This is a genomic window from Gemmatimonadota bacterium (assembly GCA_016712265.1).
Classification (GTDB): Bacteria; Gemmatimonadota; Gemmatimonadetes; order Gemmatimonadales; family Gemmatimonadaceae; genus RBC101.
In genome coordinates, this window is record JADJRJ010000028.1 from 1266438 (window position 1) to 1323352 (window position 56915).

Annotated in this window: 55 protein-coding genes (2 of these 55 cut by a window edge); 31 read left to right on the forward strand and 24 right to left on the reverse strand. The window is 67.8% G+C overall.

All coding sequences use genetic code 11. The annotated features are described in order from the left end of the window. Positions 1 to 429: the 5' portion of a 3-dehydroquinate synthase gene (gene aroB / locus IPK85_12195; protein ID MBK8248148.1), read on the reverse strand. The gene continues 702 nt to the left of window position 1, outside the view; 429 of the gene's 1131 nt are visible here — the first part of the coding sequence; its start codon is at positions 427 to 429; its stop codon lies off the left edge, out of view. Continuing rightward, positions 426 to 971 (reverse strand): cob(I)yrinic acid a,c-diamide adenosyltransferase, encoded by a 546-nt coding sequence (locus IPK85_12200; GenBank protein MBK8248149.1) that lies wholly within the window; start codon positions 969 to 971, stop codon positions 426 to 428. The genes aroB and IPK85_12200 overlap by 4 nt, the downstream gene beginning before the upstream one ends. Positions 972 to 1013: 42 nt before the next feature. Here IPK85_12200 and IPK85_12205 point away from each other — a divergent pair, with 42 nt between their 5' ends. The 9 genes from IPK85_12205 to IPK85_12245 all read left to right on the forward strand — a co-directional run bounded on the left by IPK85_12205 (position 1014) and on the right by IPK85_12245 (position 13960). Further along, positions 1014 to 2033, forward strand: a complete 1020-nt coding sequence (locus IPK85_12205; GenBank protein MBK8248150.1) for an NAD(P)/FAD-dependent oxidoreductase — start codon at positions 1014 to 1016, stop codon at positions 2031 to 2033. A gap of 183 nt (positions 2034 to 2216) precedes the next feature. Continuing rightward, entirely contained in the window at positions 2217 to 3143 is a 927-nt protein-coding gene (locus tag IPK85_12210; protein MBK8248151.1) for a response regulator, read from the forward strand. Between the two features lie 3 nt (positions 3144 to 3146). Next, entirely contained in the window at positions 3147 to 4457 is a 1311-nt protein-coding gene (locus tag IPK85_12215; GenBank protein ID MBK8248152.1) for a hypothetical protein, read from the forward strand. Then, positions 4360 to 5391 (forward strand): BamA/TamA family outer membrane protein, encoded by a 1032-nt coding sequence (locus IPK85_12220; GenBank protein ID MBK8248153.1) that lies wholly within the window; start codon positions 4360 to 4362, stop codon positions 5389 to 5391. The genes IPK85_12215 and IPK85_12220 overlap by 98 nt, the downstream gene beginning before the upstream one ends. 1 nt (position 5392) lies before the next feature. Next, positions 5393 to 9943, forward strand: coding sequence for a translocation/assembly module TamB domain-containing protein (locus IPK85_12225; protein ID MBK8248154.1), 4551 nt, complete (start codon positions 5393 to 5395; stop codon positions 9941 to 9943). Positions 9944 to 9980: 37 nt separating this feature from the next. After that, positions 9981 to 11441: a GAF domain-containing protein gene (locus IPK85_12230; GenBank protein MBK8248155.1), complete on the forward strand. Its 1461-nt coding sequence runs from the start codon at positions 9981 to 9983 to the stop codon at positions 11439 to 11441. After that, on the forward strand, positions 11434 to 12786 hold the full coding sequence (locus IPK85_12235) for a sigma-54-dependent Fis family transcriptional regulator (GenBank protein MBK8248156.1): 1353 nt from the start codon (positions 11434 to 11436) through the stop codon (positions 12784 to 12786). Before IPK85_12230 ends, IPK85_12235 begins: the two co-directional genes overlap by 8 nt. Then, complete coding sequence (locus tag IPK85_12240; protein MBK8248157.1) at positions 12783 to 12965, forward strand: hypothetical protein; 183 nt, start codon at positions 12783 to 12785, stop codon at positions 12963 to 12965. Before IPK85_12235 ends, IPK85_12240 begins: the two co-directional genes overlap by 4 nt. After that, entirely contained in the window at positions 12962 to 13960 is a 999-nt protein-coding gene (locus IPK85_12245; protein MBK8248158.1) for a P1 family peptidase, read from the forward strand. Before IPK85_12240 ends, IPK85_12245 begins: the two co-directional genes overlap by 4 nt. 2 nt (positions 13961 to 13962) lie before the next feature. Here IPK85_12245 and IPK85_12250 read toward each other — a convergent pair whose 3' ends face one another. Continuing rightward, positions 13963 to 14397 (reverse strand): hypothetical protein, encoded by a 435-nt coding sequence (locus IPK85_12250; GenBank protein MBK8248159.1) that lies wholly within the window; start codon positions 14395 to 14397, stop codon positions 13963 to 13965. Between the two features lie 57 nt (positions 14398 to 14454). On the opposite strand from IPK85_12250, the gene IPK85_12255 reads away from it, so the two are divergent. The 6 genes from IPK85_12255 to IPK85_12280 all read left to right on the forward strand — a co-directional run bounded on the left by IPK85_12255 (position 14455) and on the right by IPK85_12280 (position 20013). Continuing rightward, positions 14455 to 15402: an EamA family transporter gene (locus tag IPK85_12255; GenBank protein ID MBK8248160.1), complete on the forward strand. Its 948-nt coding sequence runs from the start codon at positions 14455 to 14457 to the stop codon at positions 15400 to 15402. Beyond that, positions 15402 to 16094: a haloacid dehalogenase-like hydrolase gene (locus tag IPK85_12260; protein ID MBK8248161.1), complete on the forward strand. Its 693-nt coding sequence runs from the start codon at positions 15402 to 15404 to the stop codon at positions 16092 to 16094. The genes IPK85_12255 and IPK85_12260 overlap by 1 nt, the downstream gene beginning before the upstream one ends. Beyond that, positions 16087 to 16683: a class IV adenylate cyclase gene (locus IPK85_12265; protein ID MBK8248162.1), complete on the forward strand. Its 597-nt coding sequence runs from the start codon at positions 16087 to 16089 to the stop codon at positions 16681 to 16683. The genes IPK85_12260 and IPK85_12265 overlap by 8 nt, the downstream gene beginning before the upstream one ends. Next, a complete protein-coding gene (locus tag IPK85_12270) occupies positions 16673 to 17383 on the forward strand; it encodes a hypothetical protein (protein ID MBK8248163.1) in 711 nt (236 codons plus the stop codon). The genes IPK85_12265 and IPK85_12270 overlap by 11 nt, the downstream gene beginning before the upstream one ends. Beyond that, positions 17380 to 17766, forward strand: coding sequence for a holo-ACP synthase (gene acpS / locus IPK85_12275; protein MBK8248164.1), 387 nt, complete (start codon positions 17380 to 17382; stop codon positions 17764 to 17766). The genes IPK85_12270 and acpS overlap by 4 nt, the downstream gene beginning before the upstream one ends. A 66-nt stretch (positions 17767 to 17832) precedes the next feature. After that, positions 17833 to 20013: a cytochrome c/FTR1 family iron permease gene (locus tag IPK85_12280; protein ID MBK8248165.1), complete on the forward strand. Its 2181-nt coding sequence runs from the start codon at positions 17833 to 17835 to the stop codon at positions 20011 to 20013. On the opposite strand, the gene IPK85_12285 is transcribed toward IPK85_12280, so the two are convergent. The 14 genes from IPK85_12285 to ruvB all read right to left on the reverse strand — a co-directional run bounded on the left by IPK85_12285 (position 20003) and on the right by ruvB (position 31491). Next, positions 20003 to 20857: a prolipoprotein diacylglyceryl transferase gene (locus IPK85_12285; protein MBK8248166.1), complete on the reverse strand. Its 855-nt coding sequence runs from the start codon at positions 20855 to 20857 to the stop codon at positions 20003 to 20005. The two genes, IPK85_12280 and IPK85_12285, sit on opposite strands and share 11 nt — an antisense overlap. Positions 20858 to 20973: 116 nt before the next feature. Next, positions 20974 to 22023 (reverse strand): tRNA (adenosine(37)-N6)-threonylcarbamoyltransferase complex transferase subunit TsaD, encoded by a 1050-nt coding sequence (gene tsaD, locus IPK85_12290; GenBank protein ID MBK8248167.1) that lies wholly within the window; start codon positions 22021 to 22023, stop codon positions 20974 to 20976. Further along, a complete protein-coding gene (locus IPK85_12295) occupies positions 22020 to 22559 on the reverse strand; it encodes a TlpA family protein disulfide reductase (GenBank protein MBK8248168.1) in 540 nt (179 codons plus the stop codon). Before IPK85_12295 ends, tsaD begins: the two co-directional genes overlap by 4 nt. Then, positions 22556 to 23221: a ribulose-phosphate 3-epimerase gene (locus IPK85_12300; protein MBK8248169.1), complete on the reverse strand. Its 666-nt coding sequence runs from the start codon at positions 23219 to 23221 to the stop codon at positions 22556 to 22558. The genes IPK85_12295 and IPK85_12300 overlap by 4 nt, the downstream gene beginning before the upstream one ends. Further along, on the reverse strand, positions 23218 to 23952 hold the full coding sequence (locus IPK85_12305; protein MBK8248170.1) for a PASTA domain-containing protein: 735 nt from the start codon (positions 23950 to 23952) through the stop codon (positions 23218 to 23220). The genes IPK85_12300 and IPK85_12305 overlap by 4 nt, the downstream gene beginning before the upstream one ends. After that, positions 23949 to 25304, reverse strand: a complete 1356-nt coding sequence (gene rsmB, locus IPK85_12310; protein ID MBK8248171.1) for a 16S rRNA (cytosine(967)-C(5))-methyltransferase RsmB — start codon at positions 25302 to 25304, stop codon at positions 23949 to 23951. The genes IPK85_12305 and rsmB overlap by 4 nt, the downstream gene beginning before the upstream one ends. 111 nt (positions 25305 to 25415) lie before the next feature. Then, positions 25416 to 26390: an SRPBCC domain-containing protein gene (locus IPK85_12315; GenBank protein ID MBK8248172.1), complete on the reverse strand. Its 975-nt coding sequence runs from the start codon at positions 26388 to 26390 to the stop codon at positions 25416 to 25418. A gap of 2 nt (positions 26391 to 26392) precedes the next feature. Further along, positions 26393 to 26746, reverse strand: coding sequence for a helix-turn-helix transcriptional regulator (locus tag IPK85_12320; protein MBK8248173.1), 354 nt, complete (start codon positions 26744 to 26746; stop codon positions 26393 to 26395). 125 nt (positions 26747 to 26871) lie between these two features. Further along, positions 26872 to 27804, reverse strand: a complete 933-nt coding sequence (locus IPK85_12325; GenBank protein ID MBK8248174.1) for a methionyl-tRNA formyltransferase — start codon at positions 27802 to 27804, stop codon at positions 26872 to 26874. A gap of 12 nt (positions 27805 to 27816) precedes the next feature. Continuing rightward, positions 27817 to 28380, reverse strand: a complete 564-nt coding sequence (gene def, locus IPK85_12330) for a peptide deformylase (protein ID MBK8248175.1) — start codon at positions 28378 to 28380, stop codon at positions 27817 to 27819. Beyond that, positions 28377 to 28745 (reverse strand): preprotein translocase subunit YajC, encoded by a 369-nt coding sequence (gene yajC / locus IPK85_12335; GenBank protein MBK8248176.1) that lies wholly within the window; start codon positions 28743 to 28745, stop codon positions 28377 to 28379. The genes def and yajC overlap by 4 nt, the downstream gene beginning before the upstream one ends. Positions 28746 to 29028: 283 nt before the next feature. Then, positions 29029 to 29400, reverse strand: coding sequence for a hypothetical protein (locus tag IPK85_12340; GenBank protein ID MBK8248177.1), 372 nt, complete (start codon positions 29398 to 29400; stop codon positions 29029 to 29031). Positions 29401 to 29413: 13 nt separating this feature from the next. Continuing rightward, positions 29414 to 30466: a tRNA preQ1(34) S-adenosylmethionine ribosyltransferase-isomerase QueA gene (gene queA, locus IPK85_12345; GenBank protein ID MBK8248178.1), complete on the reverse strand. Its 1053-nt coding sequence runs from the start codon at positions 30464 to 30466 to the stop codon at positions 29414 to 29416. Then, positions 30466 to 31491, reverse strand: a complete 1026-nt coding sequence (ruvB, locus tag IPK85_12350) for a Holliday junction branch migration DNA helicase RuvB (GenBank protein MBK8248179.1) — start codon at positions 31489 to 31491, stop codon at positions 30466 to 30468. Before ruvB ends, queA begins: the two co-directional genes overlap by 1 nt. Before the next feature lie 293 nt (positions 31492 to 31784). Here ruvB and IPK85_12355 point away from each other — a divergent pair, with 293 nt between their 5' ends. Continuing rightward, positions 31785 to 33509, forward strand: a complete 1725-nt coding sequence (locus tag IPK85_12355; protein ID MBK8248180.1) for an EAL domain-containing protein — start codon at positions 31785 to 31787, stop codon at positions 33507 to 33509. Here IPK85_12355 and IPK85_12360 read toward each other — a convergent pair. From IPK85_12360 to IPK85_12385, 6 genes are all read right to left on the reverse strand, one after another. Further along, entirely contained in the window at positions 33487 to 34641 is a 1155-nt protein-coding gene (locus IPK85_12360; protein ID MBK8248181.1) for an aminotransferase class I/II-fold pyridoxal phosphate-dependent enzyme, read from the reverse strand. The genes IPK85_12355 and IPK85_12360 overlap by 23 nt on opposite strands. A gap of 92 nt (positions 34642 to 34733) precedes the next feature. Further along, complete coding sequence (gene ruvA / locus IPK85_12365) at positions 34734 to 35333, reverse strand: Holliday junction branch migration protein RuvA (GenBank protein ID MBK8248182.1); 600 nt, start codon at positions 35331 to 35333, stop codon at positions 34734 to 34736. Then, a complete protein-coding gene (gene ruvC / locus IPK85_12370; GenBank protein MBK8248183.1) occupies positions 35327 to 35848 on the reverse strand; it encodes a crossover junction endodeoxyribonuclease RuvC in 522 nt (173 codons plus the stop codon). The genes ruvA and ruvC overlap by 7 nt, the downstream gene beginning before the upstream one ends. Positions 35849 to 35855: 7 nt before the next feature. Continuing rightward, positions 35856 to 36602: a YebC/PmpR family DNA-binding transcriptional regulator gene (locus IPK85_12375; protein ID MBK8248184.1), complete on the reverse strand. Its 747-nt coding sequence runs from the start codon at positions 36600 to 36602 to the stop codon at positions 35856 to 35858. A gap of 100 nt (positions 36603 to 36702) precedes the next feature. Continuing rightward, positions 36703 to 37551: a DnaB-like helicase C-terminal domain-containing protein gene (locus IPK85_12380; GenBank protein ID MBK8248185.1), complete on the reverse strand. Its 849-nt coding sequence runs from the start codon at positions 37549 to 37551 to the stop codon at positions 36703 to 36705. After that, positions 37544 to 38008 (reverse strand): hypothetical protein, encoded by a 465-nt coding sequence (locus IPK85_12385; protein ID MBK8248186.1) that lies wholly within the window; start codon positions 38006 to 38008, stop codon positions 37544 to 37546. The genes IPK85_12380 and IPK85_12385 overlap by 8 nt, the downstream gene beginning before the upstream one ends. Between IPK85_12385 and IPK85_12390 the strand changes: the two genes are divergently transcribed. The 7 genes from IPK85_12390 to IPK85_12420 all read left to right on the forward strand — a co-directional run bounded on the left by IPK85_12390 (position 38007) and on the right by IPK85_12420 (position 46518). Further along, positions 38007 to 39584, forward strand: coding sequence for a response regulator (locus IPK85_12390; protein ID MBK8248187.1), 1578 nt, complete (start codon positions 38007 to 38009; stop codon positions 39582 to 39584). The genes IPK85_12385 and IPK85_12390 overlap by 2 nt on opposite strands. A gap of 17 nt (positions 39585 to 39601) precedes the next feature. Then, positions 39602 to 41395, forward strand: a complete 1794-nt coding sequence (locus IPK85_12395; GenBank protein MBK8248188.1) for an ATP-binding cassette domain-containing protein — start codon at positions 39602 to 39604, stop codon at positions 41393 to 41395. A gap of 2 nt (positions 41396 to 41397) precedes the next feature. Beyond that, on the forward strand, positions 41398 to 42465 hold the full coding sequence (locus IPK85_12400; GenBank protein ID MBK8248189.1) for a glycosyltransferase family 4 protein: 1068 nt from the start codon (positions 41398 to 41400) through the stop codon (positions 42463 to 42465). Continuing rightward, positions 42462 to 43220, forward strand: coding sequence for a glycosyltransferase family 2 protein (locus tag IPK85_12405; protein ID MBK8248190.1), 759 nt, complete (start codon positions 42462 to 42464; stop codon positions 43218 to 43220). The genes IPK85_12400 and IPK85_12405 overlap by 4 nt, the downstream gene beginning before the upstream one ends. Further along, positions 43217 to 44386 (forward strand): glycosyltransferase family 4 protein, encoded by a 1170-nt coding sequence (locus IPK85_12410; GenBank protein ID MBK8248191.1) that lies wholly within the window; start codon positions 43217 to 43219, stop codon positions 44384 to 44386. The genes IPK85_12405 and IPK85_12410 overlap by 4 nt, the downstream gene beginning before the upstream one ends. Further along, a complete protein-coding gene (locus IPK85_12415) occupies positions 44383 to 45309 on the forward strand; it encodes a lysophospholipid acyltransferase family protein (protein MBK8248192.1) in 927 nt (308 codons plus the stop codon). Before IPK85_12410 ends, IPK85_12415 begins: the two co-directional genes overlap by 4 nt. Positions 45310 to 45372: 63 nt before the next feature. Beyond that, the gene (locus IPK85_12420) at positions 45373 to 46518 is read left to right on the forward strand and encodes an aminotransferase class V-fold PLP-dependent enzyme (protein MBK8248193.1); all 1146 of its coding nucleotides are present in this window, start codon (positions 45373 to 45375) and stop codon (positions 46516 to 46518) included. 19 nt (positions 46519 to 46537) lie between these two features. Here the strand turns inward: IPK85_12420 and IPK85_12425 are convergent, their stop codons facing one another. Then, positions 46538 to 47806 carry a tyrosine--tRNA ligase gene (locus IPK85_12425; protein ID MBK8248194.1) on the reverse strand — a complete coding sequence of 423 codons (1269 nt, stop codon included), beginning with the start codon at positions 47804 to 47806 and terminating at the stop codon, positions 46538 to 46540. A 91-nt stretch (positions 47807 to 47897) separates the two neighbouring features. On the opposite strand from IPK85_12425, the gene IPK85_12430 reads away from it, so the two are divergent. The 8 genes from IPK85_12430 to IPK85_12465 form a co-directional block, all read left to right on the forward strand. After that, positions 47898 to 50147: a PBP1A family penicillin-binding protein gene (locus tag IPK85_12430; GenBank protein MBK8248195.1), complete on the forward strand. Its 2250-nt coding sequence runs from the start codon at positions 47898 to 47900 to the stop codon at positions 50145 to 50147. Then, positions 50144 to 51478: an amidohydrolase family protein gene (locus IPK85_12435; GenBank protein MBK8248196.1), complete on the forward strand. Its 1335-nt coding sequence runs from the start codon at positions 50144 to 50146 to the stop codon at positions 51476 to 51478. The genes IPK85_12430 and IPK85_12435 overlap by 4 nt, the downstream gene beginning before the upstream one ends. 77 nt (positions 51479 to 51555) lie before the next feature. After that, complete coding sequence (locus IPK85_12440) at positions 51556 to 52500, forward strand: branched-chain amino acid transaminase (GenBank protein MBK8248197.1); 945 nt, start codon at positions 51556 to 51558, stop codon at positions 52498 to 52500. Positions 52501 to 52681: 181 nt separating this feature from the next. After that, on the forward strand, positions 52682 to 53263 hold the full coding sequence (locus IPK85_12445; GenBank protein ID MBK8248198.1) for an HNH endonuclease: 582 nt from the start codon (positions 52682 to 52684) through the stop codon (positions 53261 to 53263). Positions 53264 to 53346: 83 nt separating this feature from the next. Continuing rightward, positions 53347 to 54123, forward strand: a complete 777-nt coding sequence (locus tag IPK85_12450) for a VWA domain-containing protein (GenBank protein MBK8248199.1) — start codon at positions 53347 to 53349, stop codon at positions 54121 to 54123. A gap of 43 nt (positions 54124 to 54166) precedes the next feature. Next, entirely contained in the window at positions 54167 to 54916 is a 750-nt protein-coding gene (locus IPK85_12455) for a PspA/IM30 family protein (protein ID MBK8248200.1), read from the forward strand. A 112-nt stretch (positions 54917 to 55028) separates the two neighbouring features. Further along, positions 55029 to 56723 (forward strand): OmpA family protein, encoded by a 1695-nt coding sequence (locus IPK85_12460; protein ID MBK8248201.1) that lies wholly within the window; start codon positions 55029 to 55031, stop codon positions 56721 to 56723. Positions 56724 to 56770: 47 nt separating this feature from the next. Further along, on the forward strand, positions 56771 to 56915 hold the 5' portion of the coding sequence (locus IPK85_12465; GenBank protein ID MBK8248202.1) for an ABC transporter permease. 623 nt of this gene lie beyond the right edge of the window; 145 of the gene's 768 nt are visible here — the first part of the coding sequence; the start codon lies at positions 56771 to 56773; its stop codon lies off the right edge, out of view.

Below are 56915 nucleotides of genomic sequence, written 5' to 3' on the forward strand. Positions count from 1 at the left end.
CACCGAGGCGTCGACCATGGCCAGGAGGGAGGTGGGCACCTGGATCACGGGGATCCCGCGCATGAAGGTGGCGGCAACAAACCCTGCGAGGTCACCGACGACTCCGCCGCCTAACGCGATGATGGTGGTGTCGCGGCCGCAGCGTTCGCCCAGGAGCCAATCGGTGAGCCCCTGCCAGGTGGTGCGGGTCTTTGTTGCCTCACCCGGGGTCACCCCCTGGAGGATGACGCGCGCGTGCGGGGCGTAGTGCCGGAGCGAGCCGACAACCTGTGGTGCGGCGACGGGCCCGACGTTGTCATCGGTGATCACCGCATACACGTGCGCCGGCGCGGACACGGCCGCGATGCGTCCCACGTGCTCCAGGAGCCAAGGCCCGACGTGGATCCGGTAGCCGAGCAGCTCGATGACGTCCGGCGCCGACTGGCTCACCAGGTGACTTCGCCCGCCCCGGCGCGCTTGTTGGCCACCCTCGCCAGCACGAAGAGCAGGTCCGAGAGCCGGTTGAGGTACACGATCACCTGCTCGGGAATCGTGACGGTGCGTCGGAGGGTCACGATGCGGCGTTCCGCGCGTCGGCACACGGTCCTGGCGACGTGAAGCGCGGCGGCCTTGGGCGTCCCACCGGGGAGGATGAAGGCGCGTAGTTCCTCGAGTTCCCGATCGCAGGCGTCGATGGCGCGTTCCAGTTCCGCGATCCGGTCTTCGTCGATCCTCGCCTTGGCCAGCTGCTCACGCATCCGGGCATGGTCGGGGGTGGCGAGCAGGGCGCCGATGGCGAAGAGGTCGCGCTGGATCGGGGCGATGACCTCGTCCACGCGGGGCATCAGCTCGACGGCGCGTGCCATCCCCAACACGGCGTTGAGTTCGTCGACCTCGCCGTAGGCGTCGACCCGGGCATCGTCCTTCTCCACGCGGCCCCCGCCGAACAGGCCCGTTTGTCCATCGTCGCCGGTGCGCGTGTAGATCTTGATCGTCATGTGGGGCAAGATAACTCGCCTCGTTAGCTTTGACCGATGCAGACTCACGACCTCGTCGACATCACCATCATTGGCGGGGGCCCCACGGGCCTCTTCGCGCGATTCTACGCAGGGATGCGCGGCGTGACCGCCCAGATTGTCGATGCCTTGCCGCAGCTGGGTGGCCAGCTGACGGCCCTGTACCCCGAGAAGTACATCTTTGATGTGGCCGGCTTCTCCAAGGTCCTTGCCAAGGACCTCGTCCGAGGGCTGGTGGAGCAGTCGAGCCAGTTCGGCGGCCGGGAGCATCTGGGCCATCGTCTGGTAGGGCTCGAGGAACGCGATGGACACTTCGTGCTGCGCAGCGAGACGGCGGAATTCCCGACGCGAGCCATAGTGATCGCGGCCGGGATCGGGGCTTTTGCCCCCCGCCGGCTGCCCCAAGCCTGCGCGGAGCCCTGGTACGGCCGGGGGATTCACGATGCCGTCACGTCGCCGGAAGACTATCGTGGCAAGCGCGTGATGATCATTGGCGGCGGTGATTCGGCCTTCGATTGGGCCCACCAGCTAAATGGCATCGCCGCCCGGGTCTCCCTGATGCATCGCAGCGATCGGTTCCGGGCCCACGGCGCGACGGTGGCTGAGGTCCAGGCGGCGGTGGCCCGCGGGGAGACCGACGTGTTCACCTTCCACGAACTCCACGACGTGATCGCCGACGGCGATCGCCTGGGCGGACTGGTCATCCGGGACACGAAGGCGAAGACGACGCGGGAGCTTGGCTGCGATGTGGTGCTCCCGATGCTCGGCTACGTGAGCGACCTCGGGGAGTTGGTGCAGTGGGGGCTCCGCATCGAGAAGGACGAGATCATCGTGAACTCCCAGATGGAGGCGGGTCGGGCGGGCGTGTATGCCGCCGGCGACGTGACGACCTATCCCGGGAAGCTGAAGCTCATCGCCGCCGGCTTTGGGGAAGCCGCCACCGCGGTGAACCAGGCCGTGCACTGGATCTATCCCGAAAAGAAGGTGGCGCCGGGCCACAGCTCGAACATGCAGATTTTCGGGCAAAACGCTGACTAACGGGTCTTCGGGGGACCAGAAGGAGTCCCCCGGGGCGGCGCTTCGGGTCCCCGCTTGGGCTCGGCGAGCCCTGGGTGAATGTGATTCCCGTCACCCTGCAACCTGTTGCCGTTGACAGGGTATTCGGCAAGCGGCGAAATTCTTGTGGCGCTTCACTTTACACGCCGCCATGTGCCCTGACTCGTGAGCTATCTGCTCGTCGCGGACGACAATGAAGACATGCGGCTGATGCTCCGCGACCTGTTCCGGGCGTCGGGGCATGAGGTCGCGGTCGCTTGCGACGGGCTGGAAGTCCTCGCGGCGCTGAAAGAGCGGGAGCCGGACCTGGTGGTGCTCGACAACTCGATGCCCAACATGACCGGTCTCGAGGTGTGTCGGCGCATCAAGGAAAACCCGTTCACGGCGCGCATCCCGGTGCTGATGCTCACGGCCCAGAGCGGCGTGGAGAACAAGGTCGAGGGGTTCACCGCGGGTGCCGACGAGTATCTGGCGAAGCCGTTCGATCCGCGGGAGTTGCGGGCGCGGGTGCAGGCGCTGCTGCGCCTGGTGCAGCGCGAGGGGGACCGGAACCCTACAAGTCAACTGCCGGGCGGGCGCGCCATCGATGCCGAGATCATGCGTCGGGTCGATCGCGGGGAGTCGTTCGCGGTGTGTTACCTCGACCTGGACAACTTCAAGCCGTTTGCCGACACCTTTGGTTTCGCCATCGCCGACGAGGTGATTCGCGGGCTGGGCGCGGCGATCCGCCAGGTGTCGACCGAGGTCAACGGGCCGGCCAACCGCGACTTCGTGGGGCATATCGGGGGTGACGACTTCATCATTGTCACGCAGCGCGAACGCGCGCGGCAGTTCACGGAGATGTGCGCGGTGCGCTGCCGGGATGTTGTCGCGCGTGCGGTGGGTGGGGACGCGGCCGAACGCGGGACCTACCTGGGGCCAGATCGTGACGGGCACCAGCGGGAGTTTCCACTGGCCAGTGTGTCGGCCGCCGTCATGAGCGTGACGCCGGAGAACTGGGTCAGTCTGGGGAACCTCGGGCAACGGGCGGCGGAGGCCAAGCGCGGCGCGAAGCAGCAAGGGCCGGGCGGGTTACTCTTCGAAGAGGGCTAGGCGATGCGGCGCTGCCTCCGGCCGGTTCTCTGGGTGGCCGGGATCTTCCTGGCCGCCCCGCTGGCCGCGCAGCAGGTGGAATGCGATGGCCGTCTGCCCGAGGTGCGTCGCCTGGCGTTCGACGGCAACACCGCCTATCGCGACGACCAGCTGGCCCTGCGGATCGTGACGTCGCCGTCTGGCGTCGTGCGACGCCTGCTGCGCGTGGTTGGTCAGCGCTGGTGCTACGATTCCACGGTGACCAAGGTCGTCGACGTGGTGCGCCTGCTCTACTTCTACGACCAGCGGGGCTTTCGTGGGACGAAGGTGGAGGCCGAGGTGACCGAACTGGGCGGCAACGCAGTGGCCGTGCGGTACCGCATTGCGGAAGGACGGCCCGTCGTGGTGGAGTCACTCACGGTCAACGGGCTCGACGCCGTGGCGGATGGCGGGCGCCTGGGGCGCGCCCTGCCGTTGCAGACCGGGGACCGGATGGATCGCGAGCGCCTGGGGGCGATGCGGGACACGTTGACCCGACGGCTGCGGAACACCGGGTATCCGGTGGCGGAGGTCTTCCAGAACATCGATACGGACACGGCGAACCTGCGGGCGCGCGTCTGGTACGATGTCGTGCCCGGGCCGCGGATGCGGCTGGATCATATCCCGGTGAGCGTGGAGAAGGCGCGTGGGGTCCGTGGGGGCATCGGGGTGCACCCCGGGCGGGTGCGTGCGACGTTGGGGATCGACTCCGGGGACGTGTTCAGTGAGCGCAACCTCGAGGGGGTCAAGCGCGGGTTGCAGCTCACGGAGGCCTACCAGCACGTGGACGTGTCCGTGGACACCGCCAGCCTGAGCGATGAGGTCGACTCGCTCGTCACCGTGCGCGTGAACCTGGTGGAGGGCGAGCTGCATGGTGCGCGAGGTTCGGTGGGATGGGGGAACTACGATTGCATGCGTGCACAGGGCAACCTGAGCACGGTGAACTTTCTCGGTGGCTTGCGCCGCGTGGACGTGACCACGCGGGTGTCGCGGATCAAGCCGTGTGCGCCAGATGTCGCGAGGGACTTCATCTCGGGGGGCGACACGACGCTCAACTACTACGTGGGGGCGACGTACACCCAGCCTCCCTCTGTTCGGGCGCCGGGTCTTCCCGGCGTTCACGCTGTACAGCGAGCGACGCTCGGAATACACGGCCTTCCTCAAGGACACGCCAATCGGAGCGAACGCGTCGGTGCAGGTGGGTGGTCGCGTTCCCGTTGCCCTGAGTTACCAGCTCGAGCGTGGTGCCACGCGCGCATCGTCCGCCTATTTCTGCAGCCTGTTCAGCGTCTGTGACCCGGAGACGATCAACTTCCTGCAACGCGATCGCCGGGCGGCGACCGTAGGTTTCAGCGCGGCCAAGTCGACAGCGAATGACGCGGCGGATCCCACGCGCGGCTCATTGCTGCGTGTGGAACTACGCCACGCATCTCCCGGCGTCGGCTCGGATCGCTTTGTCGAGTTCACACGCGGCACCGTCGAGGCGGTGCGATACCTCACCTTCCCGGGCGATGGTCGCCTGGTCCTGCGCGCGCGCGCTGGCCGCGTGTTTTCGGAGCAGCGGATCGGCGACACACAGCGCTTCATCCCGCCGCAGGAACGACTGTATGCCGGCGGGCCGACCTCGGTGCGGGGATTTCTCCCGAACCAGCTCGGTTCCCTGGTGTACCGCGTGGATGCAAGTGCGATCACCGAGGTCCACGAGAACGGCAACCTGTATTACCGGTACAACCCCGCAGTGAAGCGGCTGGTACCGGACCAGCCGACCGGAGGTGACAACGTCATCGTGCTTAATGCGGAGGCACGTTTGCGGAGTCCCGTGTACCCCGAACTGCTGCAGTGGGCCGTCTTCGTGGACGCCGGGCAGGTGTGGAACACGCGCAGCGCGGACCTGAAGACTGCACTACGTGGACTGAAGACGACCCCTGGTATCGGCCTGCGCGCTTTCACACCGATCGGCCCCGTCCGCATCGACATTGGCCTCGCGCCCCGCAAGCTCCCGGCCGGCCCGATGTACTTCAGCGACGCACGAGCCCAGCGTGACGGTGTCCCCAACCCGGACATCGGTCAGGTGTACTGCGTCAGTCCGGGCAACCAACTGCCGATTACGCGCGGGGAGGGCGGAGAATTGGGCCAGAGCGCGGGGGTGTGTCCGTCGTCCTTCCGGCCGGATGCCCTGTCCGGCCGGGGGCGGATCCGCATCAACTTCGCGATCGGGCAGGCGTTTTAGCATGTCCCTGCGCCGCAACGTCGTCTGGTTGAGCGCCGGGTTGCTTTTCCTGCTTGGGGGCGGGGCGCTGGGGAGTGTCGTGATGGCGACACGCACCGCGTGGGGACGGGAAAAAGTGCGTGGGTACGTCGAGTCGTTCCTCAATACGAAGGTGAAGGGTGGGAAGTGGCATCTCGGTCGCATCAGTGGATCGCTCTTCACCGACATCACGATCGACACCTTTGACCTGCGCGAGCCGAACGATTCGCTGTTCATCGCGACGGGGCCGCTCACGGTCCGGTTCTCCCCTCGTGACTTGTGGGATCGCCGGATCCTGATCCAGTCGGTGACGATCCAACGACCGGTCGTCCACATCCGGCAGGATTCCCTCAAGATCTGGAACTACCGCAAGGTGTTCCCGTCCGGGCCCCCAGGCCCGCCGCGCACGACCCGAACGCTCGGCGACTTCATCGCGGTGTACAACGCGGAAGTGCAGGGCGGGGAGTTCCACCTCACGCAGCCGTGGCGTGCGGCCGATTCGTTGCGCGGGGCGCGCCTTGATAGCGCGGTGGCCTATGCGCTGGGCCGACCGGACAAGATGATTCGTCGCGTCGGGTCACACTTCGTGCAGACGCGCAGCTGGCGCGAGGGGCGCGCCGTGATTCCCTGGGCGCGGATCGCCGACCCGGACACCGCCGGACGGTTCTTTGATGTCGCGCGGCTCGATGCGGCCGGCTTCGATCCGCCTATCGACGTGCGGAACGCGGCGGGCACGGTGCGCATCGTGAAGGACTCGCTGTGGGCCGACTTTTCGCGCTTTGAGTTGCCGCGGTCGCGCGGGGCCGCGGAAGGGAAGGTGGTGTGGGGCAGTGATCTCCCGACGCGGTATGACCTCCGCATCCGCGGGGATTCGGTGTCGATGTCGGATGTCGCGTGGATCTATCCCACGCTGCCGACGACCGGCGGAGGCAAGATGAACCTGCAGATCCGCAACGAGCGCGACCTGCGGGTGATCGACTATGCCCTCTCCGACATGGATGTGCGCACCGTGGGGTCGCGCCTCCGGGGCAACATGACGTTCGGCGTCGGCGGCGAGGTGCTCATCGTGAAGGACGTCGCGATGCGCGCCGAGCCGATCGACTGGGAACTCATCGAGGACCTGACGGGTGAGCCGTTGCCCTACCCGTGGAAGGGACAGATCACGGCGACGCTGCAGGCGAGCGGCGGGCCCGTGAACGCCTGGCGGCTGGAGCAGGGCGAGTTTTCCATGGTGGACGCGAATGTCCCGGGCGCGACGGCGCGCGGCCGGGCCCGGGGGGAGATCGACATGCTCTTCCCGGCCTTCACCAGGTTCCATGGCCTCCAGGTGGAGCTGGATCATTTCGACCTGGCGACCATCCAGTTCCTCAACCCACTCTTCCCGCGCCTCGACGGGACCATCCACGGCACGGCTTCGCTGGACTCGGTGTGGACGGACGTGCGGTTCCGCAACGCGGACATTACCCACCGATTCCTCGACGAACCGGCCAGCCGGTTCACGGGCTCCGGGCGCGTCACCCTGGGCGAGACGTTCCTGACGTACGACCTCGCGATGGCGGCCGAGCCGCTGGAGTTGAACACCATCGCCAAGGCGTGGCCGGAACTGTTGCTCGAGTATCGGGGCACGTTGCGTGGACCGGTGCGGCTCCAGGGAACGGCCGAGGACCTCGCGGTGGCGACGTCGATGACCGGTGGCCCCGGCGCCTTCACCTGGGATGGTCGCGTCGACATCGATTCCGTCGGCGGCTACGGGTACCACGGGACGCTGCAATTCGCCAATGGGAACCTGCGGGCGCTGTACGACACGGCGGCCTATCCGGTGACGGCGCTCAACGGGACGGCCGTGGTCGACATCGTCGGCGACTCGTTGCTGAACTTCCGCGGGCCGGTCGCTGTGGACCTCGAGCGATCGTGGATCGACAGCACCCGTGTGTACGACGGGGCGCGGATGCGGCTCCGGTTCCTCGACGGCCTGGTCAAGGTGGACTCGCTCTGGGCCGAGACGGCGGCCGGGACGATGGTCGGCCGTGGCGGGATCGGCCTGCGCCCGGAGCACACGGATTCCCTGGTCCTGGATGTGCGGGGAGATTCGTTAGGCGCCCTGCGGCCCTACCTCCTGCGGGTTGCCCCGGACAGTGCGGCCCGGGCCGCGATCGAGGCGGACTCGCTCCTCGGGGTGATCGACGGTCGGCTGACGCTCTCCGGGTCGATCGACACGCTGGCCGTGCGTGGAACCCTTGATGCTCGCGACCTGCAAGCCTACGCCAGTGCCGCTGGCAGGGCCCGTGTGCAATTTGACCTCGCGGAGGTGACGTCCGACCGGATGCGCGGACGTGCATCGATCACCGGGGATTCGCTCAGCGCCGGCACCGTGCGGTTTGCCAACGCGTCCCTCGACCTGGATGTCCAGCGCGCCGACAGTGCCGGCGTGCACGTGATGGCGGCGTCAACGACGGGACAGACGGTGGATGCCCGTGGCACGTGGCGCGCCATGGGCGACACCACGTCGCTGGCGCTGAACGACGCCCGGTTGGGCTTTGAGGATCATGACTGGCGACTGGCGCGCGCGGGCGCCATCCGGGTGTGGCCGGACGCCTTTGCGGTCGACTCGATCATCATGCGCGGCAGTCGCGGGGGGCGCGTGCTCGTACACGGGGTCGCCAGCGGCACGCAGGCAGTGGAGATGCTGGCGCAGGGTGACTCTCTCGCCTTGGAGGACCTGGCGGCGCTCGCCCAGGCGAAAGTCCCCATCGCGGGTGCCTTGTCCTTCGAGGCGCGCTTCACCGGGGCGCGGGACAATCCCGACTTGGCCCTGACCGGCCGCCTGACGAGCACGAAGGTTGGACAGGTGACGTTGTCGGAAACGGCGATCAGCGGCCGCGGCAGCAACCGGCGCTTTGTCGGCGGGTTGACCATCCTCAAGGGCGACACCGCGGTCCTGAACATTGCGGCCAACCTGCCCGTGGACCTCGCGCTGGCGTCGCGCTCCACGCGCGTACTCGACGACACCCTGCGGGTCTCGGCCATCTCGAACGACCTCGACCTCAAGCTGGTGGAATCGTTCACTCCGGCGCTTTCGGACGCCCGGGGCCGACTCCAGGCCAACATGTCAGTGGCCGGACGGCGCGGTCGCGAGACCCTCGAAGGGTTCCTTCGGGTGGACAGCGGCGCCACGGTGGTCAACGACCTGGGCTTGTCCCTGAAGGACATCGCCGTCGACCTACGGGCGGTGCGCGACACGCTACGGTTCGAGCGCTTTCGCGTGGTGAGTGGCGAGGGGGCGCGCAATGCCCTCACCCTGGGCGGGTTCATCGCGATCAATCGGTGGGATGATCCCTCGTTCGATCTCTCGCTCAACGCAACGGAATTTCACGCGATCAACCGACGCCGGACCGGTGACCTCACGGTCAGCGCCGGGCTCCGGTTCTCGGGGCGCGAAAGCGCCTCGCAGCTCACCGGATCGATCACCGTGAATCGCGGGTATGTGGCGATCCCGGTGTTGTCGACCAAGGAAGTTGTCTCCCTCAATGATGCGTCCTTTGCGTCGATCATCGACACGACGCTGGAGGCGAATCGTCGCATCCTGCCACGATTGCCCCGCCTCCTGCAGGGGATCGAAGCGCGCCAGGTGAGTGTCGCGATGGGGCCGGACGTCTGGCTGCGCAGCGCGGAAGCGAATATCAAGCTGGGCGGATCGGTGAACGTGATCCGCGCGGCGGGGCTGGCGACCAGCGGGACGCCGCAACTCGCCGTGGACGGCGCCCTGCGCACGGAGCGCGGGACCTTCAACGTGCGATTTGGCGACCTGCTGCAGCGCAACTTCATCGTCGAGGGCGGGGAGATCCGCTTCTTTGGGGATCCCGACTTCAACCCCACCCTGAACATCAACACGCTCTACACGGTGCGGCAGCGCAGCACCTTGTACAGCGATCGCAGCATCCGCATTCGCGCGAAGCTCGCGGGCACGCTCATCCAGCCACGCCTGGACTTCGAGAGCGCGGACTCGCTACAGGTCTCGCCGTCTGACCTGATCTCATACCTCATCAGCGGACGCCCAACGTCGGAGATCGGCGGCCTGGACGCGTACTACGTGCGCGATTTGCTGTTCACGAATCTGGGAGCGGCGCTGTCGGCGCGTTTCTCAGGCCAGTACTTCGACTACGTACAGCTCCAGTCGCTGGCGGGCCGCGACGCGACAGCGACGAGCAACAACAACCTCATCGCCGACCTCGGCATCGCCGGGCTCGCGGGCACCACCGTGGGCGCCGGCAAACAGCTGACAGACCGCATCTTTGTCAGTCTCACCACCGGGCTCTGTCCGCTGCAGACTTTCGTGAGCCAGGCCTCGAACAACACGAACCTCGCGGACCTCGTCGGCGGCTCCCTCGAGATCGCCATTCGCAGCGGGCTCGGCATTTCCGTGAGCCGGGAACCGCCGCTGGCGGCCGTCCTGTGCACCCAGCAAACCAACGGTTTTGCGGCGAATCGCGGCTCCCAGCTCTCCATTGACCTCTTCCGGTCGTGGCGATGGTAGGCGAGCGTCAGGACATGCCGGCGATGCGCAGGGATCCATGACGACCCCTACCCGATCGATTACCCCAGCCCGCGGGCTGGACGAGGCGACACTTGCCGCGCTGGCGGGTCTCGAACCGGCGCATGCGGACCGGCTCCGGGCCCTCGTGCGCACCGGTGATCGCAGGGGGGCGGCGCTCGCCGGAGTGCAACAGCTGGTAATGGCCCTCGCCCGCGCGACCGATGAAGAGGTGATCCTCGACGAGGTCGCTCGCGGGGCGCAGCGGATCCTCGGCGTGCGCGGCGTCCTCGTCCTGGACTTCGACGAACCTGATCGGCGCGTAACGGTGCGGCGACGCCTCGGCGACGACGCGATCGGCTTCGAGCTGCCGGCTGGCGACGGTGGGGACGCCCTCACGGAAACCTGGCGCACCGGGACGCCGCTCCTGCTGCGTCGCGAAAGCCCGCCCGAGGCGGTGCTGCTCGACGCGACCTGGCAACGGGATCCTCCTCTCGAGGGGATGCTCCTGTTGCCCATGGTGCACGGGCGAAAGCTCTTCGGCGCCCTCGTCGGGTGGAGTGATGAGGCGGGGATCCTCGACGAGGAAGCGCGCGAGATCGGGACGACCCTCGCTGTGGTGGCGGGCACCGCGATCAACAACGCGCGCCTGCACATGGAGAGTGAACGCGAGCGCCGGCAGAGTGATGCCATGGCCGAGGTTGCGCGCGCGGTGGGTGAGTCCCTTAAGGTGACCGAGGTGCAACGACTGATCCTGCGGCACGCGATGGCGTTGCTGCGGGCGGCGGGGGCGTGTACCGCGCTTCGGGATGGCGATTACCTCTACGTGCAGAGTGCAGCCGGCATCGCGGATGTCTTTACCGGGGTGGTGGTGCCCGTGCAGGGGAGCCTCATGGGGCAGGTGGTCCTGTCGGGTGCGACGGCGATCAGCAACGACGTGACCGCGGATCCGGGGGCGTATCACCGCAATCTGCAGCTCGTCGATGTCCGCCGGGCCGTGATCGCGCCACTTCGGACGGCCCGAGGCATCATCGGGGTGCTGGCCCTGTTCAATCGCGACGAGGCCTTCCACGAGGGGGATGCGCGCATCCTGCAGCGACTCGCGGACCAGGTGGCGGTGGCGATCGTCAACGCGCGGCTGTTCGCCGAGATCCAGGAGGCGACGCGCGAGTGGTCGTCGATCTTCGATGCCATCGGGGTGGGGATGGTGGTGGTCAACGAGGAGGGACGCGTGCTGCGCTGCAACGTGCGCGCGCGACAACTGACGGGTGACGAGACCACGTTCGGGTTGATCGGGCGGTCCTTCTACGCTGCGGTCCTGGGGCTCCCGCATGCACCGGCCAACGATCCGTTGCGTGCGGCCATCGAGGAAGGTGCGCGCGGGCGCGCCCGCTGCCGCCACGCCAGCGGCGAACTCGAGGTCGACATCATCGCGATGCCCCACCCGGACGGTGGGGCGGTCGTCACGTTCGATCCGGTGGAGTCGCCGACCCATGGGTGACCTGCTGATCGTTGACGACGAGGAAATCCTCGCGCAGTCGTACGCGCGATGGTTCACGCGTGGGGGGCACGCGGTCCGGGTTGCCCACACCGGTGGCGAGGCGTTGCGGGCGTTCAGGGAACGGCGACCGGACGCCATCCTCCTCGACGTGAACCTGCCGGACATGTCCGGATTCGACGTGTTCGACGCGATACGCCCGGAGGACCCGGTCGTGGTCATGATCTCGGGGCATGCCGAGGTGCCCATGGCCGTGCAGGCCGTGCAGGGCGGGGCGGAGACCTTCCTGACCAAGCCAGTGGACCTCGCGCAATTGGGCGTGGTCGTGGACCGGGCCCTCGAGCGCGGACGGTCGCGTGAGCTGGCGCGCCGGGCCAACGCCCGCCGGGCGGCGTCGGGGCGCGTCGCGTTAGGTACCTCCCCGGCCATGGTCGACCTGGCGACCCAGGTGGAGCTGCTGGCCGCGGTGGAACGCACGCCGGTCCTCCTGGTCGGCGAGCCGGGCACAGGCAAGGGGCGTTTAGCAGGATGGATTCACGCGACCAGCACGCGCCGCGACGGCCCGTGGGTGGAGGCGTCGTGTACGCGGGCCCAGGCCGGGCCGCTGGAGGCGGAGTTGTTCGGTCGCGAGGGCGATGCCGGGCGGGCCGGTGTGGTGGAGGTGGCGAGCGGCGGGTCGCTCTTCCTTGACGAAGTCGGGGACCTGCCGTTGGCCCTCCAGCCACGCCTGCTATCCCTCCTCGAGGGCAACGCCATTCGACGGGTGGGGGGAACACGTGAGATCCCGGTGGATGTGCGCCTTATTGCCACGACGACCCATGACCTCGTGACGGAGGTGAACACCGGCCGCTTCCGGGAGGACCTCTACTACCGCGTAGCCGTCATGCCGTTGCGGCTGCCTCCGCTGCGCGATCGGTCGCGTGACGATCTGGTGGTGCTGGTGGACGGGGTCATTGCCGAGCTGACGCCGGCCCTTCCGCACGCGCCGCGCGACGTGGACCCAGCTGCCATGGACCGGTTGGTCTCGCACACCTGGCCAGGTAACCTCCGCGAACTCCGCAACGTCCTCGAACGCGCCATGCTGGTGAGCCGCGGGGCCGATGCCATCGCCGCGGACGCACTCCCTGCGGACCTCGCGCGCGGCGATGGAGCTGCGGACCCCGCTGCGCCGCGTCCGCTCGAGGAGATCGAACGCGAGCATATTGCCCGGGCCCTGCGTTACCACGCAGACAACCGCTCGCATACCGCCCTGGCGTTGGGGATCTCTCGCGCCACGCTCATCAAGAAGATCCGGCACTACGGGCTTGGTGCGCGGAACGCACCGCCGTCACGAGGGAGGAACACATGACCGAACTCAAGGAACACGATGCGATGGTGTGCCGCGCGTGCGGCAACGAGGAGCGCGCGTCGGAGGGATATCCCTGCACCGGGTGCGGCACCTTCATCTGCGTGATCTGCAACATGAAGGGAATCACCATGTGCAAGACCTGCAGCGCGGCTTCCCCAATTGCCGGGCAGCCCTCGTGAAGAGCCTGTTCCAACCTGCGGGCGTCGACTTTGCTCCTTTAGGCATCGTCATCGGCCACGCGACCGACCCCTCGGGGGTGACGGGGGCCACGGTGATTCGGCGCGCGGCCGGGGCGATGCGCTGCGGCGGGGTGCAGCTCGGCCGCGCCACCGCGTCGCGGGAGTTCGCCATCGCCGATCCGCAGCACTCCACGGATCGGGTGGATGCGATCCTCCTCACCGGGGGATCGGCCTATGGCCTCGATGCGGCGGCCGGCGTGATGCGCTGGATGGAGGAACACCAGCGCGGGTTCCCGATCGCCGGTGGCGTGGTCCCCATCGTGCCTGCCGCCGCCATCTTCGACCTTGGCATGATGGGTCCGTTCAGCACGCGACCGACGCCCGACGTAGCCTACGCGGCGTGTGCAGCTGGTGTCACGACGCCGGCCGAGGGGAGCGTGGGCGCCGGGACGCGGGCGAGCGTTGGCAAGGTCGCTGGCGCGGCACGCGCCATGAAGGGCGGCTTTGGTGCCTGGGTGGTGCGCAGCGGGGACATCGTCGTGGGGGCTGCGGTCGTCACCAACGCGGTGGGCGACGTTCGCGACGCGAGTGGCCGCATCATCGCCGGGGCACGAGGCGATGGTGGCCGCTTCCTGGACGCTACCACCGTCCTGACGTCAGGTGGGCCGCGTCGTGGCGACGATGCGCCAGCGGGAATGAACACGACGATCGGTGCCGTCATGACCAATGTCCTCCTGTCCCGCGCCGACCTGCAGCAATTGGCCCGCGCCGCGACCGCCGCCTGGTTCAAGCGCATCACACCGTGTGCCACGCAATTCGACGGGGATACGCTCTTCGCGCTCGGCCCCATGGAGGGAATCACGGCGTCACTCGTGGCCGTCGAGGTGCTCGCCGTCCAGGCCATGGAGATGGCCGTCGAGCGCAGCGTGCGGTTTGCCCGCGGGCGTGACGGCGTTCCCGGTCTGGCTGATCCCGCCGTGTCGCGCGAGAAGTAGCGCTAGGAGACCATCCCCCCTGCGGTCGGGGGGGCCACAAAGGCCGGTGGGGTGGTGCGAACGTGGAGCGGGATCTCGCCGCGCTGCTGCCCGTTCACGAACACCCGCATCGCGTAGGCACCGGCCAGGTCGAGTGGAAGGTCGATGGACGCCAGGAGGGGGATGTCGATCTCACTGACTCCCGGTGGGGCCGGCGTCAACTCCACCTGCCCATCCGAGGCCCACAGCTCGACCCCGCCCGGGTTGATCCAGCGTAGCGAGACCTGGTGCGTACCTGCGTCCTGGGGGGTCCCCTTGAAGCGGACGATCAGGTGCGCGCGAGGATGGACAGCCGGTAACCCACCGACCTGCACCGCGTCAAAGACGCCGAGGATGTTCAGCTTCCCTTCCTGGGAGATGTTCGCGCCGTCGGCGAACATGGCAAATGAGACGACCATGGGCGCAAGATAGTCGTGTGGGTGCAGTCCGGCGCGGGCGCCGTCTACCTTTCGCCCATGTCAGTCCGGACGGAAACGGCAGGTCAGGTGCTGGTGGCACCGGGGCGGGGAGACGAGGTGCGTTGGCACACGGACGTCCTTCTCCTCCTCATGGCCCTCATGTGGGGCCTGAATTTCAGCGTCCTCAAGTTCACCTCGGCGTTCATGGGCGGGCTCGCCATCAACGCCATCCGCATTCCCCTGGCGGCCTTCGCGCAGCTCGGGATCGCGGCGGGCCGCGACATGACCCGCCCGGACCCGCGAGAGGCCAGGGCGCTGGTGCTGCTGGGCATGCTCGGCAACGGCGTCTACCAGGTCTTTTTCATCCTGGGGCTCATGCGATCCAGCGTGGCGACGGCGGCCCTCCTGATCGCCGCGAGCCCGGCATTCGTCGCCATCGTCGGACGCCTCGAGAAGTCGGAGTTCCTCAACGGCCGTCAATGGCTCGGCGTGGCGCTGCAGATTGTTGGGTGTGGCACCGTCGCGTTAGGCGCCGTGCGCAACCGGGCGGTGGGAAGTGACAGCATCCTCGGCGTCGTCTTCCTCTGGTCGGCGGCGTTGTCCTGGGCGTTGTATGCCACGCGGGTCAAGCAGTACTCGCACCACGTGGAGCCGTGGTATCTCGGCGGGTACACGATGTTGGGCGGGGCGATCGTCGCCGTGGCGGTGGGGATTCCCGCGTTGATGCTCGTCGACTGGGGGGCGTTGCCGGTGATCGCCTGGGGGGCGCTGGGTTACTCCTCGTTGATCGCGATGGTGGTCGCCTACCTCTTTTACTATCGGGGCCTGCGCGTCCTCGGCCCGACCCGCACGTCGATGTACTCGAACCTGCAGCCTATCGTGGCCATTGCCGTCGCCTGGGCGTTCCTGCGGGAGCGGCCGACGGCAGCCCAGTTGATGGGCGCCACGCTGATCGTCGGCGGACTCCTGCTCGCCCGATCCGACGCCGAACCTGCCGAAGCCTGATGAAACTCATCCTGTTTGATATCGACGGCACCTTGCTGTGGACCTCCGGCGCTGGGCGCCGCGCGATGGAGGCCGCGCTGGTCACGCATTTTGGCCACGCAGGGGCCCCGGGGTACCGATACGATGGCAAGACCGACATCCAGATTGTGCGCGAGTCGATGCGGGAGGCCGGGGTCGAGGATGCCACCATTAGTGCGCGAATGAACGATGTACTCGCGATGTACCTCGAGCGACTGGGCGTGGAGATCGAGGCTCCGCATACCACCATGCACCGATATGATGGGGTGATGGAGTTGCTCGACGCCCTCGAGGCGCGCGCGGATCGCGTCACGGGGCTCCTCACCGGCAACATTGTGGAAGGGGCCAACCGGAAGTTGCGGGCGGTCGGGGTTGCGCCTGAACGCTTCCGCCTCGGCGCGTTTGGCTCCGACCACGAGCACCGTCACGAACTGCCCGCGATTGCCGTGCGCCGCGCACACGAGACACTGGGACTCGCCTTTGAGGGATCCCGCGTCGTCATTATCGGCGACACGCCCGCGGACATTCACTGTGGACGCGGCATCGGGGCTCGGGCGATTGGCGTCGCCACCGGACACTACACCGTGGAAGATCTGGCGGCGCACGACCCGGCGGCCGTCTTGCCCTCGCTTGGAGATACGGCCGCGGTCCTGCGCGCCATCGACAATGCGTGAGATTGAGCTGAAGGGAGTCGTGCCAGACGCCGACGCGGTGCAACGCGCGCTGGTGGCCGCCGGGGCCAGGTGCACCTTCACGGGGGGCCTCGTCGACTGGCGATACGATCTTCCGGATCGCCGTCTTCGCACGCGCGATGAGGTCCTGCGCCTCCGCGTGACTCGTCCCACCAATGGGGCCGAATGCGCTCGACTCGACTTCAAGGGGCCGACCTCATATCCGGGTGGTTTCAAGGTGCGGGAGGAGATCGGCACGGACGTGCAGGACGCGAAGACGTTGCATGCGATCCTGGTCGGGCTGGGGTACGTGGTCTCGCGGGAGATCGAGCGGGAGGTGGAGGTCTATGAATGGGACGGCGTGGTCGTGCGCCTCGAGCGGTATCCGCGCATGGACCTGCTCGCCGAGGTTGAGGGCGATCCCGATGGCATCGAACGGGCGATCCTGTGCATGGGGCTCGACCGCGCGTCGTTCACCGTGGAGCGGCTCTCGGACTTCGCGCGACGCTTTGAGGTCCGAACCGGACAGCGCGCCGCACTTTCCGCTCGCGAGTTGGCGGGCGACTACCGGTTCCGGTTGGATGACGCCTGAGCCGGCCCCCCTGCTGGTCGTGCACGGCCTGACGATCGGCGGACGTTGGGCAGGCCGCGCGCTGGACGGTATCGGCGGACTGGTGATCGAGCGTGTTGACGGAAAGGTGGCGACCGAGCACGCGCGGGTCAGCGTCAGCTGGCGTTCGCTCGCCGACGCAACCCTGGAGCGAGGGACGCTGACCCTGTACCAGGGGGGGGACGTCGTGGTCTTCACCGGGTCGCCCGAGTTGCCCCGGGCGTGGGGAATGATTGTTGAGCGAGCATGCCCCATGCCGGAATTCGCCCGCGGGCTGCGCACGTTAGGCAGGCGCGGCTCCGACGAGGCGTTGGAAAGCCGATTCTTCGGGCCGTTGCTCGCGGCGCGCCGCCGCGTGGCGAATCCCGATGCCGTCGAGCGCCGCGTCGCCCAATTCGACACCAACGCCCTCGCCGATCGCTGGCGGGCCGAGATGGAACAGCTGGCCGCCGGGCGGTTTGCCGCGGACGCTCCGCGGCGGCGCGCGCTTGCCGCCCACCTCGAGGAGGCGATCGAGCCGTGCCTCGCGGCGCTCGAGCATCTTGCCAGCGCCGGGGACGCGGTGTTCGCCGCTCCCGCGGGGACGCGCTTCGATGCGTGGCGCCGGTGGACTGGCCAGCTCCGCCGTGTGTTCATTGAAGCCGACCGCGCGTGGCATCACGTCTCACTGCACCTCTCATGATCCTGGGAATCGGCGTGGATATCGTGGACCACCAGCGGGTGCGCGACATGCTCGCCCGGCGCGGGACCGAGGCGCTGATGGCGAGGCTCCTGACGCCATCGGAAGCGGCATACTGCCAGCGTATGTTCGATCCGGCTCCGCACATCGCCGTCCGGCTCGCGGCCAAGGAAGCCACGTTCAAGGCACTGGCGGGCTCCTTTGAGGCCCGGGCGATAGGATGGCAGGAGATGGAGGTCGTACACGACGAGCATCGTCGGCCATTGCTTCGGCTTTCAGGCCGTGCGGCGGTCAGGGCGGCCGAATTGGGGGTCGTGAGCACGCATCTCTCGATGACGCATGGAGATACGTCTGCCGTGGCCACGGTGGTTGTGGAGGGTGGCTAGCCCTTTTCCGGAGACCCGATAAATTCTGTCGGGTTAATTTCTTCGCCCCCGAAACGCCGCTTCCTGATGGGTCGGAATCTCTCCATACGCGCCGCCGTTGCCTGGATTCTGCTGGGGGCGGTCGTGCCACCGCAGGCCGCCGCGCAGGAACGCCCAGCGAAGCGCCTGGCGATGATCGTGAGCGTGGCGATGACCGAGTATGGGCTGGCGGTGGATGACCAGCGCCGCGTGGTCAACGACATCGAGTACGAGGAGGCGGTGACCTTCCTTGCGGATGCCCGCGACGTGGCGGCTCGGCTCAGTGGCGATCGCGCGCCGCAGATCCGTTCCCTGCTGGACTCGATGGCGGCGGGAGTCGGGCGAAAGGAGCCACCAGCCGTCGTGCTCGCGCTCCATGCGCAGGTGATCCAGGCGATGGGAGCAGATGCGGCGCTCGACATGCCCACGCGCCGCCTCGACCCCCTTGAGGGACAGCGGATCTACGAGACCAGTTGCGCGAGCTGCCACGGATCGCGGGGGATGGGCGATGGGCCGCAGGCGCGGGCGCTGACCCCCCCGCCGCCAGCGCTGGCGGACGCGGACCAGATGGCCACCGTGACCCCGGCGATGATGTACAACATCATCTCGGTAGGTGTCGTCGGCACCAGCATGGCCGGCTGGGCGGGCACACTCACGCCGGACCAGCGGTGGAATGTCATCGCCTATCTCAACAGCTTGCGGGCGCCGCAGCCCACGGCACCGGGCGAAGGACTGTACTTGCAGCGGTGCGCGGGGTGTCACGGCGTGACCGGGATGTCCGATGGTGACCTGACGCGCGCCTTGTCCCGACTGCCTGCGGAGCTGTCGAGTTTTGCCTGGCATGTCGACCGGAGTGATGCGCAGATTGGCGCCGTCATTCGGGAGGGGGTAAACGGGACGGCGATGCCGCCCGCCCGGGAGCTCTCGGCAACCGATGTCGCGCAGCTCGTGGCGCATGTGCGGCGGCTGGCGCTCGAGGATGTCCCGTCCCCGGTGGCCACGACGGACAGCACCGGAGGCGCGGCTGCAGCGCAGCGTGTGCTGGGCCTGCTTAACGATGCCCTGGGCGCCTTGCGCGCCGGCCGTCGCGCCGACGCCAACGATCGCGCTTTTGACAGCTATATCGCCTTCGAACCGCTCGAGACCGTGGCGCGCGCCCGCAATCCGGGGTTGGTCGCGTCGATGGAGCGCCAGTTTGCCGACTTCAAGGGTGCGGTGAAGGCGGGGGACACCCGCGGAGCAGAGCGGGCGCGGGACGCCGTGGAGGCCGGGATGCCCGGCATCCTTGAGTTGGTTCAACCCACCACGGGATTCTGGGGCAATTTCCTCCAGTCGTTCCTGATCATCCTGCGCGAGGGCTTCGAGGCGATCCTCGTGGTCGGGGCGGTGGTGACCTTTCTCGTGAAGACCGGCAACCGTCGGCGACTGCGCGCCGTCTGGTTGGGCGTCGGGGCCGCCCTCGTTGCCAGTGGGGTGACGGCGGTGATCCTCGCGACCGTGCTGCGCGCGTTGCCAGCGACGCGCGAGATTATCGAGGGGATCACGATGCTCGTGGCGGTCGCGGTCTTGTTCTCCGTCAGTTACTGGCTGATCTCCAAGGTAGAGGCCGCGAAGTGGCAGCAGTTCATCCGGGACAAGGTCAACGACGCGCTGCAGCATGGGGGTGGGCGTGCCCTCTCCGTCGTTGCCTTCCTGGCAGTGTATCGCGAGGGCGCCGAGACCGCGCTGTTCTACCAGGCCCTCCTGCGGGATGGGGCCGGGATGCCGATTGCGCTGGGGATCGTGGTGGGCGGGGCCGTGCTCGCCGTCGTCTTCACGCTGTTCTATCGCTACGGCGTGCGGCTGCCGCTCCGCCCGTTCTTTGCGGGCACGTCGGCCCTGCTCTACTACATGGCGTTTGTTTTCATGGGGAAGGGGATCCGCGAGCTGCAGGAGGGCAACATCGTCCCGATCACCGTCCTCCCTGGTTGGCCGCACGTAGAGGCGATGGGGATCTATCCCAGCGTGCAAACCCTGCTGGCCCAGCTGTTCCTCGTCGTGCTCTTTGTGCTGGCCCTGCTCAAGACCTTCTGGCCCAAGCGTTCCGTGAGCCTGCCGACGGTGCCCCAGCCCTCACCGGGCCCCGCGGTGATCGACGCCCGTGTGAAGGCCCTGGAAGAGAAGGTGCGGGAGATGGAGCAGACGATGGTGGTGGAGGAGCACCCGCAGGGCGCCGACTTCAGGCGGTAGCGGGGCTCGCAGCATAGATCCCCGGCTTGCCGGGTCCGGTGCGTGACCGAGCGGCCATGACGGCGACGCCAATCGCCATGATTGCGAGTCCGATGACCTGGGCGGCGGTGAGCGGGCCGAAGAATCGGTCGTCCTTCGCGCGGAAGAACTCGATCACGAATCGCTCCGCACCGGCCAGCACGCAGTAGACACCAAAGAGCCATCCTTCGGCGTGCTTGTGGTTCCGGAAGCGCCAAACGACAAGGAACATCAGGAAGCCGAGGAAGGTCTCGTACAGCTGCGTGGGATGTACCGCGAGGACGGTCTCCGGCGCCACGCCGTCCGGAATCGGGACGCCGAAGCTCCGGTTCATCTGGATCGCAGTGCTCGGCGGCGCACCCTGCGGGAACATCACGGCGAGTGGTCCGTCCCAGGGTCGCCCGTAGTCGTCGCCCACCGCCCAGCATCCGGTCCGCCCCACGGAATACCCCGCAGCGATGGCGATGCCCGCGACGTCAGCGAAACGCGGGAAGGAGAGCTTGCGACTGGTGATGAAGATCCAGTTGGCCAGGACGGCACCCATAAAGCCGCCCCAGAAGACGAACCCGGCGCGCGACAGCAGGTCGCTCCAGTCGCCGGTGACCACGGCGGAGTAGTAGACCTTTCCGCCAACGATGGTGCCGAGGATGGAGTAGATGATGATGTCCGGGATGGCGTCCGACTCCTTCTTGTGCCCCCGGCGGGTAAGCTCAACCTGGCAGATCACCTGCGAGATCGCGAAGGCCATGAAGACGGCGATCCCGAATCCGGTGAGCTTGAAACTCCCGTAGATCGGGATCTCGAACGGCAGGACAGTGTGAGGCATCGGGGCTCGGGAACGGCGGGTCGGGACAAGTTACAGGGGACGCCGGGTGAGGTGAACAGCGCGGGGTAACGGATGCGCGCGGAGCGAATGTGTGGCAGGCGGCAGGGACGACCTCGTCAGCGGCCGGTTCCCGTCAGGCCGGGAATGTCGCGCTGGGCATAGGCATTCAGGGTCCAGTTGTCAGCTTCCCCGCGATTCACGCGCCAGGCGCCGGCAGCGGCGATCATGGCGGCATTGTCCGTGGCGAGCCGGGCGGTTGGGGCAAAGACCCGCCCCCCGATGCGGTCCAGTTCGTGCGCCAAGGCGGTGACTAGTGTGCGATTGCATGCCACGCCACCGCCGAGCACCACGCGGGTCCGATCATGGGCCCGGCAGGCGCGCACGACCTTGGCGGTCAGGGTGTCGATGACCGCATCCTGGAAACCGCGGGCGAGGTGCGCGCGGTCAGCCTCGAGGTCGGGGGACGCCTCCACCGCGAGTCGTACGGCCGTCTTGAGGCCGCTGAAGGAGAGGTCGTAGTAGTCGATGTCTCCCGGTTGCTGGTCCCGGCGCAACATGGGCCGGGAGAAGCGGAACCTGGCGGGATCTCCGTCGCGCGCGAGCCGCTCGATATGTGGACCGCCGGGGTACGGAAGGCCGAGCAGCTTCCCCACCTTGTCGAAGGCCTCACCCGCCGCGTCGTCGCGCGTGCCACCCAGCCAGCGGTAGTCGCCCCAGGCGGGGACGTCCAGCAACATGGTGTGGCCGCCCGAGACCAGCAGCGCCGTGAACGGGGGGGTAGCGTCCGGGTGCTCGAGCGAGGTTGCAAACAGGTGCCCTTCCATGTGATGCACGCCGATGATGGGTCGCCCGCTCGCAGCGGCGAGCCCCTTGGCGTAACTCACCCCGACGAGCAGCGCGCCGACCAGCCCCGGGGCATGTGTCACGGCGATGGCATCGATCTCGCCGAGCGACGCGCCGGCTTCGGTGAGGGCGTGCGTGACGACGGGGACGATCGCGGTGAGGTGGGCGCGCGAGGCGATCTCCGGCACCACGCCCCCAAAGACCGAGTGGATGTCCTGCGAGAGGATGACGAGGGACCGTACCGTCCACTGCCCCGGCCCTCCCTCCACCACGCTGGCCGAGGTCTCGTCACACGACGTCTCGATCCCGAGGACGACGCTCACGGGCGCGGGGATGCGAGGAGTTGCTCGATGACCCCGTGGACCGCCGGGCTGTCCCAGTCCGCGGCGCCCTGCCGGATCATGCGCAGTCGCCCGTCGCGTGCGACGACGTAAGTCGCCGGGATGCCTCGGGTCTGGTAGTCCAACTCCACCTTGCCGCTGCCCTCGTGGAGGATCTCGAACGTGATGCCGCGTTCACGCACGAAGGCCGCCACCCGGTCGGCGAACGGCGGGTCGTCCACGGCGATGCCGACCACGTGCAACCCGCGGTCCCGGTAGCGCTCGTACAGGCGCTGGATGCTGGGCATCTCCGTGACGCAGGGGACGCACCAGGTCGCCCAGAGGTTGATGACGACGACCTCACCGCGGTAATCGGCGATCCCCTTGAGGCGATCTGGGCTGCCGAGGACCGCACCCGCAAAGTCTGGTGCGGGGGTTCCGGGAGCCACGCCGGTGTTCGCCGCTGAGCGCCATCCATACCAGGCACCGACACTGAGCAGCGCGAGCCCCAGGAGGACGAGGGGCACTCGCCGTGTCACGCGACCTCGCTGCACCGCGCGCGAAGGGCGGCGATTTCGGCCCGGGGATCGGCGGCGGCGAATACCGCATTGCCCGCCACAAAGGTGTCGGCGCCGGCCCGCCAGCACCGCGTAATGGTGTCGCGCGTGATGCCACCGTCTACCTCGATAGCGGCCGCTCGCCCGCGGGCGTTCAGCAAGGCCCGCGCCTGGGCGATCTTCTCGACGGACCGCTCGATGAACCGCTGCCCGCCGAATCCCGGGTTGACCGTCATCACCAGGAGGAGGTCAATGTCATCAACCACGTCCGCCAGTGTGGCGACCGGCGTCGATGGGTTGAGGGCGACCCCGGCCCGTGCCCCCAACTCGCGGATGCGGGCCAGCTGCCGATGCAGGTGGGGGGCCGCCTCCTGGTGGATCGTCAGTACGTCGGCTCCCGCCGACACGAAGTCCTGGAAGTACTTCTCCGGTTCGACCACCATCAGGTGGACATCCAGCGGCAGCGCGGTCAAGCGGCGCACGGTCTCGATCACCTTGGCCCCATACGTCAGGTTGGGGACAAAACAGCCATCCATGACGTCGATATGGATCCAGTCGGCGCCCCCCTCGACGCACATGGCGATCTCGTCGCCCAACCGCGCAAAGTCAGCACTGAGGATCGAGGGAGCGATACGCACGGTCATGGGCGGCCGACAATACGAAGGGTGATAGGCGTACTCGCGGTGACGGTGCTGCCGGCGGCCGGTGTCTGCGCGACCACGGTCCCGGCGGGCAATGTCGACGTCGAGTCGTACTCCAGCGGGGCGAGTTGAAGGCCGAGCTGTTCCAGCAGTCCACGCGCCGTCACCAGGTCGCGGCCCACGATATCGGGCAGGGACAGCTCAACAGGTCCGGCGCTAACCGTGACGGCGACGCGCGTGCCCCTGGGGACTGTATAGCCCACTGGGGGGGACGAGGCGAGGACCGTTCCCCGCGCGGTATCCGACGGCTGCTCGGTGGCCTCGCCTAACGCGAGTCCAGCATCGGTGAGGGCGCGGGTGGCGTCGTCACGGGACAAGCCCGACAGCGCGGGAATCACCACGCGATCGACCCCCTCGGAGACGTCCAGCACGACCGCGCTGCCGCGGTCCGCGGCCTCACCCGCCGCCGGCACCTGGGCGAGGACCGTGTTCTTCGGCGCATCGGCGGCCGGCCGCTCGCGGCCCAGCGTGGCGACCAGCCCCCCCGACGCCAGGCGGCGCTCCGCATCGGTGTACGACAGGCCGATGACCGTTGGGACCTGCACGCTGACTGGCGCGGCCCCGCCGCCGGGAAGCAAGAGGATCGCCATCGCAGCGAAGGCTACCAGGAACCCTGAGGCACCGGCGATCGCGTAGGGAAGCCAACGTCGGGCTCCGGCCGATCGCGCGCTCATGCGTCGACGCCCCGTCGCCTCAGGCGCGCGGCAAACGCGCCGTCCGTGCCGGCGAGGATGGGCAACACGTTCAGGTATCCGTCTCGCACGGTGTCCGCGGATACCGTGCCCGCGGTGGGGGGCTCCAGGACAAACGCGGGATGCGACTGCAGGAAGGCCGCCACCATCCCCTCGTTCTCCTCCCATTCGAGGGAGCACGTCGAATACACAAGGAGCCCACCGGGTCGCACGCAGCGGGACGCGGCCGCGAGGATCTCGCGTTGGGCGTCGCAGGTCACGGCGAGGTCAGACGGCTTGAGCCGCCACCGGGCATCGGGGTGGCGCCGGAAGGTGCCCGTTCCGCTGCATGGGGCGTCGACGAGGACGGCATCGACGGCCGCGACGGGAGGTTCCAGGGCATCCGCGACGACCCCGTAGATGTTGTCAATGTGTAGCCGCTTCACGTTGTCGCCCACACGGGCCAGGCGGGCGGGGGCGCGGTCCGCCGCGACGACGAGCCGGGCCGTGCGTGAGAGCGCGATCGCCTTGCCCCCGGGGGCCGCACAGAGGTCGAGGACGATCGCACCTGCCGGCACCGCCGCGTATAACGCGACCAGGGCAGCCGCAGGATCTTGCACGAAGAACGCCCCCTCGGAGAACCCGGGGAGGTCGGGGATCACACTGGCCCCCCGCACCTCCCATCCCTCCAGCGCAAACGGGGCCTGTTGGACCTGCAGCCCGGCTTGGGTGAGCGCATCGTGCAAGGCGAGGCGCTCCGCGTCCGTGCCTACAGGGCGAATGCCGAGCGGCGCCTCCATGTTGTTGGCCGCCAGCAGGGCCTGTGTGACCTCGGCGCCCCAGCGAGACACCCAGCGCGCCACGAGCCAACGCGGGTGGGAGTGTCGCACGGCCAGTTGCGTGACGGCGTCGGGATCGCTGGGGAGGTCGTCCAGGGTGGCCCGCTCACGGTCCAGTCGTCGCAGCACGGCATTCGCCAGCCCGGCGGCGCCCATACCAACCACGTCTTTCACCAACTCCACCGTTTGCCCGATGGCGGCGTACGGCGGGACGGAATCCATGAACCGGAGCTGGTACGCCCCCAGGCGCAGCTGATCAACCAGGTCGGGATCGAGGCGGTCCAGTCCCCCCTTTACCCGGTCGGCCAGCCAGCTGTCGAGAAGGCCGCGTGTCCGCATGGCGCCCCAACACAGCTCCTGGACCCATCGCCGGTCACGCGCATCCAGGTTCCTCACGGCCCCGTCGAACGCCTGGTCCAGGAGCTGACCCTGTCGAACGCCGCGCATGATCGCGGCCGCCGCAATCCGTGACGGGGTCACGGACTGGCGGGGGCGGGGACGGGCGTGGGTGATCATGAACGAAAGCTAGGCGGGACGAGGGATCGATGAGAGGGATGAGCCGACGCGAAAAGGCCAGTGAGGGCGGTGCCCCCACTGGCCTCGACCAGCCCGCGGCGACGGATGGTCCTATGCGGCCAGCACTTCACGCTCCAATCTGGCGTAGCTCGCTTCCATGCCGGTCGTCATCCCCGTCCCAAGGATCATGTCCCGCAGCTCCTTGCTCGGGTACGTGATGAGCAGGCTCATGAGCGTGCCGCCTTGGACCGGAACGAGCGACAGTTCATTGTGTGTGGAGGGGCCCTCCATCCCGATCATCTGCTCGGTGGTCACGGCCCGGTGGGGTGGTGCGGACTCCAGGAGCTCGCCCTCGAACCCGAAACGCTGGGAACCGTCGTTGGCTGCCCATTCGTAGCGATACCGGTCGCCGACGTTCGTCGCCACCTCACAGACTGGCATCGACCAGCCCTCGGGGCCGAGCATCCACCGTTTCATCAGGGCCGGGTCGTGGTGCGCGCGCCAGACCTGCTCGACGCTGCCCCCAAGCACGCGGCTCACGCGGACCTGCGTGTCGTTGAGGAGCTGCGCCTCTGTCGCCAGGCCCGCCGCGAAGGTCTTGAGATCCGCCAGGACCGCGTCGATCTGCCCCATCGCCGACTGCATCCCCTCCATCATGCCCATCTGCACGAGTTGCTCCATGGCCTCGACGCTCGGGAACCGTGTCACGCTGATGAATCTCGATCCCTGCGCCGTGGGCTCGAACGTGAAGGTCATCTTCATGGTCGGCATCGCCGCGTTGGGCTGACCCGCGTCGTCCGAGAAACCATCTTCGACCTCGATCACCCGGTGGGGCTCGATCGCAAGGAAGCGAAACCAACCCCCCGCACGCGTCCCGTCGGGGCCGGTCATGTAGTAGTGCGAGTGGCCACCCACGGCCATGTCGTGGCGCGTGAAGGTGGCGGGCCACTGCTCCGGACCCCAGAAGCGCTCGAGCTGGCGCGGGTCCGCATACGCGTCCCACAGCCGCTCCACCGGCACGGGGTACTCGGCGGTAACGGTGAGGGTCAGGGTCGCGGGATCAGAGGAAACGCTAGTGATCGGCATGGTTAGTCTGTGCGGCGAGGGGGTTCAGCGAGGATGGCGTCGAGCTGGCTGAAGCGGGCGCTCCAGAGCTGTTCGAGGGTAGAGAGGAGGGCGCGGGCGCGGGCGAGTCGCTCGGGATTCCCGCGCACGATGCGCTCGCGACCCTGAGGATGCTTGGTCACCAGCCCGGCCTCCTCCAACACGGAGACGTGTTTCTGCACGGCCGCGAAGGACATGTCGTACCGCGACGCGAGCGACGTGACCGTCGCATGTTCGCCGCCCATGAGTCGCGCGATGATATCGCGCCTGGTCGTGTCGGCGAGTGCATGGAAGAGCTGATCGAGCGCGGCGTTGGAGAGAGAGGGATGTACAACCATGTGGTTGTATATATGACCCTGGGCTCACCGCTGTCAAGGACGGGTCATTTGCGAGGCCAAGGAGCGCCGGCCGGATCGGGCGCACTGCTCTGGCGAGGGGTCCTCGGGCGGCGGCGAGCGCCGGGTCAGCTCAGGACGTCGGCCGTGTTGAGTTGACGACCCTGGGCCAGGTCGAGGGCGGCCATACGTCGCTTGCCCGCGGGCTGGAGATAGCCGATACGGACGCCGCCGGAGGCACAGGCGACCACGGCCCCATGTTCTTCCACGGCGAGCACCGTGCCCGGTTCGGCTGCGGCGTCGGGCACGAGGGTCACGCCGCTGATGCGGGTATCGATGCCGCGCAGCGTGGTCCACGCCCCCGGACGCGGGTCATAAGCGCGAATCGCGCGGGCGACCTCCACCGCTGGCGCCGTCCACCGGATGCGGGCGGAGTCCCGATCGAGCTTGGGAGCGTAGGTGACGAGGGACTCGTCCTGTGGGGTCTCGGTGAGGGCAGCGCCTAACGATGCCAGTGTCAGTGCCTCGATGAGGGCCATGGCCCCGAGTTCGGAGAGCCGCTCGGTGAGTTCGCCACCGGTTTCGTCGGGAAGCACAGGGGTCGGCGCCTGCAACAGGATGGCCCCGGCATCCAGCTTGGGCACCATCCGCATGATCGTGACGCCCGACTCGCTGTCCCCGGCGAGGATCGCGGCCTGGATGGGCGCGGCGCCACGCCAGCGCGGTAGCAGGGATGCATGGATGTTCCACGTCCCCATCGTTGGCAGCTCAATGATCGCGCGCGACAGGATATGGCCATAGGCGACCACCACCGAGAGGTCCGGCGCCAGCAATCGCACCGCCTCAAGGAACTCCGGGTCACGCGGTTGCGCGGGCTGCATGACCGGGATCCCCTCTTCCTCGGCGATCGCCTTGACCGGGGAAGGCACCAGGGTGCTGCGACTCCTTCCCTGGGGCCGATCGGGCTGTGTGACCACGCCGATGACGTCGTGCCCCTCGCCCAGCAGCGCGCGGAGCGGCGGGGTGGCAAACTCGGGAGTGCCCCAGAACAGGATGCGCACGGGTGGCCGTCGCTACATGCCGGCTTCAGGGTGCTCCGGATCGACCTGCTCCGGCACGCCGGACTTGAGGTGTCGGATGTTCCCCGTGTATTGCTTGCGCAGCTCGTCCCACTCGGCGAGGGCGGCCCGACGCTTGAGGTAGCTGAGGTAGTCGATGAAGAGCTTGCCGTGAAGATGGTCGATCTCGTGCTGGAAGCATCGCGCGAGGAGGTCGGTTGCCTCGACCTCAAAGGGGGTGCCATGGACGTCCTGCGCCTGCACGATCACGCGCGTCGCGCGCTCGACGGTGCCATACACATCGGGGAAGGAGAGGCAGGCTTCCTCCGCGCGCGCCTTGCCCTCGGCGAGCACGATCTCCGGGTTGATGATCGCGTACTTCGCGCCTTCCACATCCACGACGGCCAGGCGTTCACGGCGCCCCACCTGGGGTGCCGCGAGCCCGATCCCGCTGGCGGCATACATCGTCTCGAACATGTCCTCGACGAGGGCGCGCAGGTCGTCGGTGAACTCCGTCACCGGGACCGTTTCCTCGCGCAGGATGGGATCGCCGAGGAGATGGATCGGCAGCAGGCTCATGCGGCGGGATTGCTGGTGCCGGCATCACCGAGGACGCGAGCGATCCTTCCGCGTTCCACGATGAGGCGGGACTCTCCGGAGCGAATGGTGATGTGGTCTTCCATGGTCCTCTGCGGCCCCGCGTCGGAGCTGGACTCCTTCATGTGGACGATTTCGCCGACGACGCCACCGGCGGTGACCACCTGGTCGCCGCGCTTGAGCGTCTTGAGGCGTTCCTCATGCTTCTTCCTTTCCTTTTGTTGCGGACGGATCATGAGGAAGTAGACGATGGCCGGGATGGCCATGAACATCACGAGTTGCCCGACAGGGCTGGGGCCAGCGACTCCCGCCTGGAGCAACAGGGGGATCGGAAGGGCGACGGTCATGGCGAACAGAGTAAGGGAGGAGACACAGGCGCCGGGTCAGCGAGCGGGTCGCAGCCCGGCGGTTCAAGGGACCCGGTGGCGAGCGGGAAACAGGCCACATCCATACGGATCGTGCGGAAATGTACGTGAGGGAGGGGGGGCGGGCGAAGGCCGCGGACGGGTGGAGGAGCGTCGTCGAGGGAGGGCCCAGGGCAGCTGCGGGTGGGCGCCGATGGCCCGATGCGCCTGAATCCGCCTGACAGGGCGCACCGGCGCCGATGGCCGTGCCCGGGAAACGCGCTGCCTAACGAATTCGCACGTTGACGGAGTCACCCCGGCAGGAGAACGCCATGCGGACCGGGAGGGTGCGCGGTCCCGGTCGCGTCGAGTCTGCGGGAAGGGTCAGCTGGGCGGCAATCGTCCCGAAGACTTCGTCCACCAGCTGGTCGCCGCTGCCCGCCAGCAATTCTGCACGGGTGGCCTGCCCGGTCGCGGTGACGGCGACGGCGAAGTGCACCACGCCCGTGTCGGGGAGGGCAGCCTTCCGGAAGGCCGGGCATTGCAGGTGCAGGTACTGCGCCAACACCGGTTCGGCCTGGCCTGGGAGATAAACCGGGTTCTGTGGCGACGGCAGAAATATCCGCGTGGTCGTCGCGACGCAGGCGAGGGCTGTCACGAGTCCAGCGGTCCTACAGAATGACCATCGCATCGCCATACGAGTAGAAGCGGTAACGCGCACGAATCGCCTCATGGTAGGCCTCCATGGTGAGGTCGTACCCGGCGAACGCAGCCACCAGCATGATGAGGGTGGACTTCGGCAAATGGAAGTTGGTGATGAGTCGATCCACCACCTGCCAACGGTATCCTTCGCGGATGAAGACCCGCGTGTCCGCCGCACCGGCTCGCACCCCGCCGGTACCGTCGGCCATGGTCTCCAGGGTGCGGACGGAGGTTGTTCCCACGGCCCAGACGTGGCCCCCCGACGCACGGGTGGCCGTGATCGCCGCCGCGGTGTCCGGACTCACCGCGCACCATTCCTCGTGCATCAGGTGATCCGCCGGGTCCTCCACGTCGATGGGCTTGAAGGTCCCGGGCCCAACGTGGAGCACCACCTCCAGGTGCCGCGCGCCGCGGTCACGGATGTTGCGGAGGAGCTCGGGGGTGAAGTGCAGGCCCGCCGTGGGGGCGGCGACCGATCCCGGTTCTCGTGCGTAGACCGTTTGGTATCGCTCCGCGTCAGCCCGGTGGGCTGCACGCTCGATGTAGGGAGGGAGCGGGACATGTCCATACCGGTCGATCGCGTCGGCGGTTGGGCCCTCCGTGCTCCGGAGCCTGACGACCCGCGTCCCGCGGTCGGTGATGGACTCGATCGTCAGGTCGAATCCCGCAGCCACACGGACCACCCGTCCTGGTCGCAGCTTGTTGCCAGGGTTGACCATGGCTTCCCAGCGGTCCGCGCCAAGGTCACGCACGAGCAGCACCTCGGCGGGGGCTCCGGAGGGGCGGGTGCCGAGCAGCCGGGCCCGCAGGACCCGACTGGTATTGACGACGAGCGCGTCGCCCGGCGGGACCAACTCAACGATCTCGCGAAAATGGCGGTGCTCGATGGTGCGTGACGCGCGGCGCACCACGAGCAGCCGGCTGTCGTCGCGTCGCGTGGCCGGTTCGGTCGCGATGAGCTCCGGCGGCAACTGGAAGTCGTAGGCGGAGGTGCGGCGCTCCGCCCCGCCGGGTGGCTCCACTACAGGAGGCGTCCCTGTTCCCCGCTCTCGCGGGGCGGCGTGTAGCCGAAGTGTCGGTAGGCGGTGGATGTCGCGACGCGCCCGCGCGGTGTGCGCTGAAGAAACCCGTTCTGGACCAGGTACGGTTCGTACACCTCCTCGATGGTCCCAGGGTCCTCGGCGACGGCGGCGGCGATGGCACTTACCCCCACCGGGCCACCGTCGAACTTCTCGATGATGGCGCGCAGGATTCGGGCGTCCATGTCGTCGAGTCCGAACTCGTCGACGTCGAGCAGCTGCAGCGCTTCGTTGGCCACGGCGAGGGAGATGCGCCCGTCCGCGCGAACCTGGGCGTAGTCGCGCACCCGGCGCAGGAGACGGTTCGCGATGCGCGGCGTTCCCCGTGAGCGTCGCGCGATCTCGTGGGTGCCTGCGGCATCGATCTCGACCTTCAGCACGCCGGCGGTCCGCGCGACGATCAGCTCCAGGTCCTCCACCGGGTAGTAATTCAGCCGCTGGACGATGCCGAACCGGGCGCGCATGGGCGGCGTCAACATTCCCTGGCGCGTCGTGGCCCCCACCAGCGTGAAGCGCTCGATGGGCATGGTGATCGTTTGCGCCTTGGGTCCCTCGGAGAGACGGATATCGATTTTGTAGTCCTCCATCGCCGGGTAGAGGAACTCCTCGATGACGGCGCGGAGCCGGTGTATTTCGTCGATGAAAAGGATGTCCCGGTCCCGCATGTTCGTCAGCATGCTGACCAGGTCCGCGGGCTTCTCCAGCGCGGGCCCCGACGTCGTGCGGATGTTCACCCCGAGTTCGCGCGCCATGAGCTCGGCGAGGGTCGTCTTTCCCAGGCCGGGCGGACCGAAGAACAGGATGTGATCCATCGCCTCGCGCCGCGCACGAGCCGCCTCCAGATAGATCTGCAGGCTCTCGCACACCTTCGATTGGCCGATGAATTCAGCGAGGCGCTGCGGCCGCAGGGACAGCTCGACCGGCCCCTCTTCCGGGAGCTCGGATGGTGTGGTGATCTCGTGGGCCATGAGCGCCTGAATATACCCCGAAGGAAGGCCGAATCCAGCGAACGTGACGTTCGATATGTCGAGGCGTCCTCGACCGTATGGCAATGGCGCGGTCACCGGGAACTCAGGGGAAGATGCGAGGGGTCAATCTGCCCGGATTTCTGGCGGCGGCCGGACTGCTCCTCGGCGTCCTCTCGCGTTTCGCCGTCCAACCGAAGGGAGACGTTCTCCTATGGGTCGGGATGGGAGGCGCGGCCGTTGGCCTGGTGTGGCTGGTTCGCAGTCTGCGCGCTTTTCGGGAACGTCTTGCGGCCATGGCCGCTTCTGAGGCGCGTTTCCGGTCGCTCGTTCAGCAGGGGGGGGACGTCACCCTGATTGCGACGGCCGAGGGGCTTGTGACCTATGCGAGTCCGTCTGTCGTGGGGCTCGCGGGCCGCAGCACGCGGGACGTGGAAGGCCAACCCCTTGCCTCCCTGGTCCATCCGGATGACGCGACGGCCCTTGGCCGGTTCCTCAAGTCGGCGGCCGAAGGGATGCCGGTCACCGCGGAATGGCGGCTCAAGCGTGGCGACGAGTGGGTCTGGACCGAGACTGATGCGGTGGACCTGCGCAGCGAACCCGCGATCAACGGCCTGGTGATCACGCTGCGGGATATCTCCGAACGCCGATCACTCGAGGCGCGCCTCACGCACCAAGCGTACCACGATTCCCTGACGCGCCTGGCGAACCGGTCGTTGTTCCTCAATCGCGTGGCCCATGCCATCGCACGGTATCCGCGCGACCTGAAACCGGCCGCCGTGCTGTTCCTGGACCTGGACGGCTTCAAGAAGGTGAATGACTCGTTAGGTCATGCCGCTGGTGACGAGCTGCTCGTCGCCTGCGCTGCGCGGCTCTCGGCGTGCATTCGCCCGGGGGATACCATCGCACGGTTGGGCGGGGATGAGTTCGCCGTGTTGCTCGAGGGGATTGCCGGCATCGGGGATGCCGAGATCATTGCCGGTCGCATCGCGCAGGCGGTGGCCGGATCGTTCACGATCCAGGGTCGCGAGGTGTTCGTGGGGGTGAGCGCGGGGATCGCCGAGATTGCCGGTGACCTGACCCCTGACGAGGTCCTGCGGAACGCGGACCTCGCGATGTACTTCGCCAAGTCGCGCGCGAAGGGCGGGCATGCGGTCTACCAGCCGGCGATGCACGCGGAACTGGTCGAATGGCTCGAGCTGGAGGCCGATTTGCGGTCGAGCATCGGGGGCGACCAGATCTCCGTGGAATACCAGCCGATCGTGCATTTGGCGGACGGGCGGTTGTACGGCGCCGAGGCCTTGGTGCGCTGGACCCACCCGGTCCGCGGCCATATCCCCACGACGCGCTTTGTCGCGATGGCCGAAGAAACCGGGCTGATCGTTCCGGTGGGTCGCCGGGTGCTGCAGGAGGCGTGTCAGCAAGCGGCCACATGGCGCCGGACCGCCGCGCGTGCGGCTGAACTGCGCCTCTCGGTGAACCTGTCGGGCCGGCATTTCCAGGAGGCGGCGCTCGTGGCCGACGTCGGGCACGCGTTGCGCGAGAGCGCCCTTGCGCCGGGGGCGCTGACGCTCGAGATCACCGAGAGCGTGCTGATGCGGCGATCGGAGGAGACGCTCGAGACGCTGCGCGAGTTGAAGGCCCTGGGGGTCAAGCTGGCGATTGACGACTTTGGCGTCGGCTATTCGTCGTTGGGGTACCTACAGCAATTCCCGATCGACGTCCTCAAGATCGACCGCACCTTTGTGGACTCGGTCGCCGTGGCGAACCGGGACCCGGTGTTGGCGCGTGCGATCATCGCACTGGGCCAGACGCTGGGCATCGAGACGATCGCCGAGGGGATCGAGCGCCTGGAGCAGCGGGATGGGCTGACGGCGCTGGGCTGCGAGCTTGGGCAGGGGTACTTCTTCTCGCGTGCCGTGCCGCCGGACGAGTTCGAGCGGCGCCTCCTCAAGGCCCCGGCGCCGCCACGCGTGACGCCGGGGAGCGTTCGGGTACTCAGACCAACGCCGGTAACCTGAGCAAGCGCTCGGCGGCGGCGTCGAGCGTGTCGTCCTTCTTGCAGAAGACAAACCGGATGTAGCGCGGCACTGTCGCCCCGGGCGAGTGGAAGCTGGATCCCGGCACCGTGGCGATGCCCGCTTCGCGGGTGAGCCACATGGCAAACTCGGTGTCGCCACGATCGCTGAACGCGGAATAATCGGCGAGGATGTAATACGCGCCGTCTGGCGGGGAAAATTTGAAGCCCGCCTGCGCGAGCGGCGCGCACAGCCGATCCCGGCGCCGCAGGTAGTCCTGCGCCATGTGGTTGTAGTAGTCGACGTCAAAGGCCATCCCGACGGCCGCCGCCTGCTGCAGGGGGGCGGGGGCACCCACCGTCAGGAAGTCGTGCACCTTGCGAATGGCCACGCTCTCCCGTGGTGGGGCGATGGCAAAACCCAGCCGCCATCCCGTGCAGCTGAACGTCTTGGACAGCCCGGAGATGGTGATGGTGCGTTCGCGCATCCCCGGGAACGTCGCGAGGACGTGGTGCGAGCCCTGGTACCGGATGTGCTCGTAGATCTCGTCCGTGATTGCCCAGACGTCGTGCTGTTGGCACAGGTCGGCAATGAGGGTGAGTTCGTCGCGGCTGAAGACCTTACCCGTCGGGTTGTGTGGCGTGTTGATGACGATGGCCTTCGTGCGATTGGAGAATGCCGCGCGCAGGCGATCGGGGTCAAAGCGCCAATCCGGCCATTCGAGGGGAACGAACACCGGCTTCGCGCCGGCCAGAATCGCATCCGGGCCGTAGTTCTCGTAAAACGGCTCGAACACGATGACCTCGTCGCCCGGGTCGATCAGGGCGAGGAAGACCGCGGCCATCGCCTCCGTCGCCCCGCATGTCACCGTGAGCTCTCGATCGGGATCGACCGTCATGTCGTACCACCGATGGTATTTCTCGGCGATCGCGACCCGCAGGGCTGGCGCGCCCCAGGTCACGGCGTACTGGTTGATGTCGCCGTTGATCGCTGCGCAGGCCGCCTCCTTCATCGGGGCGGGCATCGGGAAGTCGGGAAAGCCCTGGGCGAGGTTGATCGCGCCGTATTGGGCGGCGACCCGGGTCATTTCCCGGATGACACTTTCGGTGAACGTAGCGGCGCGTTGCGCGGGCATGCCGAACGGGGTGAGGGGGGAGTGACTCCGGCAATCTGGAGCGCGCGCCGCACTTCTCAAGGGCGCGCGTCACCTCGCTCCGCCTAACGTTTCTACTTGCGGGCGATGTGGGCGAGTGCCTGCCGGATAAGCTCCGGGGCGGTCGCTCCGGGGGCCGCCGCGTCCAGCGCATGTCGGACGCCCTTTTCTGCATCCTGGGTGGAGTACCCCAGGGCGACGAGGGCCCGGATGGCGTCGTCTGCGCCGGCCCCTTCGGGGCGCGATCCCGCGGCCCCGCCGGCGACCAGGTCGGTGAGCTTCTCCGACAAGTCCAGGATCATCTGCTCCGCCTTCTTGCGTCCCACGCGCGGAACCTGCTGCAGGGTCGCGAGGTCCTTCTCCTTGAGGGCGCGAACGACGCGCTCCGGCGAGAGGGTCGACAGCATCCCAAGTGCGAGGGCGGGTCCCACCCCCGTAGCCCCCAGGAGGCGCTGAAACACTCTCCGTTCAAAGGGTGTGGCGAAGCCGTAGAGTTGCCACTCGTCTTCGCGCACGACGAGATGCGTGTGCAGGGTCACCTTCTCCCCAGCTCGCGGCAGGGCCTCAAAGGTGCCGAGTGGGATCGCGAGGGCGTAACCCACTCCGCCCGACGTCATCACTTCGGCCCGGTCCAGTTCGCGCGCGACGAGGGTGCCGGTGACCAGGGTCAGCATGCGGCGCGCACCGAGGACTGCCGCGTCTCACGAGGTACGAGCAGGTGCACCCGCATGGACAGGGTCAGTGCCACGGCCACGGCGTCCGCGGCGTCCGCGGGCGACGGTGGGGCCGCGAGCCGAAGCAGGCGGGCCACCATGAACTGCACCTGCTCCTTCGTGGCGTTCCCGGTCCCGGTTACCGCCTTCTTGATCTCCGCGGGAGGGAACTCGTGGACATCGAGCCCGGCTTGCGCCCCGGCGAGCATGATCACGCCGCGTGCGTGCCCCAGGACCACCGTTGTTCGGACATTCCTGGCGTAAAAGATGTCCTCGACCGCCATCACCTCGGGCTGGCAACGGTCGATGATTGCGCGAAGGGCGGTGGAAATCTCGAGCAGCCGATGCACGAGGGCGTCTTGGGGCCGGGTCCGGATGACACCACACTCGACCAGTCGCGGGGTGGCGCGCTCGCCGAGGCGAACGAGCCCATATCCGGTGACGGCCGTCCCTGGGTCGACCCCGAGGATGAGCACGCGTGCGTCAGTCCGTGGCCGCGAGTTCCGACACGTCCATGTCGAAGTTCGCGTCGACCTTCTGCACGTCATCCAGCTCCTCGAGGCCCTCGATCAGCTTGATGAGCGATTGGGCATCGGCCCCTTCCACCCGAACGGTTTGCTTGGGAATCCAGGCGATCTCGGACTCGGTGGAGACGATGCCTTTCGCCTCGAGGGCGGTCTTCACGGCATGGAAGGCGGCGACTTCGGTGGAAACAACGTACTGGTCGTCTTCGCGGGCAAAGTCGGTGGCGCCTGCTTCCAGTGCGGCCTCGAGGGTGGGGTCTTCCTGGTGTTTCGTGGCGTCGAGGTAGAGCTGGCCTTTTCGCTCGAACATCCACGACACCGAGTTGGTGGCGCCCATGTTGCCACCGCCGCGCGAGAGCTTGTAGCGGACCTCGGCCACGGTGCGGGTCGCATTGTCGGTCAGGGCGTGGATCATGAGGGCGACGCCCCCTGGGCCAAAGGCTTCGTACAGGACCTCGACGTAGTCGACCCCCTCGAGCTCGCCGGTGCCTTTCTTGACCGCCCGTTCGATGTTCTCCTTCGGCATCGACGCGGCCTTGGCGGTGTCAATCGCTGTGCGCAGCCGTGGGTTGCCCCCCGGGTCGCCGCCGCCCTGCTTGGCCGCGACGGTGATTTCGCGGATGAGCTTGGTGAACATGGCGCCACGCTTGGCGTCGGTGGCGGCCTTGTAGTGCTTGATTTGCTTCCACTTACTGTGACCAGCCATGCGTCGAGCGGGATGGGGAGGGGAGGAAGTTACACGTCGTGACGGCAGACGGCAGACGGCAGACGGCCCGGCGGCCGCGCGGCCATTGGGCGGACGTGTCTCAGCCCTCTACCATATCCTCAAAGCGCAGCCACCGCTTGTAGAGGTAGAGGTCGACCCAGCCTAACGATCCTGTCCGGTGCTTGAGGAGGTGCAGCTCGGCCGCCCCGTCGATGTCCGAGGCGGCGTGATACAGCTCCTCGCGGTACAGCCCGAGGACGACGTCGGCGTGTTGGGTGAGGGCGCCGAGAGCGCCGAGGTCGTCGAGTTGGGGCCGCGGATCCGCGCGGTCCCGAACGGGCCGCGCCAGTTGGGCGGTGACGAGCACCGTACAACGCCGGCGCACGGCCATGGCCTTGAGCTCGCGGACGACATGGGCGATTTCCTCGTCGCGTGGGGCACGTCCCGTGGCCAGCGCCTCGACGGGGTCGACGATGACGAGCCCGATCCCGAGTTGATCGATCAGGAGGTCCGACAGGCCGCCGACCCCATGGGGGGGGACGAACGAGAACAGGGGCGAGTGGTCGCGGAGTCGCAGGACCGCAGCGCCGACCCGCGCATGCGTTTCCTCGTCCAGGTCACCGCGGCGCAACGTGTCAGTGGAAGTCTTGGACAGGATGCCGAGGGCCCGCTCAATCAGGCGTTCCGTGTCCGCCTCGCCCGAGAAGAGCGCCACCTCGTGGCCGGCCTCCGCGGCGCGGAGGGCGACCGCCGTGGCGAAGGCACTCTTCCCGACGCCGGCGTCGCCGCAGAGGACGACGAGGTCTCCGCGCCGCGGTCCGCCACCGAGGCGGGTGTCGACACTGGGAAAGCCCGTGGAGACGGTATCGTCGGCCGCGCCGGTCGCGTCCAGGCGCGCCAGCCAGGCGGTGGCGTCGAACGGACGCGGGCGGGGCGAGTCGTTAGGCATCCGGCAGGGGAGCGAGCCGCTCTTCGATAGCGCGGCGTTCCTGGCGGAAGGCGGCGTCGACTGCGCGAGAACCCAGGGCAAGCAACCGATACCAGGCGGCCAGGGCCTCGACACGGTCGCCACGCGCGCAGGCGTCCAGCACTTGCGTGAAGGCCGAACGGGCCGGCGCGGGCAGGGCCAGCGCCTGTCCCCACTGTCGCGTGGCGGCCGCGCGTGCGCGCAGGCGCTCGCCGGACGCCCCGTCACCCAGGTCCCACAGGAGCCGCGCGGCCATCCAACTCGCCAGGGCAAGCTCGCGCTCCCCGCCGAGCGGCAGCCGATCGGCCACCGAGATGGCCGCCCGGAAACGGAACGTTGGTGGCGCGAGTGCGTATCGAGGGAGGCCGATCACGCGGCGCAATCTACCGGAGATCGACCACTCGGCAAACACAGCCTCCGACCCTACATTCGAACGCATGCCGCCGCTCCCCAAGCTCGGCCCGTCGTCCCGCGCCGTGTTATGGGTGGATGATGAGGCTGACCTGCTCGAACCGCATCGCCTGTTCCTGGTGGACAAGGGGTTCGAGGTGTCGATGGCGCGCAACGCCGACGATGCCCTGGAGATGCTGCGTCGTCGCTCCTACGACCTGCTGCTCCTGGACGAGCAGATGCCGGGGCGTCGAGGGCTGGACGCCTTTCGCGATGTCCGGGAGCTGGCGCCGGCCATGCCCGTGGTGATGATCACCAAGTCCGAGGACGACGGCACATTGCGCGAAGCGTTAGGTGCGGATGTGCGGGACTACCTCGTCAAGCCGGTCAGCCCAAGGCAGGTCCTCTCGGTCGTCACGAAGGTGCTGGAGGGGCCACGCATTCGGCAGCAAGCCGTGGCCCGGGCGTTTGTGGAGCGTTTCCGGGCCCTGGAGCTCGAGCGCAGCCCGCACCTCGACTGGCGCGGGTGGATCGAGCGTTTCGATGAGTTGATGCGATGGGACGTGGACCTCACCGCTGCCGGAGAGACCGGGCTGTACGAATCGCTGCGCGGCCTCTATCCGGACATGCACCGGGAATTTGCGGCCTTCATGGCGCAGGCGTACCCCGCGTGGTTGAAGAACCTGGAGGGCGACCGTCCTCCCCTGTCGATCGATGTGGTCCCCGAGTTCGTCCTGCCCGTGCTGCAGCGGGACCGGCGTGTCGCGTTGGTCGTGGTTGACTGCATGCGACTGGACCAGTGGCGGGTCCTCGAGCCCGTGGTCAACGCGATGTTCGAGGTGGAGACGACCCACTACTACGCCGTCCTCCCGACGGCGACCCCGTACGCGCGCAACGCGCTCTTCGCCGGGCTCTTCCCGGGGGAAATCGCCGCGCGGCTCCCTGATTGGTGGGGCGAACGCGACGACGAGTCGCTCAACGCCCACGAGCGAGAACTGCTCGAGGCGCAGTTGGTTGAGCTCAAGGTGCAGGCGTCCGTGCGCTACCAGAAGATTTCCACTCCGGGCGATTCCGACGACCTCGAGCGGCACCTGGCCACAGCTATCGGCGGCGAGGGGATCAGTGCCTTTGTCTTCAACTTCGTCGACCTCCTCACGCACGGCAGGTCGGAGTCGGCCATCCTGTATGAGGTGGCCCGTGACGAAGTCGCGTTGCGCGCCTTGACGCTACAGTGGTTCCAACGGTCGGCGCTGTATGCGTTGCTTCGGGAGGCGGCGCGCAAAAAGGTCACCGTGGTCCTGACCAGCGACCACGGGTCCATCCACTGCACCACCCCGGCGACGGTCTTCGCCCGGCGGGACGCCACGCACAACCTGCGCTACAAGTTTGGTGAGGACCTGCGGGCGGAGCGTCCCGAGTACGCCCTCCAGTTCACCAAGGAGGACATGTTGCGCCTCCCGCGACGCGGCATGGGGGCCAACACCCTGCTGGCCGTGGGGAACACCTTCTTCGTCTACCCCACCAAGTTGCGCGAATACCAGGGTCGGTACCGTGGGTCGTTCCTGCACGGCGGGGTAACGCCGGAGGAGTGCATCGTGCCGTTGGCGCTTCTCACGCCGAGGTAGCGCGCGGCGTCGCGACCATGCTGCGTCGGCTCTTTCCCTTCCTTCGTCCGCACGCCTGGCGCATGGCGGTGGCCGTGGCGTGCAACCTGGGCGCGGCCGTCCTGGACGTCTTCTCCCTGACGCTCCTCATCCCGTTCCTCGACCTGCTGTTCGGACAGCAGGCCACCGGGCGGGCCGTTAGCGACCGGTTGCAACCGCTGTTTGAGCGCATCCTCGTGGCCGACGACACGATGACGTCCCTGCGCAACATCATCGTGGTGATCCTGGCCGCGGTGGTAGCGAAGAATGCGCTGGTGTGGGTGAGCGGCCAGGTGGGTGCCAGCCTGCAAGAGTATATCACCCGCGACCTGCGGCACGCGCTCTACGCGCACCTGCAACGCCTGCCGTTGAGCTGGTTCACGCGCACGCGCGCGGGGCAGGTGCTCGCCCGGCTGTTCTCGGACACGCAGACGACCAAGCAGGTGATCACTGAGGCCGTGACCCGCTCGATCCAGAGCGGGGCGACCATTCTGGTGTCGCTGACGTGGCTCTTCGCCACGTCCTGGCGGCTGTCGATGCTCGCCCTCGTCGTCGCGCCGCTGCTGATTGGCCTCCTGCAGCCCCTCCTGCGCAAGTTGCGAAAGGGGCACGGGCGACTGGGGAACCAGTACGGCGACCTGACCAGCACGGCGCAGGAGGCCATTAGCGGGATTCGCCTGGTGAAGGCGACGGGCGCCGAGGCGTTCGAGGTGGACCGGTTCACCGCGGCGAGCGGCCGGTACGCGAGCGGCATGGTACGGGTGGCCCGGCTGACCAACACGGCGCAGCCGATTACCGAGACGCTGGCCACGGCGATCGCAATGGTCATCCTCTGGGTTGGCGCCCGTCAGGTCCAGGCCGGGCTGTTGGATGCGTCCATGCTGATCGCCTTCCTGGTGATCGTCATGCGCATGTTGCAGCCGCTCAAGCAGCTGTCGCAGGTCCAGGCGATGGCTCAGCAGTCCCTGGCCGCCGCTGCACGGGTGTTCGAGGTCATCGATCACCCGGTGGAGCGGGACACCGGGCACAAGGACGTCGCAGCGTTTCGCGGCGAGATCGTCTTCGACCAGGTGGGGTTTGCCTATGACGGCGCCCCAGTGTTGCAAGACATCGCGTTCACGGCACGGCGCGGCGACCTTGTCGCGCTCGTGGGACCGAGTGGGGCCGGCAAGAGTACCCTGGTGGACCTGATCCCGCGCTTCCACGACGTGGGCAGCGGCCGGATCCTGCTGGACGGTGTGGACACCCGCGAACTCACCCTCCGGTCACTGCGGTCACTCACCGGGATCGTGTCACAGGACACCGTGCTCTTCAATGACACGGTGCGTAACAACATTGCCTATGCATCACCAGGCCGCTTCACCGACGCGCAGGTGGAGGCCGCGGCCCGGGCGGCCAACGCGCACGAGTTCATCCAGGCCCTGCCCGAGGGGTATGCCACCGTGCTGGGCGAACGCGGGACACGATTATCGGGTGGGCAACGCCAACGTCTCGCCATTGCGCGCGCCCTGTTGTCGGACCCGCCGATCCTGATCCTCGACGAGGCCACGTCGGCGCTCGACACCGAATCCGAGCGCCAGGTGCAGGAAGCGATCGATCGGCTGCTCGCAGGTCGTACCGTGTTCGTCATCGCGCATCGCCTGTCCACGGTGACGCATGCGTCCCGCATCCTCGTGCTCGAGGGGGGGCGGGTGGTAGAGGCGGGAACGCACGCGGAGCTGGTCGCGCGGGAGGGGGGCACGTACCGGCGCCTCCACGACCTGCAGTTTGCCGCGACGCCGGCCCCGGGCTGACGATGCGGCTCCTGTTCGTCCATGCGGCCGCAGGATGGTCCGGCCCCGCGCGCGTGTTCGCGACGGTTGCTCATGCGTTGGCGTCGCGCGGGCATGAGACGGCGGTCGCGGCCCCGGACGGGAGCGCGATGGCGCGCCTCGTGACGCGATCGGCCGCGCGGCCCTTCGCCCTGGACGCCGTGCGGCGCGCCCGCGCGGACGCGCTCCGCATCCGCGAAATCATCGAGGAACACCACAGCGACACGGTTTTCGTGCACGCAGAGGGGGAGCACTTCATGGTCGCGCATGCGCTCCGCAAGGTGGGTCGCGGGGCCCTGGTGCGACGCATCGGCGCGGGCGGGTCCCTTGAAGTCACGACACGCACCCTGCGCGCCGAGCGCTGGTGGCCCACGCGGTACCTCTCCACCAGCGAAGCTCCTCCGGCCGCGGCGACCCGGTCGGGGCTCCCGCCCGCCGTGCGTGTTGAACTGGGTGTCGAGGTGCCCGAGGAGGCGCCTCCGCCGGTGCGCGATCCCTACGCGGTCGTCGCCTGCATCGCCGCTAACGAGGCGATTCGTCGCGCGACTCAGGTGGTTCGCGCCGTGGCCATGCTCGCGCAGCGACACGACCAGCTCCGGCTGCGGGTGATCGGGTCCGCCGCCGCCGACCCTGACCTGCACGTGCTGGCGACCGCGCTGGGACTGGCGGGCCGCGTCGAGTGGTATCCGCAGGGATCGCGTGCCGTCGACGTGCTGGACGGGGTCAGTGCTGGATGGGTGGTGGCCGACGGCGACGATGCCGGGCTCGGCGTGTTGCACCTGATGGCGCACGGTATCGTCCCGTTGGCCGAGCGCACCCCGGTCACGGCGCGGTACCTCACCGATGGCATACACGGCGTGTTGCTGTCGAGCCTGCATCCGCCGACGATGGCGGCGGAGACCACGGTCCTGTTGGCCGATGCGCCGCGTCGCGCGACCATGGGGGGTGCCGGGCGCTCGCGCGTGGAGCGTGAGTTTCAGCTGCGGGAGATGTTGGCCGGCTTTGAAGGGGCGGCGCGCGCGTCCCGCGATGCTTCGCGCGTGCGCCCATGAACGCCCCCAAGGTCGCGGTGACGGTCGTGATGGCCGCGCGCAACGAAGCCGACGAGATCGCGGCGTGCATCCTCAGTGTGTCGTGGGCCGACGAGGTGCTCGTGGTGGAGAACGACTCGACCGATGCCACGGTCGAGTGCGCGCGACGCGCGGGGGCCACCGTTTTCAGCCACCCGTTTACCACGATTGGTGCGCAGCGCAACGTCGCCATCGCCCGCGCGCGCCACCCGTGGATCCTGGTGCTCGATGCGGACGAACGCGCCACGCCCGACGTGGGTGAGGCGGTGCGACAGGCCATCGCGCAGGATGGACCCAGCGCCTGGCGGGTTCGACGGCGCAACCTGTTCCTGGGCCGTGAGATTCGGCATGGCGGGTGGGAGAAGGATCGACCGGTACGTCTTTTTCGCCGTGAGCTGCGGTACGATGAGCGTCCGGTGCATGAACATGTGGTGGTGGATGGCCCGGTGAGCGACCTCCCGACGCCGTTGGTCCACGAACCCTACGCGACCCTCGGGGAGTACTTCGAGAAGTTGCAGCGCTACTCTGGGTGGTGGGCTGCCCAGCAGCACGCGCGCGGACGTCGCGCGCGTCTCGTGGACATCGTCGTGCGTCCCCCGCTGCGTTTCGTGACGATGTGGCTCGTGCGCCAGGGGTGGCGGGACGGCGCGCATGGGACCGTCCTTGCCGCGCTGGGGGCCGTCAGCGTGGCGGCCAAGTATGCGCAGCTTTGGGCCCTGGACCGCAGGGCGCGATGAGGCAGCACCTGTTCCTCACGCAGGACTACGCGCCCGACCTCGGGGGCATGGCCCGGCGCCACGTGGAGCTGTGTCGCCGGTTTCCCCACGGGTCCGTCCTGGTCTCCACCGTGGCGGCGCCGGAGGCGGCGCCGTTCGACGCGCAGGAGCCGTATGCGATCGCTCGCGAGCGCTTCCCCTTCGCGCAGGCGAAGGTGTTCACGAACCAGGTGCGGTGGGCAGCGCACCTCGTGCGCCTGCTCGATCGCGGCGTCGGTGTCGTGCACCTCGGTAACATCCGTCCGTGCGGGTATGCCGTGATGATGGCGCGTCGCATGCGAAACTTTCCGTATGTTGTCTATGTGAATGGCGGAGACCTGCTGCGGGAGGAGCGCAAGGTGGGCGAGCAGGGCATCAAGCGGTGGTCCGCGCGCGACATCCTCGGCCACGCGCGGGGGATCGTTGCCAATTCCGCCTGGACGGCTGACCTCGCGCGCCGCGTGATGCGCAGCAGCGGTGTGCGGGGGCTGCCCGAGGTGGCCGCGATTGACCTCGGGACCGATCCGGTGCACTTCCACCCCGCTCGGGACCAGGGGACGTTGCGTCGACAGCTGGGCATTGGCGGGGCGCCGCTGCTTGTCACCATTGCGCGATTGGTGCCGCACAAGGGGCAGGACACCGTGATCGATGCCCTGCCGCACCTCGATCCCGACGTCCACTACCTGGTGGTGGGTGGCGGTGAGTATCGCGCTGCGTTCGAGGCCCGCGCGGTGGCGCGCGGCGTCGCCGGACGTGTGCATTTTCTCGGTGCCGTCTCCGACGATCTGGTCGCGGAAGCGTATGCCACGGCGTCCGTGTATGTCGGGATGTCGCGGCTGGACCACGGCATCAATGTCGAGGGGTTCGGCATTTCCTTTGTAGAGGCGTCTGCCAGTGGCGTGCCCGTGGTGGCCGGGGACTCGGGCGGTGTCCGGTCCGCCGTGCGCGATGGGGAGACGGGGCTCGTGATCGCGCCGGACGATGCGACCCTGCTCGCCGCGACGATCCGCGGGCTGTTGTCCAACGACGCCCGCCGACGCGCGATGGGGGCGGCCGGACGCCAGGCGGCGGAAGCGCACTACAACTGGGATCGCGTCGCGCGCGAGACCCTGGCCTTTGTGGAACGCGTCACGACGGAGGAGCGGTGAAACCCCCGCGCCTGCGGCACCGACTGGAGTACGGTGCGTTGCGTGCGGTGACGGCCGCCCTGCGCCTGATGCCGCTCAACGTGGCGCGCCGTGTGGGGGCGTTCATCGGGCGGCTGGGATACCGCCCGTTAGGCATCCGGCGGACCACCGTGGAGCGCCAACTCGCCGCGGCATTTCCCGGCATGGCGCCGTCGGAGGTCGGGGCCATGGCCCGCGCTTCCTATGCGCACCTGGGGCGTCTGGCGATCGAGCTCGCGTTGCTCCCGCACCTCAAACAGGAGGGACTCCGTGCCCTGTTCGAGGAGGACGGCGACCTTGCCCTGATCCAGCGCCTGGCGGAAGGCGGGCGTGGCCTCGTCCTGTGCACCGGCCATGTAGGGAACTGGGAGCTCACGGGTGCCTACCTGGCGATGCATGGCCTCCCGTTGGACGCCGTCGTGCGTCGGATGGCCAATCCGCTGTTTGATGGGTTCCTGAACCGGACGCGTTCGCGGGTCGGGATGCACGTGATCTACGACAGCGACGCGGTGCGCCAGATCACGCGAGGGCTCAAGGAAGGACGTCACGCCGCCCTGGTGGCGGATCAAGGGGTGCTCGGCCTGGCGTCGTCGTTTGTCACCTTCTTCGGGCGCCCAGCCAAGACGCCACGCGGACCCGCCGTGTTCGCGCTCAAGTTCCACGCTCCCGTGGTGTTTTGCGCCGCGGTGCTGCAACCGTCGGGACGGTACCGATTCATGGCCGAGGAAATTCCCGTGATCACGACGGGAGATCGTGATGCGGACGTGGACGCCACCGTACAGCGGTTCACCAGCGCGCTCGAGCGTCTCGTCCGACGTTATCCCGAGCAGTATTTCTGGCATCATCGGCGCTGGAAGCGGCAGCCACCCGACACGCCGCCCGCTTTGCGGGACCCGGTGGCGTGACGCGGTGTGCGAGATGGCAGACGGCAACGGGCAGACAGCAGATCGCGAAGGGCAAACGACCCCATGACGACACTTGATGAAATTGTGGCGCGGGAATTCCCGCGGGTTCGCGAGGACACCATCTACCTCAACAGTGCCTCGACCGGGCCGTTGCCCGAGCGGGCGCGGCGCGTCGCCCGGGAGCAAGCCGATCGACGGGCCGAACCGTGGACCTATGGCGCGACCGAGCAGTTCGCGACCCTGGACCGGTCGCGCGCGCTCCTCGCGTCGATGATCGGGGCGTCGCCGGGGGAGATCGCCTTGATGGTGAATACCTCGTATGGGCTCAACCTCGCGGCGCGTTCGCTCCCCTTCGCGCGCGGTGACGTGGTGGTGGCGAGTGATCGCGACTTTCCCGCGAACGTCTACCCGTGGATGGCGATGGCGCGTGATGTCGGCGTCGACTTTCGCCTCGTGCCGTGTCGTGATCGGTTGTTCGACGAGGACGCGCTGCTCGCCGCCATCGAACAGCCAAGGGTCAAGGCGTTGGTGGTCTCCTGGGTGTCGTTTGAGAGCGGGATGCGGCTCGACCTGCATCGACTCGGTGCGGCGTGTCGCGCGCGCGGGGTGTACTTCGTGGTGGATGCCATCCAGGGGTTGGGGCCGTTGACGTTGGATGTGCGACAGACACCAATCGACATTCTCGCGTGCGGGACGCAGAAGTGGTTGCTCTCGCCCTGGGGGAGCGGATTCGTGTACGTGCGGGACGCACTCGTCCGGGAGCTGGAGCCGCGGCAGGTGAGCTGGATGAGCATGGAAGGGACGGACGACTTCACGCGGCTCCTCGACTATCGGTTCACCTACTGGCCCGACGCGCGTCGGTTCGAGATGGTGTCGCTGCCGTACCAGGATTTCGCGGTGATGAACGCCTCACTGGAGGTCCTGGCGGAGATCGGATATCACGAGGCCACGGCCCGCATCCGTGGCCTCACCGGGACCCTGATGGAGGGGGCGCGTGACGCCGGGTTGGAACTTGTGACCCCGCCGCACCCGGATCGGCGGGCCGGGATCGTGTCTGTCAAACCGCCTGATGCAGCTGCGACGTCCCGCCGCCTCGCGGACGTTGGGGTGATCCACTCCCTCCGCGAGGGCGCGATCCGCCTGTCGCCGCACGTCTTCACCCCACCCGCGCACATCGAACGCGCCGTGGAGGTGCTGCGCCAGGGGTGAGCGCGGCCGGAGGCCGGAGTCAGCTCGGCGGGAGCTCCCCGATCGCGACCTCGCGCCCGCCCTTGCGCACGACGAAGTAGCGGTCGTGGACCGCCTCATGACGCGGGACCACCAACTCCTCCGCGCCAAGCTTGCGCCCATTCACCGAGACTGCGCCCTGCTGGAGTTGGCGCCGGGCTTCGCCTCGCGACTTGGCCAGGCCGCATTCGGTCAGGGCGTCGAGCACGGACAAGCTGTCCCCTGCCGGCAGGAGCGCTCCGGGCAGTTCCGCGCGCAACATCTCCAGCACCGCCAACGGGAGCTCGCGGACGTCGGCCTTGCGGTCGAACACCACGCGAGAGGCCTCCCGCGCCGCGCGCGCCGCATCCGGGCCGTGGACTCGCGTCGTGACGTCGAGCGCGAGCGCCGCCTGGGCCTCGCGCTTGTCCGGCCGTTCCTCCACGGCCTGGTCGAGCGCCTCGACCTCCTCACGCGGCATCAGGGTGAACATGCGGAGGTACTCCCCGGCATTGCGGTCGTCCACGTTGATCCAGAACTGGAAGAACGCGTACGGCGAGGTGCGCGCTGGATCGAGCCAGACACTCGTGCCTTCGGCCGTCTTGCCGAACTTCTTGCCGTCGGCCGTCGTCACCAGCGGGAGGGTGACGCCGAATACCTCGTGTCCGGAGGACCGACGGATCAGTTCCGTCCCGGCCGTGATGTTGCCCCATTGGTCGGAGCCCCCCATCTGGAGCGTGACCCCGTCGCGGGCGTTGAGCTGCAGGAAATCGTACGCCTGCAACAGCATGTAGGAGAACTCGGTGTAGGAGATCCCCACCTCCATGCGCGATCGGACGCTGTCCTTCGCCAGCATGTAGTTCACGCTGAAGTGCTTGCCCACGTCGCGCAGGAAGTCCACCAGCGAGACGGACAGCAGCCAGTCGGCGTTGTTGCGCATGCGCGCCGCGGCCGGCCCGGTGAAGTCGAGGAAGTGCTCCAGCTGCTTCTGGATGGAGGACGCGTTCTGTGCGACCTGGTCGAGGGTGAGCAGGTTGCGCTCGGCGCTGCGACCGGAAGGGTCGCCGATCATTCCCGTGCCGCCGCCGACCAGTGCGATCGGGCGGTGACCCGCGCGCTGGAGGTGGACGAGCCCCATGACCTGTACCAGGTGGCCCACGTGAAGCGACGAGCCGGTGGGGTCGAACCCGACGTACCCGCTCACCGGTCCAGCCTGGAGCGCGGCATCGGCGCCCTCTGTGGCCTGGTGCAGGAGTCCCCGCCAGGTCAGTTCGTGTAAGAATGGCGTCATGGCAAGCAAAGTAAGGAACGGCGGTGCGGGCCGTCACGGGTGTGATCCGCGCCCGGAGCAAATGCCACCGTTCGGTGTTACCATTTCATCCATGCGCCAGCTGCTTCGCCGCTTCGTTTCGCGCCTGTCCAAACTCCGCGGTCCGGGGCGCCGCCGCGGGGGGGGCAGGCCGGGCTGGTTCCAGCGCCATCCTGTCGCGACCCGCCGTCTGGCGCTTGCAACGGTTTTCGGGGTCGGCGCCGGCCTGGGTGGTGTCTACGGTGGCTTCGCGCTGGTGTGCCGCGGTGGTCGATGCCCCTCCGTGGAGATCCTCGACAGTTACCAGCCCAGCCAGACGTCAAAGTTGTACGCGGTCGATGGGCGCTTTATTGCCGAGCTCGGCTTGGAGCGGCGGACCCTGGTCTCGTACGACGACATTCCGGCGGTGGTGCGGAATGCGTTTGTCAGCACCGAGGACAAGCGGTTTTTCAGTCACGGTGGGATCGACTTCTTGCGGATCCCCGGATCGGTTCTGGCCAACCTCCGTGCCGGCAGCTTTGCGGAGGGGTTCTCGACGATCACCATGCAGCTCGCCCGCAACGTCTTCCCGGACCAGATTTCGCGGGAGCGGTCGGTGTCGATGGGCAGTCTCGTGCGCAAGCTGCGTGAAGCGCGCGTCGCCCTGATGATCGAGGGGCGGTATCCAAAGGAGCGGATCCTCGAGCTGTACCTCAACCAGATCAACCTGGGATCTGGGGCGTTTGGCGTAGAGACGGCGTCGCAGCGGTATTTCGGCAAGTCAGTGCGCGATCTCACGTTGGCCGAGGCGGCAACGCTGGCCGCGATTCCCAAGGCACCGACGCGGTACAACCCGCGCCGGTACCCCGACCGGGCGATCATGCGGCGGAACACGATTATCGAGCTGATGCGGCGGCAGGGCGCGGTGGAGGACGAGGAGGCATCGTTAGCCAAGGCGTACCCGCTGCAGCTGGCTCAACGCACCGAGTCCGGCGATATCGCGCCCTACTTCGTGGAGTTTGTCCGGCAGCAGCTCGAGAAGAAGTTCGGGGCGCGGCTGTATGATGAGGGGCTGCGCGTCTTCACGACGCTGGACCTGGACATGCAGGCCGCCGCCGATCGGGCGTTGGAAACCCAGCTGCGAACGATTGAGGGCGGAAAGTACGGGAAGTTCCCGCACACCACGTTCGAGCAGCATCTGGCGCGGGGGACGACGGTGGGCGGGGACGCCGCGGAGTCGCCGTACCTCCAGGGCGCCTTTGTCGCCGTGGAGCCCCGGAGCGGCGCAGTGCGGGCCATGATTGGCGGCCGGGACTTCGATGATTCCAAGTTCAACCGGGCGTCGCAGGCCCTGCGGCAGCCGGGGTCTACGTTCAAGCCGGTGGTGTACGCCACGGCGATCATGCAAGGCAGGTCGCCCGCGACGATCTATGACGACGCGCCGATCGAGATGCCCCAAGTGGACGGGTCAATCTGGACGCCCGGGAACTACGACGGGACGTTTGGGGGCCCGCAAACAATGCGCTACGGGTTCGCGCAGTCGCGCAACCTCGTGGCGATCCGGGCCGGGATGGATGTCGGGGAGGCCGCGGTGATCGAGACGGCACGGGCCATGGGGCTCCGCACGGCGATTCCTCGCGTGCCGTCGATCTTCATTGGGTCCGCCGATGTCTTCCCCCTGCAAATGGTGGCGTCCTACTCCACCTTCGCGACGCTGGGGGCCTACGCAGAGCCTAATGCCATCCTGCGTGTCGAGAGCCCACGTGGCGAGGTGCTGTGGAAGCCGTCGGGCAAGTCGCAGGAGGTGATGAGTCCCGCGGAAGCGTGGTTGATGGTCGACATGTTGAAGGGCGTCGTCCAGCGGGGGACGGCCGCGGGGAGCGTGTGGGGAGCGGGCTTCCATGTGCCGTCGGGCGGCAAGACCGGTACGACGAACGATGGTGCGGACGTCTGGTACATCGGCTTCACCGCCGACCTGGTGGCCGGCGTCTGGATGGGCTTCGACAAGCCAAAGAAGATCATGGCGAATGCCCAGGGTGGGCGACTGGCTGCGCCCGCGTTTACGCAGTTCATGCTGGAGACCTATCGTCGCAAGCCGGCCCCGCCAGATTGGCCGCGACCCGAGCAGGTCGTCCTGGGGGACGCGTGCGGCCCGAACGGGGCATTCCAGGAGTACTTCCTCGCAGGAACGGAGGGCGCCGGGTGTTCGGGGGCGAATCCGTTCCTCATCGCCCCGCAGCGAGACACCGCGGTGGGGCGTCCTGCCGCGGCGCCAGCCACTGCGCCCAAAGCCGCCCCGAAGAAGGCGGAAACTGCGAACCCGTTCAAGATCCCCGGCACATGACACTGCGCGTGTATCACGCGCGCTGGGTGCTGCCGATCTCCGGCCCTGCCATCGCCGATGGCGCTGTCGCGGTGGAGGGCGCGAAGATCTCGTGGGTTGGCCGTGCGATCGACGCTCCCCCGGGCCTTCGGGTCGACCTTGGCGCCTCGATCCTGATGCCGGGGTTGGTGAACGTGCATGCCCATCTCGAACTCACCGCCATGCGGGGGTACCTCGAGGACCTCGATTTTCGACCGTGGATCTTGCGACTGACAAGGTCCCGTGAGCACGTCATGACCCCGGAGCGGCGCCGGGCCGCCGCGTGCGCCGGGATTGCTGAGGGGCTGCTCGCCGGGATTACCACCTACGCGGATGTGAGCGATAGCGGGGAGTCGCTGCCGGCGATGCGGGACATGGGGGTCCGGGGGGTGATGTTCCGCGAAGTGTTTGGCCCGCACCCCGTGCAGGCCGGCGAGGCGGTGGCCGGGCTGCGCTCCGAAGTCGAACGGTGGGGGGCGCAGGCCACGCCGCGGGTGTCCGTGGGTGTTTCACCCCACGCGCCATACACCGTCAGCGACGCGCTCTTCGCCGAGACGGCAGCTCTCGCCCGAGCGCTGGACGTTCCGCTGACGGTGCATATCGCCGAGAGCGAGGCCGAACAGGCACTGGTGGTGGAGGGCAACGGGGTATTTGCGGATGCCTGGCGCGCTCGCGGCATCGAGGTCGTGCCCCGCAGCTCCTCACCGATCGCCTTGCTCCAGGCGCTGGGCGTCCTGGAAACGCGGGCCCTCCTCGTACATGCGGTCCGCGCGTCCGCATCCGACCTGGAGCTCGTGCGAGCCTCGGGGGCGGGGATCGCCCACTGTCCGGCGTCGAACGCAAAGCTGGGGCACGGGACGGCGCCGCTCCTGGACATGATCGCGGCGGGCATTCCGGTTGGACTGGGGAGCGATTCGGTCGCGAGTAGCAACCGCATGGACCTGCTGGACGACGCGCGCCTCGCTGTGTTCCAGCAACGCGCGCTCACCGGGCGAGCGGCAGTGCCAACGGCGTCCGCGCTCCTGCACATGGTGACGCGAGGTGGCGCGGAGGCGTTAGGTCTGGCGGCGACCATCGGGACCCTGGAACCCGGGAAGGCAGCCGACCTTGTGTCCTTCGCCGCCGATCCCGTGCGGGACGGCCCTGGATTCCGCCCGGAAGACACCCTCGTGTTCGGGGCAGCCGGACGACGAGCGCAAATGGTGGCGGTCGACGGCGTCGAGTTGGTACGCGGAGGGGTGCTGGTCCGCGACATCCGCTCGGATCTTGCCGTGGTGGCCGACACGGGGCAGGCCCTCTCACGCCTGAACTGATACCTCTGGGGCACACCGGACCCCTCCATCCGCCGTGGCCGGGCCGCTAGACTTCCCTCCAGAGCTCTGGAGGCCGAATGGCGGACGCATCGTCTGGCAAGACGTCGAAGATCTGGCGGGACGGGGAACTCCTCAACTGGGAGGATGCCACCATCCACGTCATGTCGCACGTCGTGCACTACGGCTCCTCGGTCTTCGAGGGGGTCCGTTGTTACCAGACCCCGACGGGCGGCGCGGTTTTCCGGCTGCGCGAGCACATGAGACGGTTGGTTGAATCGGCAAAGATCTACCGGTTTCCCATGCGCTATTCCGTCGAGGACCTGATGCAGGCCACGGTGGATACCATCGCCGCGAACGGGCTCGAGGAGTGCTACATCCGACCCATCGTCGTGCGGACTGGTGAGCAGATGGGCTTCTACCCCGTCGGCGTCCCGGCCGAGGTCTTCATCATTTGCTGGAAGTGGGGCCACTACCTCGGGCACGACGCCTTGGCGAATGGCGTGGATGTGCGGGTGTCGAGCTGGCGTCGTGCGGCGCCGGACACCTTCCCGACCATGGCCAAGGCAGGGGGGAACTACCTCAATTCGCAGCTGTCCAAGGTGGAGGCCAAGCAGGACGACTACAGCGAGGGAATCATGCTGGACTCGTTCGGCTTTGTCTCGGAGGGGAGCGGCGAGAACCTGTTCATGGTCCGCGATGGGGTGCTGTACACGTCGCAAATGAGCAACGCGATCCTGCACGGGATCACACGGGACACGGTCATCACCCTCGCGCGCGACCTCGGGATGGAGGTGCGCGAGACGCAGCTTCCCCGCGAGTTCCTCTACCTGGCGGACGAAGTGTTTTTCTCGGGAACGGCCGCGGAGATCACGCCGGTGAAGTCGATCGACCGGCTCCCGGTGGGAGACGGCAAGCCCGGACCAGCGACGCTCGCGATCCAGCAGGCGTTCATGGGGATTGCCAAGGGGCAGGTGACAGATCGGTTCGGGTGGTTGACGCCGGTCCCGCGGGCGAGGTCTTGATTCAGGTGCAACCGCGCGACGTGATTCAGGGGAGGGTGGCCACCGCCCGGAGGAGTTCCGCGCCGGCACTGGTCGCCTGGAGGAGGAGTCGGGACAGTCGTCCCGTCGCCCGCCTGCTCCTGAACTCCCGTCTGCGCCGTCATGATGGGAGTTTTGTTTTTTCAGGGAGAGGAGGTTCCCGGTGGTCGTAGGCTGCCTCGCACTGAATGCGTCGTTCGAACCATTGACCATGGTTCCGCTCAAGCGCGCCCTGCGCCTGGTCATCGATGGCAAGGCCGAGATTGTCGAGGCCGAAACCGGTCGCGAGGTGCGGTCCGAGCGGTTGACGATGCCCCGGCCGGCGGTGATCCGCCTGACGAAGTTCATCCACGTGCCGCGCAAATTTCGGCGTCAGGTGACGAATACGTTCCTCTTTGCGCGCGACGAATACACCTGCCAGTACTGCGGGCGCACGGCCTTTGACCTCAAGCCGCGCGAGGCACTCACGCGTGACCACCTGATCCCCTTGTCGCGCGGCGGGTCGAACGAGTGGACCAACGTCGTCACGGCGTGTTCGTCCTGCAACACCCGGAAGTCGAACCGCATGCCGAACGAGATCGGCATGCATCCACTGCACGCCCCGGTCGAGCCGCACTTTGTGCACTTGAGCTGGGCCGTTCGCAAGCTGACGCCCACGCAGGTGCGCTACATCCGCATGTTCTACGGCGCAGAAACCCTGCGTCAGCTTGAGGGAATGGAGCGTCGGCCTCGGCAAGACGGCTGAGGTTCCGTATTCCCTGACGCGCCGGCCCCCCGCATGTTTGTGGGGGCCGGTGTGCGTCCGGTCCCGCCCCTCTCGCGCCCCCCATGAAAGTCCGGAATGCGTTGGTCTCCATCGCCGTTATTGTCTTCGTGTCGCTGTGCCGGTCCGAGGTCGAGCGGCGCGAGCTGGCGGACGAGGCACCGGCAGACACGGCGCGGTATCGGCCGCGCGTCCAGGAAGGCTTGGGGGCATCGGTGGCGATCCTGCTGGACAACTCCGGCTCCATGGAGGATGTCCCCGGCGACGACGCGGGCGCCCCGAAGTTCCGGATCGCGCGCGACGTGCTCGCCCGGGTGCTGGAACAAACCGAGGCCTTTGTGGCGCGGCAGGCGGGATTCCCGGTCAACGTTGGGCTGTACGTATTCAGCAGCGGGGTCGAACGGGCGCTGCCGATCGGGCCGTACGATCGCGAACAGCTCGCGAGTGCCCTCGCCACCCTGCCGCCGCCCGATGGGGCGACGGCCATCGGAGACGCCATGAACGTGGCGGTCGAGGACCTCTACGGCGCCGGGACCATCCGTAAGTACATCCTGGTGGTCACGGACGGCGAAAACACCGAAGGCCGCGACCCGGGAGCGGTGGCCCGCGAGATTGCCCGCCGGAGCGACGGTGCCGTGCGCCTGCTAATGGTGGCATTTGATGTCGGCGCCGAGAACTTCGGATTCGTCCAGGAGGTGCGCGGCACCCTGTTGGAGGCGCGCAACGCGGTTGCCCTGCAGGCGAGTCTCGACACACTGTACCGCGGACGCATTTTGGCAGAGGCGGTGGACGCCGGCGAAACCCTTGCACCGGCTGACACATTTCCCGTCAAACGACAGTAGTCAGGAAGCATCACCCATGGGCGTGGTTCCCACTTCAGACACGATGATCCTCGACAAATTCGCCACCGCCTTCAAGGCCGCCATCAACAAGCTCGCGAACTTCTTCTGGTCGCGGGATCCGATCGCGATCCTGCAACTGGAAGTGGATCAGGCGACGGCGCGCCTGCAGGAAGGGCGCGCGGGCCTGGAGCAGTATCGCGGGCTCGTCGAACGCGTGAACATGCAGGTGGCGTCGGGCAAGCAGAACGTCCAGCGGCTGGAGGGCCAGATCCGGGCGCACCTTCAGGCGGGGCACCGGGAGGTGGCCGCCCAGCTGGCGATCCAGTTGCAGCAGGTCAAGCAGGACCTCACGAACAATGAGGGCCAGCTTGGGATGCATAACGAGGCATACCAGAACCACCTGCTCAAGTTTCAGCAAGCCCAAAAGGACATCGTCACCCTGCGGCAGAAGGCGCAGCGGATGCACGCCGAGCTGCAGATGGCCAAGGCGGAGGCGGAGATCGCTCGCGTGGCCGAGGCGGTGTCGGAATCGATCGTACCGAACTTCAGCACGAAGATCGGGCAGGCCGAGGAGTTGGTGCAGGAGCAAATCGCCAAGCACCGCGGCGAAGCACGTGTGGCCGCCGACATGTCCTCGAAGGGCGTGACGGAGATCAAGGCCGCACAGGCGGCCGAAGCCGCGATGGGCGAAAATCTCTTGCGGCAGTTTGAGGTGGAGATGGGCTTGGTGAGTGCCGAGACCGCGCCGCAAGTCCAGGCGAGCAAGACCCTGGGTCCGCAAACGAACGGCTAGCGCCAAGCATCAACCCCAGTCAGCAGTCCCAAATCCCCAGCAACAAGTCACCAGCTACCAGGAGTTCGTGATGTCCCAAGGTTCCGGTCCGCGTCCGGCCTTCTTCCTCGTTATGGCAGTTATGCTCCTCGGCCTGATCGGTTACGGGGCATATCGCTTCCAGGGCCGGACAGACGGCGACAGCGCGACCATCAGCGCCGACGACCTCAAGAACATGCAGGGCGGCGTGGAGGCTCCGGATGATGCGTCGCTGACGACGTTCAAGGAGTACGACAAGATCCAGTTCCAGGATCCCACGCGCATGCCGCCGGTCAGCGGGGTCTCGAACTACGAGCCGTTCGCCGACAACACGGTCACCTTTGCCTTGAACGTGTGGGCCGGGTGGGCGCCGATCATCCTGGCCAACAACGGCTTCGAGCCGGGGAAGGTCTGGCAGGGCCCGGGCGGGAAGACGTTCAAGGTCAAGCTGACGCTGATCGACGATCCCGTCGCGATGCGGGATGCGTACGCGGCGGGGAAGGTCCACGTAGGCTGGGGCACGGTCGACATGTTGCCCCTGTTCCTCGAGCAGCTCAAGCGCGATTCGCGCACGATGCCCCGCGTCTACCAGCAGATCGACTACTCGTTCGGTGGCGACGGCATCGTGTGCCGCAATGCCATCCGCTCGGTCGCCGACATCAAGGGAAAGACCATCGTGCTGGCGCAGAACTCCCCGTCGCACTACTTCGCCCTCAATACACTCATCTCGGGTGGGCTGCAGCCGGGTGACGTGGAGTGGAAGTTCACGCAGGACGCCTTCCAGGCCGCCGCGGCCTTCAATGCCGACAAGCGCATCGCGTGCGCGGTCTCGTGGTCGCCGGACATCTACAACCTGTCCAAGGCGAGCGGGAACAAGATGTTGGTCAACACGCAGACAGCGAACAAGCTGATCGCAGACACCTGGTTCCTCCGGGCCGACGTCGCCAAGGACCACCCGTATCTCGCCGAAGGGCTGATGCGGGGGATCTTCGACGCGATGGTCCAGCTGGAGTCCGATGCCGGCAAGCAGGCGGCGGCCAAGCTCATGGCCACCGGGTACTCCCTGCCGGAGGCCGACGCACTGGCGATGCTCGCCGATGCACACAACACGAATGTTGCCGAAAACCGCGAGTTCTTCCTGAACGCGAACAACCCGGCCAACTTCCAGCGGACCTTCGAGACGGCCTACTTCCTGTACCGCAAGGTCGGCTCCCTCTCCGGGAACCCGGTCCCGTTCGACCAGGTGTTCGATGGCTCCGTCCTCGCGAAGCTGGCGAAGGACCCCAAGTACGCGAACCAGAAGGACACGTACCAGATCTCCTTCGTGCCCACCACGGCCCTCGCCGTGCAGGCCGAGTCGAACGAGATCCTGACCAAGGCCGTGGTGATCCAGTTCTATCCGAACTCCGACTCCATCTACAAGAAGGTGAGCAAGACGGCGGACGGAAAGACGATCGAGGAACTGTACGACCCCAACGTGAACAACGTGGTCGAGGAAATTGGACGCCTCGCCGGACAGTACGGGGCCTCGCGCATCGTCATCGAGGGCCACACCGACGGGTCGATGCGGAACGCCGGGACGGTGACCGCCGCGGACGTCCAAGAGCTGTCGCTCCGGCGCGCCAACGCGGTGAAGGAAGCGATCGTGCGCAAGTTCACCTCCATGAACCCCAACCAGTTCTCGACGAACGGGATCGGGTGGGACCGGCCCGCAGACCCGGCGGACGCCGGTAATCATGCGAAGAATCGCCGGGTGGAGGTGAAGGTCTACCCGCTCGAACAGAAGTGACCGCACCGGTCGGTTCCTGGTCGGCGCTTCGCACCCTCCCCCCGGCCATGGTTCGCCGGGGGGCCGGTGTGTTCACCGTGCTCCTCGTCCTGGCGATTTGGGCCTTCCTGACGTCGGGGCCCACGCCGGAGTCCCGCAGCATCTCCCCCACCGTGCTGCCGAGCCCTGGCGAGGTGCTGCGCTCGTTTCCGG

What these genes read in the sequence shown, in the direction of transcription:
- IPK85_12280 (MBK8248165.1), top strand. Translation starts at nt 17,833, where the DNA reads ATGGGTCGGAATCTCTCCATACGCGCCGCCGTTGCCTGGATTCTGCTG.
- IPK85_12410 (MBK8248191.1), top strand. Translation starts at nt 43,217, where the DNA reads ATGAGGCAGCACCTGTTCCTCACGCAGGACTACGCGCCCGACCTCGGG.
- ruvB (MBK8248179.1), bottom strand. Translation starts at nt 31,491, where the DNA reads ATGGCCCACGAGATCACCACACCATCCGAGCTCCCGGAAGAGGGGCCG.
- def (MBK8248175.1), bottom strand. Translation starts at nt 28,380, where the DNA reads ATGAGCCTGCTGCCGATCCATCTCCTCGGCGATCCCATCCTGCGCGAG.
- IPK85_12315 (MBK8248172.1), bottom strand. Translation starts at nt 26,390, where the DNA reads ATGCCGATCACTAGCGTTTCCTCTGATCCCGCGACCCTGACCCTCACC.
- IPK85_12240 (MBK8248157.1), top strand. Translation starts at nt 12,783, where the DNA reads ATGACCGAACTCAAGGAACACGATGCGATGGTGTGCCGCGCGTGCGGC.
- IPK85_12420 (MBK8248193.1), top strand. Translation starts at nt 45,373, where the DNA reads ATGACGACACTTGATGAAATTGTGGCGCGGGAATTCCCGCGGGTTCGC.
- acpS (MBK8248164.1), top strand. Translation starts at nt 17,380, where the DNA reads ATGATCCTGGGAATCGGCGTGGATATCGTGGACCACCAGCGGGTGCGC.
- rsmB (MBK8248171.1), bottom strand. Translation starts at nt 25,304, where the DNA reads ATGATCACCCACGCCCGTCCCCGCCCCCGCCAGTCCGTGACCCCGTCA.
- IPK85_12360 (MBK8248181.1), bottom strand. Translation starts at nt 34,641, where the DNA reads ATGCCCGCGCAACGCGCCGCTACGTTCACCGAAAGTGTCATCCGGGAA.
- IPK85_12380 (MBK8248185.1), bottom strand. Translation starts at nt 37,551, where the DNA reads ATGCCTAACGACTCGCCCCGCCCGCGTCCGTTCGACGCCACCGCCTGG.
- IPK85_12395 (MBK8248188.1), top strand. Translation starts at nt 39,602, where the DNA reads ATGCTGCGTCGGCTCTTTCCCTTCCTTCGTCCGCACGCCTGGCGCATG.
- IPK85_12285 (MBK8248166.1), bottom strand. Translation starts at nt 20,857, where the DNA reads ATGCCTCACACTGTCCTGCCGTTCGAGATCCCGATCTACGGGAGTTTC.
- IPK85_12305 (MBK8248170.1), bottom strand. Translation starts at nt 23,952, where the DNA reads ATGAGCGCGCGATCGGCCGGAGCCCGACGTTGGCTTCCCTACGCGATC.
- IPK85_12390 (MBK8248187.1), top strand. Translation starts at nt 38,007, where the DNA reads ATGCCGCCGCTCCCCAAGCTCGGCCCGTCGTCCCGCGCCGTGTTATGG.
- IPK85_12235 (MBK8248156.1), top strand. Translation starts at nt 11,434, where the DNA reads ATGGGTGACCTGCTGATCGTTGACGACGAGGAAATCCTCGCGCAGTCG.
- IPK85_12425 (MBK8248194.1), bottom strand. Translation starts at nt 47,806, where the DNA reads ATGACGCCATTCTTACACGAACTGACCTGGCGGGGACTCCTGCACCAG.
- IPK85_12265 (MBK8248162.1), top strand. Translation starts at nt 16,087, where the DNA reads ATGCGTGAGATTGAGCTGAAGGGAGTCGTGCCAGACGCCGACGCGGTG.
- IPK85_12225 (MBK8248154.1), top strand. Translation starts at nt 5,393, where the DNA reads ATGTCCCTGCGCCGCAACGTCGTCTGGTTGAGCGCCGGGTTGCTTTTC.
- IPK85_12260 (MBK8248161.1), top strand. Translation starts at nt 15,402, where the DNA reads ATGAAACTCATCCTGTTTGATATCGACGGCACCTTGCTGTGGACCTCC.
- IPK85_12250 (MBK8248159.1), bottom strand. Translation starts at nt 14,397, where the DNA reads ATGGTCGTCTCATTTGCCATGTTCGCCGACGGCGCGAACATCTCCCAG.
- IPK85_12400 (MBK8248189.1), top strand. Translation starts at nt 41,398, where the DNA reads ATGCGGCTCCTGTTCGTCCATGCGGCCGCAGGATGGTCCGGCCCCGCG.
- IPK85_12255 (MBK8248160.1), top strand. Translation starts at nt 14,455, where the DNA reads ATGTCAGTCCGGACGGAAACGGCAGGTCAGGTGCTGGTGGCACCGGGG.
- IPK85_12405 (MBK8248190.1), top strand. Translation starts at nt 42,462, where the DNA reads ATGAACGCCCCCAAGGTCGCGGTGACGGTCGTGATGGCCGCGCGCAAC.
- IPK85_12460 (MBK8248201.1), top strand. Translation starts at nt 55,029, where the DNA reads ATGGCAGTTATGCTCCTCGGCCTGATCGGTTACGGGGCATATCGCTTC.
- IPK85_12230 (MBK8248155.1), top strand. Translation starts at nt 9,981, where the DNA reads ATGACGACCCCTACCCGATCGATTACCCCAGCCCGCGGGCTGGACGAG.
- IPK85_12355 (MBK8248180.1), top strand. Translation starts at nt 31,785, where the DNA reads ATGGCCGCTTCTGAGGCGCGTTTCCGGTCGCTCGTTCAGCAGGGGGGG.
- IPK85_12435 (MBK8248196.1), top strand. Translation starts at nt 50,144, where the DNA reads ATGACACTGCGCGTGTATCACGCGCGCTGGGTGCTGCCGATCTCCGGC.
- IPK85_12440 (MBK8248197.1), top strand. Translation starts at nt 51,556, where the DNA reads ATGGCGGACGCATCGTCTGGCAAGACGTCGAAGATCTGGCGGGACGGG.
- ruvA (MBK8248182.1), bottom strand. Translation starts at nt 35,333, where the DNA reads ATGCTGACCCTGGTCACCGGCACCCTCGTCGCGCGCGAACTGGACCGG.
- IPK85_12320 (MBK8248173.1), bottom strand. Translation starts at nt 26,746, where the DNA reads ATGGTTGTACATCCCTCTCTCTCCAACGCCGCGCTCGATCAGCTCTTC.
- IPK85_12385 (MBK8248186.1), bottom strand. Translation starts at nt 38,008, where the DNA reads ATGCGTTCGAATGTAGGGTCGGAGGCTGTGTTTGCCGAGTGGTCGATC.
- IPK85_12455 (MBK8248200.1), top strand. Translation starts at nt 54,167, where the DNA reads ATGATCCTCGACAAATTCGCCACCGCCTTCAAGGCCGCCATCAACAAG.
- yajC (MBK8248176.1), bottom strand. Translation starts at nt 28,745, where the DNA reads ATGACCGTCGCCCTTCCGATCCCCCTGTTGCTCCAGGCGGGAGTCGCT.
- IPK85_12215 (MBK8248152.1), top strand. Translation starts at nt 3,147, where the DNA reads ATGCGGCGCTGCCTCCGGCCGGTTCTCTGGGTGGCCGGGATCTTCCTG.
- IPK85_12430 (MBK8248195.1), top strand. Translation starts at nt 47,898, where the DNA reads ATGCGCCAGCTGCTTCGCCGCTTCGTTTCGCGCCTGTCCAAACTCCGC.
- IPK85_12300 (MBK8248169.1), bottom strand. Translation starts at nt 23,221, where the DNA reads ATGACCGTGCGTATCGCTCCCTCGATCCTCAGTGCTGACTTTGCGCGG.
- IPK85_12205 (MBK8248150.1), top strand. Translation starts at nt 1,014, where the DNA reads ATGCAGACTCACGACCTCGTCGACATCACCATCATTGGCGGGGGCCCC.
- IPK85_12375 (MBK8248184.1), bottom strand. Translation starts at nt 36,602, where the DNA reads ATGGCTGGTCACAGTAAGTGGAAGCAAATCAAGCACTACAAGGCCGCC.
- IPK85_12450 (MBK8248199.1), top strand. Translation starts at nt 53,347, where the DNA reads ATGAAAGTCCGGAATGCGTTGGTCTCCATCGCCGTTATTGTCTTCGTG.
- IPK85_12270 (MBK8248163.1), top strand. Translation starts at nt 16,673, where the DNA reads ATGACGCCTGAGCCGGCCCCCCTGCTGGTCGTGCACGGCCTGACGATC.